The sequence below is a fragment of the Viridibacillus sp. NPDC096237 genome (assembly GCF_050278625.1).
Classification (GTDB): domain Bacteria; phylum Bacillota; class Bacilli; order Bacillales_A; family Planococcaceae; genus Viridibacillus.
In genome coordinates, this window is the sequence record NZ_JBNNTI010000027.1 from 1 (window position 1) to 56,848 (window position 56,848).

57 protein-coding genes, 5 pseudogenes and 1 riboswitch are annotated in these 56,848 nt (G+C 35.3%); of the genes and pseudogenes, 42 read left to right on the forward strand and 20 right to left on the reverse strand.

Annotated features, from left to right (window positions below):
* From ACQKMD_RS14520 to ACQKMD_RS14545, 6 genes and pseudogenes are all read left to right on the forward strand, one after another.
* A partial coding sequence (locus tag ACQKMD_RS14520; protein ID WP_427752919.1) for an IS3 family transposase occupies positions 1-88 on the forward strand: 88 nt, incomplete at its 5' end.
* A 1,036-nt stretch (positions 89-1,124) separates the two neighbouring features.
* The gene (locus tag ACQKMD_RS14525; protein WP_427752869.1) at positions 1,125-1,256 is read left to right on the forward strand and encodes a hypothetical protein; all 132 of its coding nucleotides are present in this window, start codon (positions 1,125-1,127) and stop codon (positions 1,254-1,256) included.
* Positions 1,257-1,275: 19 nt separating this feature from the next.
* Entirely contained in the window at positions 1,276-1,455 is a 180-nt protein-coding gene (locus ACQKMD_RS14530) for an isocitrate lyase/phosphoenolpyruvate mutase family protein (protein ID WP_427752920.1), read from the forward strand.
* Between the two features lie 252 nt (positions 1,456-1,707).
* The gene (locus ACQKMD_RS14535) at positions 1,708-2,235 is read left to right on the forward strand and encodes a bifunctional transcriptional activator/DNA repair enzyme AdaA (protein ID WP_427752921.1); all 528 of its coding nucleotides are present in this window, start codon (positions 1,708-1,710) and stop codon (positions 2,233-2,235) included.
* Positions 2,236-2,247: 12 nt separating this feature from the next.
* Complete coding sequence (locus ACQKMD_RS14540; RefSeq protein ID WP_427752870.1) at positions 2,248-3,156, forward strand: DNA-3-methyladenine glycosylase 2; 909 nt, start codon at positions 2,248-2,250, stop codon at positions 3,154-3,156.
* A pseudogene (locus ACQKMD_RS14545) lies at positions 3,149-3,665 on the forward strand (methylated-DNA--[protein]-cysteine S-methyltransferase). The gene ACQKMD_RS14540 and the pseudogene ACQKMD_RS14545 overlap by 8 nt, the downstream one beginning before the upstream one ends.
* 88 nt (positions 3,666-3,753) lie before the next feature.
* Here ACQKMD_RS14545 and ACQKMD_RS14550 read toward each other — a convergent pair.
* The gene (locus ACQKMD_RS14550; protein ID WP_427752871.1) at positions 3,754-4,944 is read right to left on the reverse strand and encodes a coenzyme F420-0:L-glutamate ligase; all 1,191 of its coding nucleotides are present in this window, start codon (positions 4,942-4,944) and stop codon (positions 3,754-3,756) included.
* A 125-nt stretch (positions 4,945-5,069) separates the two neighbouring features.
* Here ACQKMD_RS14550 and ACQKMD_RS14555 point away from each other — a divergent pair, with 125 nt between their 5' ends.
* Positions 5,070-5,960, forward strand: a complete 891-nt coding sequence (locus ACQKMD_RS14555; RefSeq protein WP_427752872.1) for a LysR family transcriptional regulator — start codon at positions 5,070-5,072, stop codon at positions 5,958-5,960.
* Between the two features lie 52 nt (positions 5,961-6,012).
* On the opposite strand, the gene guaC is transcribed toward ACQKMD_RS14555, so the two are convergent.
* Positions 6,013-6,996: a GMP reductase gene (gene guaC / locus ACQKMD_RS14560; protein ID WP_427752873.1), complete on the reverse strand. Its 984-nt coding sequence runs from the start codon at positions 6,994-6,996 to the stop codon at positions 6,013-6,015.
* Between the two features lie 462 nt (positions 6,997-7,458).
* On the opposite strand from guaC, the gene ACQKMD_RS14565 reads away from it, so the two are divergent.
* From ACQKMD_RS14565 to ACQKMD_RS14585, 5 genes are all read left to right on the forward strand, one after another.
* Positions 7,459-7,650: a hypothetical protein gene (locus ACQKMD_RS14565; RefSeq protein ID WP_427752874.1), complete on the forward strand. Its 192-nt coding sequence runs from the start codon at positions 7,459-7,461 to the stop codon at positions 7,648-7,650.
* Positions 7,651-7,986: 336 nt separating this feature from the next.
* Positions 7,987-9,435 (forward strand): hypothetical protein, encoded by a 1,449-nt coding sequence (locus ACQKMD_RS14570; RefSeq protein ID WP_427752875.1) that lies wholly within the window; start codon positions 7,987-7,989, stop codon positions 9,433-9,435.
* Positions 9,436-9,555: 120 nt separating this feature from the next.
* Positions 9,556-9,737, forward strand: a riboswitch (Lysine riboswitch).
* A gap of 134 nt (positions 9,738-9,871) precedes the next feature.
* Positions 9,872-10,720 carry a transporter substrate-binding domain-containing protein gene (locus ACQKMD_RS14575; protein WP_427752876.1) on the forward strand — a complete coding sequence of 283 codons (849 nt, stop codon included), beginning with the start codon at positions 9,872-9,874 and terminating at the stop codon, positions 10,718-10,720.
* A 63-nt stretch (positions 10,721-10,783) separates the two neighbouring features.
* Entirely contained in the window at positions 10,784-11,527 is a 744-nt protein-coding gene (locus ACQKMD_RS14580; protein WP_427752877.1) for an amino acid ABC transporter permease, read from the forward strand.
* A 23-nt stretch (positions 11,528-11,550) separates the two neighbouring features.
* The gene (locus ACQKMD_RS14585; protein ID WP_427752878.1) at positions 11,551-12,288 is read left to right on the forward strand and encodes an amino acid ABC transporter ATP-binding protein; all 738 of its coding nucleotides are present in this window, start codon (positions 11,551-11,553) and stop codon (positions 12,286-12,288) included.
* A gap of 58 nt (positions 12,289-12,346) precedes the next feature.
* On the opposite strand, the gene ACQKMD_RS14590 is transcribed toward ACQKMD_RS14585, so the two are convergent.
* Positions 12,347-13,237: a LysR family transcriptional regulator gene (locus tag ACQKMD_RS14590; protein ID WP_427752879.1), complete on the reverse strand. Its 891-nt coding sequence runs from the start codon at positions 13,235-13,237 to the stop codon at positions 12,347-12,349.
* Positions 13,238-13,349: 112 nt separating this feature from the next.
* Here ACQKMD_RS14590 and ACQKMD_RS14595 point away from each other — a divergent pair, with 112 nt between their 5' ends.
* Positions 13,350-14,351 (forward strand): YeiH family protein, encoded by a 1,002-nt coding sequence (locus tag ACQKMD_RS14595; RefSeq protein ID WP_427752880.1) that lies wholly within the window; start codon positions 13,350-13,352, stop codon positions 14,349-14,351.
* A gap of 394 nt (positions 14,352-14,745) precedes the next feature.
* The gene (locus ACQKMD_RS14600; protein ID WP_427752881.1) at positions 14,746-14,961 is read left to right on the forward strand and encodes a hypothetical protein; all 216 of its coding nucleotides are present in this window, start codon (positions 14,746-14,748) and stop codon (positions 14,959-14,961) included.
* Positions 14,962-15,283: 322 nt separating this feature from the next.
* Here ACQKMD_RS14600 and ACQKMD_RS14605 read toward each other — a convergent pair whose 3' ends face one another.
* Together ACQKMD_RS14605 and ACQKMD_RS14610 are read right to left on the reverse strand one after the other, a co-directional pair.
* A complete protein-coding gene (locus ACQKMD_RS14605; RefSeq protein WP_427752882.1) occupies positions 15,284-16,522 on the reverse strand; it encodes a hypothetical protein in 1,239 nt (412 codons plus the stop codon).
* Between the two features lie 42 nt (positions 16,523-16,564).
* Positions 16,565-17,389, reverse strand: coding sequence for a hypothetical protein (locus tag ACQKMD_RS14610; RefSeq protein ID WP_427752883.1), 825 nt, complete (start codon positions 17,387-17,389; stop codon positions 16,565-16,567).
* A 990-nt stretch (positions 17,390-18,379) separates the two neighbouring features.
* Between ACQKMD_RS14610 and ACQKMD_RS14615 the strand changes: the two are divergent.
* Positions 18,380-18,692: pseudogene (locus ACQKMD_RS14615) on the forward strand (transposase); the annotation flags it as partial.
* Between the two features lie 500 nt (positions 18,693-19,192).
* On the opposite strand, the gene ACQKMD_RS14620 reads toward ACQKMD_RS14615, so the two are convergent.
* The 4 genes from ACQKMD_RS14620 to ACQKMD_RS14635 are packed head-to-tail and all read right to left on the reverse strand — an operon-like array spanning position 19,193 to position 22,964.
* A complete protein-coding gene (locus tag ACQKMD_RS14620) occupies positions 19,193-20,200 on the reverse strand; it encodes a FecCD family ABC transporter permease (RefSeq protein ID WP_427752884.1) in 1,008 nt (335 codons plus the stop codon).
* Positions 20,197-21,207 carry a FecCD family ABC transporter permease gene (locus ACQKMD_RS14625; RefSeq protein WP_427752885.1) on the reverse strand — a complete coding sequence of 337 codons (1,011 nt, stop codon included), beginning with the start codon at positions 21,205-21,207 and terminating at the stop codon, positions 20,197-20,199. The genes ACQKMD_RS14620 and ACQKMD_RS14625 overlap by 4 nt, the downstream gene beginning before the upstream one ends.
* Positions 21,208-21,243: 36 nt before the next feature.
* Positions 21,244-22,170 carry an iron-hydroxamate ABC transporter substrate-binding protein gene (locus ACQKMD_RS14630; RefSeq protein WP_427752886.1) on the reverse strand — a complete coding sequence of 309 codons (927 nt, stop codon included), beginning with the start codon at positions 22,168-22,170 and terminating at the stop codon, positions 21,244-21,246.
* Entirely contained in the window at positions 22,167-22,964 is a 798-nt protein-coding gene (locus ACQKMD_RS14635; RefSeq protein ID WP_427752887.1) for an ABC transporter ATP-binding protein, read from the reverse strand. Before ACQKMD_RS14635 ends, ACQKMD_RS14630 begins: the two co-directional genes overlap by 4 nt.
* A gap of 178 nt (positions 22,965-23,142) precedes the next feature.
* On the opposite strand from ACQKMD_RS14635, the pseudogene ACQKMD_RS14640 reads away from it, so the two are divergent.
* Positions 23,143-24,194, forward strand: a pseudogene (locus ACQKMD_RS14640) (NAD(P)/FAD-dependent oxidoreductase).
* A gap of 219 nt (positions 24,195-24,413) precedes the next feature.
* Here the strand turns inward: ACQKMD_RS14640 and ACQKMD_RS14645 are convergent.
* Genes ACQKMD_RS14645 through ACQKMD_RS14660 form a run of 4 tightly spaced genes read right to left on the reverse strand, consistent with a single transcriptional unit; the run spans position 24,414 to position 27,380 of the window.
* Positions 24,414-25,277, reverse strand: a complete 864-nt coding sequence (locus ACQKMD_RS14645; RefSeq protein WP_427752888.1) for a cysteine ABC transporter substrate-binding protein — start codon at positions 25,275-25,277, stop codon at positions 24,414-24,416.
* Positions 25,278-25,299: 22 nt separating this feature from the next.
* Positions 25,300-26,043: an amino acid ABC transporter ATP-binding protein gene (locus ACQKMD_RS14650; RefSeq protein ID WP_427752889.1), complete on the reverse strand. Its 744-nt coding sequence runs from the start codon at positions 26,041-26,043 to the stop codon at positions 25,300-25,302.
* A 13-nt stretch (positions 26,044-26,056) separates the two neighbouring features.
* The gene (locus ACQKMD_RS14655; protein ID WP_427752890.1) at positions 26,057-26,734 is read right to left on the reverse strand and encodes an amino acid ABC transporter permease; all 678 of its coding nucleotides are present in this window, start codon (positions 26,732-26,734) and stop codon (positions 26,057-26,059) included.
* On the reverse strand, positions 26,715-27,380 hold the full coding sequence (locus ACQKMD_RS14660; protein ID WP_427752891.1) for an amino acid ABC transporter permease: 666 nt from the start codon (positions 27,378-27,380) through the stop codon (positions 26,715-26,717). The genes ACQKMD_RS14655 and ACQKMD_RS14660 overlap by 20 nt, the downstream gene beginning before the upstream one ends.
* A gap of 436 nt (positions 27,381-27,816) precedes the next feature.
* Here ACQKMD_RS14660 and ACQKMD_RS14665 point away from each other — a divergent pair, with 436 nt between their 5' ends.
* The 13 genes and pseudogenes from ACQKMD_RS14665 to ACQKMD_RS14725 all read left to right on the forward strand — a co-directional run bounded on the left by ACQKMD_RS14665 (position 27,817) and on the right by ACQKMD_RS14725 (position 40,723).
* Positions 27,817-29,085, forward strand: coding sequence for an ATP-binding protein (locus ACQKMD_RS14665; protein WP_427752892.1), 1,269 nt, complete (start codon positions 27,817-27,819; stop codon positions 29,083-29,085).
* 2 nt (positions 29,086-29,087) lie between these two features.
* Entirely contained in the window at positions 29,088-29,984 is an 897-nt protein-coding gene (locus ACQKMD_RS14670) for a response regulator (RefSeq protein WP_427752922.1), read from the forward strand.
* Between the two features lie 150 nt (positions 29,985-30,134).
* A complete protein-coding gene (locus ACQKMD_RS14675) occupies positions 30,135-31,412 on the forward strand; it encodes a cation:dicarboxylate symporter family transporter (protein ID WP_427752893.1) in 1,278 nt (425 codons plus the stop codon).
* A gap of 216 nt (positions 31,413-31,628) precedes the next feature.
* Positions 31,629-32,169 (forward strand): annotated as a pseudogene (locus tag ACQKMD_RS14680) (response regulator transcription factor); the annotation flags it as partial.
* 281 nt (positions 32,170-32,450) lie between these two features.
* Complete coding sequence (locus ACQKMD_RS14685) at positions 32,451-33,368, forward strand: foldase protein PrsA (RefSeq protein ID WP_427752894.1); 918 nt, start codon at positions 32,451-32,453, stop codon at positions 33,366-33,368.
* Positions 33,369-34,106: 738 nt separating this feature from the next.
* Entirely contained in the window at positions 34,107-34,712 is a 606-nt protein-coding gene (locus tag ACQKMD_RS14690; RefSeq protein WP_427752895.1) for an SAM-dependent methyltransferase, read from the forward strand.
* Between the two features lie 23 nt (positions 34,713-34,735).
* Positions 34,736-35,116, forward strand: a pseudogene (locus ACQKMD_RS14695) (MMPL family transporter); the annotation flags it as partial.
* Between the two features lie 321 nt (positions 35,117-35,437).
* The gene (locus ACQKMD_RS14700) at positions 35,438-36,643 is read left to right on the forward strand and encodes an ABC transporter substrate-binding protein (RefSeq protein ID WP_427752896.1); all 1,206 of its coding nucleotides are present in this window, start codon (positions 35,438-35,440) and stop codon (positions 36,641-36,643) included.
* A gap of 79 nt (positions 36,644-36,722) precedes the next feature.
* The gene (locus ACQKMD_RS14705; protein WP_100795284.1) at positions 36,723-37,598 is read left to right on the forward strand and encodes a branched-chain amino acid ABC transporter permease; all 876 of its coding nucleotides are present in this window, start codon (positions 36,723-36,725) and stop codon (positions 37,596-37,598) included.
* 13 nt (positions 37,599-37,611) lie between these two features.
* Entirely contained in the window at positions 37,612-38,574 is a 963-nt protein-coding gene (locus ACQKMD_RS14710; RefSeq protein WP_427752897.1) for a branched-chain amino acid ABC transporter permease, read from the forward strand.
* Complete coding sequence (locus ACQKMD_RS14715) at positions 38,552-39,331, forward strand: ABC transporter ATP-binding protein (RefSeq protein ID WP_427752898.1); 780 nt, start codon at positions 38,552-38,554, stop codon at positions 39,329-39,331. The genes ACQKMD_RS14710 and ACQKMD_RS14715 overlap by 23 nt, the downstream gene beginning before the upstream one ends.
* A gap of 1 nt (position 39,332) precedes the next feature.
* On the forward strand, positions 39,333-40,040 hold the full coding sequence (locus ACQKMD_RS14720; protein WP_427752899.1) for an ABC transporter ATP-binding protein: 708 nt from the start codon (positions 39,333-39,335) through the stop codon (positions 40,038-40,040).
* 200 nt (positions 40,041-40,240) lie between these two features.
* The gene (locus tag ACQKMD_RS14725) at positions 40,241-40,723 is read left to right on the forward strand and encodes a hypothetical protein (RefSeq protein WP_427752900.1); all 483 of its coding nucleotides are present in this window, start codon (positions 40,241-40,243) and stop codon (positions 40,721-40,723) included.
* Positions 40,724-40,849: 126 nt separating this feature from the next.
* On the opposite strand, the gene ACQKMD_RS14730 is transcribed toward ACQKMD_RS14725, so the two are convergent.
* Complete coding sequence (locus ACQKMD_RS14730; protein ID WP_427752901.1) at positions 40,850-41,569, reverse strand: DUF6904 family protein; 720 nt, start codon at positions 41,567-41,569, stop codon at positions 40,850-40,852.
* 37 nt (positions 41,570-41,606) lie between these two features.
* Complete coding sequence (gene rluF / locus ACQKMD_RS14735) at positions 41,607-42,311, reverse strand: 23S rRNA pseudouridine(2604) synthase RluF (RefSeq protein ID WP_427752902.1); 705 nt, start codon at positions 42,309-42,311, stop codon at positions 41,607-41,609.
* A 214-nt stretch (positions 42,312-42,525) separates the two neighbouring features.
* On the opposite strand from rluF, the gene adh reads away from it, so the two are divergent.
* The gene (gene adh, locus ACQKMD_RS14740; RefSeq protein ID WP_427752923.1) at positions 42,526-44,046 is read left to right on the forward strand and encodes an aldehyde dehydrogenase; all 1,521 of its coding nucleotides are present in this window, start codon (positions 42,526-42,528) and stop codon (positions 44,044-44,046) included.
* A gap of 18 nt (positions 44,047-44,064) precedes the next feature.
* Positions 44,065-44,427, forward strand: coding sequence for a DUF779 domain-containing protein (locus ACQKMD_RS14745; protein ID WP_427752903.1), 363 nt, complete (start codon positions 44,065-44,067; stop codon positions 44,425-44,427).
* Between the two features lie 19 nt (positions 44,428-44,446).
* Here ACQKMD_RS14745 and ACQKMD_RS14750 read toward each other — a convergent pair whose 3' ends face one another.
* Positions 44,447-44,629, reverse strand: coding sequence for a hypothetical protein (locus tag ACQKMD_RS14750; RefSeq protein WP_427752904.1), 183 nt, complete (start codon positions 44,627-44,629; stop codon positions 44,447-44,449).
* A 22-nt stretch (positions 44,630-44,651) separates the two neighbouring features.
* On the opposite strand from ACQKMD_RS14750, the gene ACQKMD_RS14755 reads away from it, so the two are divergent.
* The 3 genes from ACQKMD_RS14755 to ACQKMD_RS14765 all read left to right on the forward strand — a co-directional run bounded on the left by ACQKMD_RS14755 (position 44,652) and on the right by ACQKMD_RS14765 (position 47,289).
* Positions 44,652-45,065, forward strand: coding sequence for a DUF4003 family protein (locus tag ACQKMD_RS14755; protein WP_427752924.1), 414 nt, complete (start codon positions 44,652-44,654; stop codon positions 45,063-45,065).
* Between the two features lie 77 nt (positions 45,066-45,142).
* On the forward strand, positions 45,143-46,570 hold the full coding sequence (locus ACQKMD_RS14760) for an aldehyde dehydrogenase family protein (RefSeq protein WP_427752905.1): 1,428 nt from the start codon (positions 45,143-45,145) through the stop codon (positions 46,568-46,570).
* Positions 46,571-46,812: 242 nt separating this feature from the next.
* Entirely contained in the window at positions 46,813-47,289 is a 477-nt protein-coding gene (locus tag ACQKMD_RS14765) for an acyl-CoA thioesterase (RefSeq protein WP_427752906.1), read from the forward strand.
* 45 nt (positions 47,290-47,334) lie between these two features.
* Here ACQKMD_RS14765 and ACQKMD_RS14770 read toward each other — a convergent pair whose 3' ends face one another.
* On the reverse strand, positions 47,335-47,955 hold the full coding sequence (locus ACQKMD_RS14770; protein WP_427752907.1) for a histidine phosphatase family protein: 621 nt from the start codon (positions 47,953-47,955) through the stop codon (positions 47,335-47,337).
* Between the two features lie 97 nt (positions 47,956-48,052).
* On the opposite strand from ACQKMD_RS14770, the gene ACQKMD_RS14775 reads away from it, so the two are divergent.
* The 6 genes from ACQKMD_RS14775 to ACQKMD_RS14800 all read left to right on the forward strand — a co-directional run bounded on the left by ACQKMD_RS14775 (position 48,053) and on the right by ACQKMD_RS14800 (position 52,885).
* Positions 48,053-49,000: a hypothetical protein gene (locus ACQKMD_RS14775; protein WP_427752908.1), complete on the forward strand. Its 948-nt coding sequence runs from the start codon at positions 48,053-48,055 to the stop codon at positions 48,998-49,000.
* A gap of 147 nt (positions 49,001-49,147) precedes the next feature.
* Positions 49,148-49,921, forward strand: a complete 774-nt coding sequence (locus tag ACQKMD_RS14780) for a hypothetical protein (RefSeq protein WP_427752909.1) — start codon at positions 49,148-49,150, stop codon at positions 49,919-49,921.
* A complete protein-coding gene (locus tag ACQKMD_RS14785) occupies positions 49,918-50,283 on the forward strand; it encodes a GntR family transcriptional regulator (protein WP_427752910.1) in 366 nt (121 codons plus the stop codon). The genes ACQKMD_RS14780 and ACQKMD_RS14785 overlap by 4 nt, the downstream gene beginning before the upstream one ends.
* 2 nt (positions 50,284-50,285) lie before the next feature.
* The gene (locus tag ACQKMD_RS14790; RefSeq protein WP_427752911.1) at positions 50,286-50,996 is read left to right on the forward strand and encodes an ABC transporter ATP-binding protein; all 711 of its coding nucleotides are present in this window, start codon (positions 50,286-50,288) and stop codon (positions 50,994-50,996) included.
* On the forward strand, positions 50,986-51,909 hold the full coding sequence (locus ACQKMD_RS14795; protein ID WP_427752912.1) for an ABC transporter ATP-binding protein: 924 nt from the start codon (positions 50,986-50,988) through the stop codon (positions 51,907-51,909). Before ACQKMD_RS14790 ends, ACQKMD_RS14795 begins: the two co-directional genes overlap by 11 nt.
* The gene (locus ACQKMD_RS14800; protein WP_427752913.1) at positions 51,878-52,885 is read left to right on the forward strand and encodes an ABC transporter permease subunit; all 1,008 of its coding nucleotides are present in this window, start codon (positions 51,878-51,880) and stop codon (positions 52,883-52,885) included. The genes ACQKMD_RS14795 and ACQKMD_RS14800 overlap by 32 nt, the downstream gene beginning before the upstream one ends.
* Before the next feature lie 149 nt (positions 52,886-53,034).
* Here the strand turns inward: ACQKMD_RS14800 and ACQKMD_RS14805 are convergent, their stop codons facing one another.
* Complete coding sequence (locus tag ACQKMD_RS14805) at positions 53,035-54,345, reverse strand: protoglobin domain-containing protein (RefSeq protein ID WP_427752914.1); 1,311 nt, start codon at positions 54,343-54,345, stop codon at positions 53,035-53,037.
* 322 nt (positions 54,346-54,667) lie between these two features.
* Here ACQKMD_RS14805 and ACQKMD_RS14810 point away from each other — a divergent pair, with 322 nt between their 5' ends.
* Positions 54,668-54,871, forward strand: a complete 204-nt coding sequence (locus ACQKMD_RS14810) for a hypothetical protein (RefSeq protein WP_427752915.1) — start codon at positions 54,668-54,670, stop codon at positions 54,869-54,871.
* A gap of 40 nt (positions 54,872-54,911) precedes the next feature.
* On the opposite strand, the gene corA is transcribed toward ACQKMD_RS14810, so the two are convergent.
* Both corA and ACQKMD_RS14820 read right to left on the reverse strand, forming a co-directional pair.
* The gene (gene corA / locus ACQKMD_RS14815) at positions 54,912-55,874 is read right to left on the reverse strand and encodes a magnesium/cobalt transporter CorA (protein ID WP_427752916.1); all 963 of its coding nucleotides are present in this window, start codon (positions 55,872-55,874) and stop codon (positions 54,912-54,914) included.
* 137 nt (positions 55,875-56,011) lie between these two features.
* Positions 56,012-56,260: a hypothetical protein gene (locus tag ACQKMD_RS14820; RefSeq protein WP_427752917.1), complete on the reverse strand. Its 249-nt coding sequence runs from the start codon at positions 56,258-56,260 to the stop codon at positions 56,012-56,014.
* Between the two features lie 149 nt (positions 56,261-56,409).
* Between ACQKMD_RS14820 and ACQKMD_RS14825 the strand changes: the two genes are divergently transcribed.
* Positions 56,410-56,715, forward strand: a complete 306-nt coding sequence (locus ACQKMD_RS14825; protein WP_427752918.1) for a DUF4870 domain-containing protein — start codon at positions 56,410-56,412, stop codon at positions 56,713-56,715.
* The last annotated feature ends 133 nt before the right edge of the window (positions 56,716-56,848 follow it).

Genomic DNA, 56,848 nt, shown 5'->3' on the forward strand with positions numbered 1-56,848 from the left:
TTGGTACAATACTATTCGGTCGCACAGCAAACTAGGCTATCAAAGTCCGGTCGCTTATAAAAACTTAGCCCTTAAAAAAGTTGTTTGATTTAGTGATGACATACCAACGTGATCATAAATCCAAAAAGGGGCAATTGAGAATAAAGGATAATAAGAAATATTCCATGGGAACTAGTGCTATAAAAAAGGGAATTAGTTACGGAACTTGCTTATCTATGATTATTTCCTACACTATATATCATTCAATAGGATGGGCTATTATACACGGGTGTTTTAGTTGGCTTTACATTATATATTACTTTTTCAAATATTCACCCGGTTTATTTTAAAAATAGAAAAGTAGAAGGTAGCATTTTATTGGTTTGGAGAAGCGTCGGCTCGGCGCTCGACCGCGATTTTGTGGTCCTTTTTCTTCTAGATTCCGCAATATCGTTGCTTGTAATCCAGAAACGAGTTGATCTAAAAGTTTATGTCATTCAACTGATAGTTTTCTCTGAAATTTTACGTAAAGTTCTTCATAATAGATATGATTGCCCCTCTTTAAATTTGTTTATCCCCTATAATATCTTACAAGCGTCACCTAATTACCTATTTTTAACAAAAATCTCCCTAATTTTTTCAATATTTTAAATCGCACAAATTGCACATTAATATATGTCTTTTCGGAGGGGATTTTAAGTATATGTAGAGTAGAGGCGTTTAAGAAAATGAACAAAGTGAAAATATATTCTGAAAGTAGGGGGTATGGATTTACAATTCTTATTTAAAGAGCCAATTATAGATTTTTTTAGAGTTAAGCCCTGGTTAGCAAGGGCTTAAGTGTAGCAATATTTATATCGTTTATTAACGGTTTAAGGTTGCGTTGATTTAGAAGCCTGGTTAGATTATAAGATGTTATTTTAAATATTTCTAATTCAAGTAAATTTGTTTGCTATTAATAAGATGGGGAGAAGATAAATATCTATTGGATGTAAAGATGAATAATCAAAAAAATAATTTCAATATTTAAGGGGAAGAAATTACTTCTCTTTTTTATTTTCTAGACCATAAGAGCAAGAATGAGGACGAATTGAAAGCGGATGTCTTGTTAAAATGAGATTCAATAAACATTAGGAGGGAATAAAGTGACTACGATTCAGGAATTCAATGAACTTCATTCGTCTAAGGAACCGTTATTTTTAGGGAATGCCTGGGAACGTCTATTAGCCTTAATTCACGAGAAAGTGGGCTTCAAAAACAATAACAGAAAATGTTAAAATACCTGTTTCCGCGGACATTGAAGCAGGATATAGTGAAGATATGGATACAATTGTCGAATATGTGTTAAGAACTGCAGAGGCTGGTGTTGCAGGAATCAACATTGAGGATTCGCTGAAAAACAAAAAGGACAAACGATTGATTGAACACAAGCGTACGTGGAAAGTGGGGCTAGTGGAATATTTATCCCCGGTTTAATTAAAGAAATTGCTATAAATGTAGACGCTCCACTCAACATATTATTTTAACCTTTTAACCATTTATCATAAGCTAAAAGACTTAGGTGAGAAACGTTTTAGCTTTGGAAATGTTTTATCGGATAAAGTAATCGCCTTTTTAGAAAAAAATGTGACACAAATACTGGAGTTAAAGGATACTTCACTTTTATATGAGATTAACTAAAAGGACGGGGAATTAATTGTGAAAAAGATTAATCTTTCTTTTGAAGAAATGTGGGAAAAGATTATTGCGTGTGATCGAACATACGATGGGGTATTTTTTACTGCAGTAAAAACAACTAAAATTTATTGCCGTCCTTCATGTAAATCAAGAAAGCCCAAAAAAATAAATGTAGAGTTCTACTATGACAACATTGAAGTTGAAAATGCTGGTTTCCGTGCTTGTAAGAGATGTCAGCCGGAAGTCGAGTATTCCCCACATATCGGACTTGTCAGAAATGTAACGACCTTTTTAATCAATCATTATAAACAAAAGTTATCATTACAGGATATTGCTGATAATGTTGGTATAAGCCCGTATCATCTTGATCGTCTATTTAAACAGGAAACTTCAGAAACTCCACGTACTTATTTAGAAAAAATACGAATCGATAAAGCAAAGTATCTTCTTAAAAGTACAGACCAGACAAATCTCGAGATTTGCTATGAAGTTGGATTCCAAAGCCCCTCTAATTTCTATAAGTCATTTCGTCGTATAACGCATTATTCACCTAGTGAATATCGTAGCCTTGAAGGATAAGGAGTTGTGGAAATGAAGTGGATTGATCACCAGTCATATATAGAAATTTGTCCACCTACAGAATTCAATTTTGAAGAGTGTTTAATGTTTTTAGGTAGATCTGACCAAGAAGTACTACATCAAATACGAGAGGGCTATTTATATAAACTGATAAAGGTGAAACAAGAGTTAGTACTATGTAAAATAGGATGCATTCATAATGTAATTCAAGTTGAATTCCCTATAAATCCACTCACAGAAGGTGTTCGTAAAGATGTGGCATCGTATATATGGGAATGGTTTGATTTGGGTAAAGATCTCCGTATATTTTATGATGCAGCAAAGCAGGACAAGGTATTGCAGGGTTTTGTTCATAAATATTATGGCTTAAGAATAATGTGTATTCCAGATTTATTTGAAGCACTGTCATGGGCAATTATTGGACAGCAAATAAATTTAACATTTGCTTATATATTAAAAAAACGCTTTGTTGAGACTTTTGGTGAAAGTCTTACTTTTAAAGGAGATACCTTTTGGCTATTCCCGAACTATGAAAAGATCGCAACTATAAGTGTAGATGAGTTAAGGAAACTGCAATTTTCAGTAAGAAAGGCCGAATATGTAATTGGCGTAGCTAAGATCATGGTAAATGATAAATTAACAAAGGAAATGTTACTTGGGCATCAGGATTATCAACAAATTCAAAAATCGCTAATGAAGATTAGAGGAATAGGAGCTTGGTCGGCTGACTATGTGATGATGAAATGCTTACATCAACCTTCTGCCTTTCCAATAACGGATGTAGGCCTCCACAATGCATTAAAGCTCCAATTAGGGCTTGAACGTAAGCCGACGATAGATGAAATCAAAGAGATATCAGAAAATTGGGTAGGCTTGCAAGCATACGCAACCTTTTATCTATGGAGGTCTTTATATGAGTAAGTTATATAAATTAGATTACGACTCTCCGATTGGAGTGATAGAAATAATAGGTACAGATGAAGCAATTAGCTCTATTATGTTTTCTGAACAGGACAGAGCCGTAAATAATACACAAGAAGAAACGCCAATTGTTTTAGAAAATTGCTACAGTCAACTGGATGAATATTTTAAAGGCAAGCGTCATGAATTTACTTTTCCCATTAAATATGAGGGTACAGATTTTCAAAAAATTGTGTGGAACGCATTAACAAGTATTTCTTATGGAAAAAACAGCCTCTTATAAAGATATTGCTGTTTCAATAGAAAGTGAAAAAGCCATTAGAGTAGTAGGAAATGCAAATGGAAAGAATAAATTAAGTATAGTTATTCCTTGTCACCGAATTATTGGATCAAACGGGAATTTAACAGGTTATGCAGGTGGCTTGTGGAGAAAGGAATGGCTATTGCAGCATGAAAAAACTTGTAATAGGGAAGTACGACATGTGATGAAATATAACTCTTTAAAATAAAAAAGAGAGAATAGACAATTACCTATTCTCTCTTTTCAGATAGAAGTACTGTTTAAAATTTGTACAGTCCTACAATCATGTTTAAATCTTATTTAGTATAGTTATCAAAGTAACCTTGGATAAAGATCATTGGAGTACCTTTGTCACCACTACCTGATGTTAGATCAGATAGTGAACCGATTAAGTCAGTAAGTTGACGAGGTGTAGTACCTTGTGCTTCCATTGCTCCTACAAGGTCAGTGCCTTTATTATCAATGTATTCAGAGATAGCCTTTTTAAGTTCTTCTCCTCTTAAGTCAGCAAAGTTATTATCAGCTAGGTACTTTAATTTGATTTCATTCGGTGTGCCATTAAGGCCGGCTGTGTAAGCAGGTGATACAACTGGATCAGCTAGCTCCCAAATTTTACCTATAGGGTCTTTGAATGCGCCATCACCGTAAATCATAACTTCAACATTTTTGCCTGTTTTCTCTTTTAGCGTTTGTTGAATTTTATCTACAACAGGTTGGCAATTACGTGGGAAAAGTTTCACACTGTTTTCTGTTGATTTGTTTGAACCTAGTAGACCGTAACTTTCGTTGAAGCCACTACCATCAATTGATTCAGCTAAGATGTTATCTAGGCTGTAGATTTTTTCACCACCGTTTGCTTTTAAAATTCGTTTTGTTCTAAATCTTGTATGGATATCACAAGTTAGCACGCTCTTAGTGTATTCTAAAATTGTTTTTGGATTGTTTGAGAAGATTACTTCACATTCAACACCATATTCTTCAACTAATGATTTGTAGTAATCGATATAGTCAACACCAGTGAAAGTGTGTTTGTTGTGTCCGAATAATTCGCGGAATTGTTTTTCAGTTAACACGTCCGTCCATGGGTTAACACCTTTTTCATCAAGTATGTCAAGATCAACTAAGTGGTTACCTACTTCATCTGATGGGTAGCTAAGCATTAAAATAACTTTTTTAGCGCCTTTTGCAATACCACGAAGACAAATAGCAAAGCGGTTACGACTCAATATAGGGAAAATAACACCTACAGTGTCATCTCCAAATTTAGCACTAACGTCTTTTGCGATGTGATCAATTGAAGCATAATTACCTTGAGCGCGAGCAACGATTGATTCTGTTACTGTCACGATATCTTTATCTTGAATAGTAAAGCCTTCAACTTCTGAAGCTTTTAATACACTTTCTACAACGATATCTTCGATACTATCACCTTGATTAATAATTGGGCCACGAAGACCTCTTACAACTGTTCCAACTACTCTTTCCAAAATAATCGCTCCTCATTGCTATATTGTTTACTATTATTTTTTTATTCCCACAACTTGTAATATACCTCTAAATAGTGATATAAGTAAAATTAATATATCAAATGATAGGTATAAGGTGAATTTATATGGTAAGTAAATTAGATTTATATAAAGTGTTTTGTAAAGTGGGTAAAAGCTCGAGTTTTTCAAAAGCCGCCAATGATCTGTATATGACACAACCAGCTGTTAGTCAGGCGATTAAACAATTAGAAAATGAACTAGATATCCGCCTATTTAATAGAACACCTAAAGGGGTCTCTTTAACGTACGAAGGTAGTCTGTTATTCGAATATGCAAATTCAGCTATTAACTTACTTCATGTTGGAGAAGAAAAGCTTTTAGAATTTAAAGACCTAACAACGGGTGAATTGAAAATAGGTGTAGGTGATACAATCTCGAAGTATTTTTTACTTCCTTATTTAGAAGCTTTTTATAATCAGTACCCCAATATTAAATTCAAAATAATGAATGGTACAACATTGGAGCTTTGTGCAGTATTAAAATCAGGAGAGGTCGATATTGCCTTCTGTAACTTTCCTATTGATGATCCTACATTGGAGCTTAAACCCTGTATTGATGTCCAAGATATATTTGTTTGTGGGGAAAAATACAAGAAGACCCTTACGGAGCCACTTAGTTTTGCTTCAATAGTAAATCTGCCGCTAATATTACTTGAACAGCAATCTGTCTCTAGGAAATATGTAGATGATTATCTTATGACAAAAGGTGTTAAAATTTCACCAGAATTTGAACTAGGTTCACATGATTTGCTATTAGAGTTTGCTAAAATAAATTTGGGAATAGCTTGCGTAACTAAAGAGTTTTCCAAAGAGTATTTAAATAAAGGAGTGTTATATGAAGTGCCTTTAATAGAAGAAATCCCGAAAAGGAGTATAGGCGTATGCTTTTTAAAAAGTGTGCCGCTATCACCAGCTTCAACAAAGTTTGTTGAGATCGTAGAAAATAAACAAAAATAGAGAAATATTAAAACCGCCAAAAATTTTTGGCGGTTTTAATAGTTATAAGTTCTTAGTACGTTTTATCTCCATTAAAGATAGAGTTTTTAACTACAACATAATCTACTGTACGGATAGCGTCAAGTTTTTTGCCACCTGCATAAGAGATAGATGATTGAAGATCTTGCTGCATTTCAATAAGTGTATCCTTTAGAGAGCCTTTATGCTCTACATACAGTTTTTTACCTTCGACGTTTTTCTTCTCACCTTTTTGGAATTCAGAAGCCGAACCAAAGTATTCTTTAAGAAGTTTACCGTCTTTCTCAATTGTTTTACCTGGAGATTCCTCGTGTCCAGCAAATAACGAACCGATCATGACCATTGAAGCACCAAAGCGTACAGATTTAGCGATATCACCATTTGTACGGATTCCACCATCTGCGATAATCGGTTTAGTAGCAGCTTTTGAACACCAGCGCAGAGCAGCTAATTGCCAGCCACCTGTACCAAAGCCAGTTTTAATCTTTGTAATACATACTTTACCTGGTCCAATACCGACTTTAGTAGCATCAGCTCCAGCATTTTCTAATTCTCTTACAGCTTCGGGCGTACCAACGTTACCAGCGATTACAAAGCTAGCAGGTAAGTGTTTTTTTATATGTTGAATCATATTGATTACAGCATTAGAATGGCCGTGTGCAATGTCGATTGTGATGAAATCAGGAGTTATCTTGTCTGCTGCTAATTGTTCAATGAATGCATACTCTTCTTCTTTCACACCGACGCTAATTGAAGCTATTAATCCACGAGCGTGCATATCTTTAGTGAAATCTGCACGTTTACTTGGTTCAAAACGATGCATTATATAGAAATACCCATCTTCAGCTAATTGAATGGCTACTTTTTCGTCAATAATTGTTTGCATATTTGCAGGTACTACCGGCAATTTAAATGTATGTTCGCCTAAAGTAACAGAGGTATCACATTCAGATCTACTATTTACTATACATTTTGCAGGAACCAATTGAATATCTTCGTAATCAAATACATTTTCCATAAAATACACTCCTAAAACCGAATAATTATTATTTATGAAATTAAAACGTTCGTCTTTTAGTAATTTACATCATTTTCGTCTTTATGTCAAAAAATAATAAGCGTTTTCATTTTTTTCTATGAAATATATTTGGAGACAAAGTGTACAAAAACAAATAGAGTTTTAGGTGGGGGATTCTTAAAGGTGGGAAGTCTTAAGTACTAATGAAAAAGATATTTATAAAGATTAGTATTAGAAAATTTTGATGAAATATACATTGAAATTCCTGAAATGAAATTGGCAATTTGAATAGAAACATGCAATAAATTATGCCAAACTCACTTTCAATTATTTCAATTGTATCTTTTCTTAGAAATTCATAAGATATTCCTTTATTTATGTAAATAGTGGACATTATAAAGCCTTGCGATTAGTGGTATACTTATTCAATAGATTAAACATCTGAAAGGAGATGAAAATCTTTTGAAATACAGTAAACCACAAATGCAACAATTGATTAATGAAAATAAAGAGTTGCATACAAAATTTAAAGAGCTAAAAAAGTCGTTGGACCTTGAGAAAAACTATGCATTGAAAGCTTTATATCATGCAGAAGTTGCTGATGGCGGTAAATATCAACAAGCCTATCAAGAGTTAGATGGCCCAAAATACTAAGAATATTATTTTGATATATATTTGATTATCAAGGACATAAAAACAGATTAAAATGATAAATACAATGTCATTTGGGTGAGGATATATACTCAATGAAAAGTTATATTGTACAGAATATATTTAATTGTTAAATTAGTTTTTATTGGATAATGACAGGAAAAAGGTCTGCTTGAATGTGGGTCTTTTTTCATTTTTTTTAGTTTTATTCTGTTAAATTAGAAATATGACGTTATTTGCAGCTTATTTTTTTATATAATGTCCTATTTGATAGTAATTCACTGTTTAAGAAGTTAATATTATAGTAACAATAATATATTTCTTGAAAGGGAGCATCGTATGATAGAGATAGAAATGAAATTGAAGAAGTATTTAATTGGACAGCCTTCGATTATGATCAATGAAGATGAAACAATGGAAGATAGTATTGAAGTCCTTGATGCACGCAATGATGTCAATTATGGTTATATTGAAGTGACGGATGACAAAGAGCTGACTAATATCAACATTGACTTCGATAAATTAGTAGAAAATAATGGTGTTGGGCTAGAAAGTCTAGAAGAACTTGAGATGGATGAAATTTTACATATTACAGAGTCCTTTATGAAGGATTTCGGCCGTGAAGTAGTACAATTTAGTAATTTCTCTGAGATTGGAGAGGGCGAATATTTAGTAGTTTATGAAGCAATAGATAAAAAACTAAAACTTCCTTTACCTAATTCTGGTGCTGTAATTGAGATTAATTCATATGGTACTATTACAGCGGCAACTATATTCCAAGAGTATTATCAGCTTACATACCCAAAAGTAGAAATAACAGAAGATGAAGCTAGAGAAATTTTATGTAAAGAGATATTAGTGGAATTAGGAATCGAAGAAAATGAAGAGCTAGGCGAATTTGAATTAGTCTATCAACCAATTCGAGATTATATAGGCGTTACTGTTGATGGGGAAGTTCAAAAAGCAAGTCAGTTGTTCAGTGAAACAGAACTTGAACAATTTTCTGTTACACCCGTTCAAGTGACAAAGGCACTACCAAAGTTATTAGGTGCAACAGATCAATATGTATTGCGAGAAGAAGATGGCAATTTATATTGGTATGTTGCGGAAGACCTGGATGCAAAAGGTGAAGATGCAGAAGCTGTGATTGAAGTACTACATTTTGATGATGCGGGCGCTAATTATGAATCTAATGTAGTTTGGGATACAGAAGTAAAGACTGTGTTACCTTTTGAGCAATTGAAAGATAATGCAATGCAATTTTTAGAGATTATTTCTGGTGATATACACAATAAATACATGCTTGAAGAGCAATCTATACTACATGAAGATACAGAAGAATTTGATGATAATTCAGATGAGGATATCTTCAATGTGGATGAATATGATGAAGAGGAGTATGCTGACGAACATGAGGATGAACCAACAACTATGTTTACTTTTATCCCATATTTCCATGAATACAAATTAGAGAATTACTCTGTCCTAATTGAGGTAGGTATACATACAGGAATTATTCGTTCATGTCTGTATAGTGCTTTAAACATGGAGTCTATTCGAGGTATTAATATTACACCGATAATTTCATTACCAGAAGCTGATGCTATATATAAACAGAATTTACAGATGAAACTTTCACGTTTTGAAGAGATAGATGAAGATGATGAAATGACAATTTATAGTTTAAATTACTCAATTAACGCTCCTTCTGAAAATGGTGCAATTGATAAGATTAATGCTACAACAGGTGAAGTTACGTACGCAGAATCTGATATTGTTAGAGGCTAAAAACCAGTTGAAAGAAAAACAATATTATTCTGATTATTTCATCAAAAGGTTATTGACAGTAAAAGTTCGTTACTGTAGACTGTGTACAATGATAATTGAATACAAACCTCACTTTTTAATGGGTGAGGTAGAGGCGCGATATCTATTAGTCTTTAGTGGAGCTTGAGAAACTATGAAACTATGGAGAAGGAGATATCGCCGAAGTTTGTAATACACTCGATGTTACTTGCTGGGTCTGTAGTTAATAACTGCAGGACTGTCTCAATGAACATCCTAGTTCGTTGAGTTGAGCTATCTCATTTAGGGATAAGTAGAGGATTTAGGCTAATGTACAATGCGACCTGAGTTCATCTTAGGGCGCGTTTTTTATACGTACAATAGCCTTTTTTATTATTTATAGGTAAAAAACGGATATTATCTAAGGGGGAGAAATATTATGAAGAGAACATGGGTGATTTTTTCAAGAATGATTCTACTAGCAATTTTATTACTAGCAGGTTGTGGATCTAAAAATTCAGATTCAGGGAAATCTACTACAGGTGAAAAGAAAAAAGAAACATTCACAATTGGTATGGAAGCAGGCTATCCTCCGTTCAACTGGACACAAAAAGATGATTCAAACGGTGCCGTGAAGATCTCTGGTAACCCAGAATATGCTGGCGGTTATGACGTTGAGATTGCAAAACGTGTCGCAGATGCTTTAGGTAAAGAATTAGTAATTGTCAAAACAGAATGGGACGGCTTAGTACCTTCATTAACTTCAGGTAAAATTGATGCAATAATGGCGGGTATGTCACCAACTAAAAAACGTAAAAAAACCATTGATTTCACTGATAACTACTATACATCTAATTATGTAATGGTTGTTAAAAAGGGCAGTAAATACGAGAAAGCTACTTCAATCCAAGATTTTAGTGGTGCCAAAATTACAGGTCAATTAAATACGACACACTACGAGGTAATAGATCAAATTAAAGGTGTTAAGAAGCAAACAGCAATGGATAACTTTCCTGCAATGCGTGTAGCGCTTGAATCTGGTGTAATTGATGGTTATGTATCTGAACGCCCAGAAGGAATCAGTTCTTCAGCAGCAAATGATAAATTTGCAATGGTTGAATTCACGGATGGCTTTGAAGCATCAGAAGAAGATACAGCAATTGCTGTAGGTGTTAAAAAAGATAGTGATTTAAAAGATAAAATTAATGAAATTTTAAAAGGTGTCTCTGAAGAAGAACGTATCGAAATCATGGATACAGCGATTAAAAACCAACCAGCTGCAAAATAATGTATGACGGATACCGGCCGCGTATCAAGTAGTCGGTATTATTGCTTTTGAAGGAGGAACAGCATGAGTATTGATTGGATTATTAGCATCGTGACTGACAACTGGGAAATGTTCCTTCGCGGGGCATGGATGACATTATTAATTGCTATTGTTGGTACGATTTTTGGTGCTATCATTGGAATGTTTATTGGTGTTATTAATACGATTCCAAAGCCTGAACGTGGAGTAAAGAGAATTTTCTTAAGTTTAATTAATGCACTTCTTACAATATATGTGGAACTTTTCCGTGGAACGCCAATGATCGTTCAAGCAATGGTGATTTTCTATGGCTCTGCTCTAGCATTTGGTGTAGATATGGACCGTACGTTTGCTGCGATTTTCATCGTCGCGATTAATACGGGGGCGTATATGGCAGAAATTGTACGTGGGGGTATTATCTCAGTGGACAAGGGGCAATTTGAGGGTGCTCAAGCGATTGGTATGAATCATTGGCAAACAATGGTCCATGTAGTGTTACCACAAGTTTTACGAAACATTTTGCCATCAACAGGTAACCAATTTATTATGAATATTAAAGATACAGCGGTATTGAATGTAATTGGCGTAACAGAACTTTTCTTCCAAACAAAATCTGTTTCTGGAAATAATTTTCGTTACTTTGAATCATTCTTCGTAGCAGGTGTTTTATACTTAGTCATGACATTCACGGTTACGAAAATTTTACGCTATTTTGAAAAACGATTGGATGGCCCACAAAACTACCAAATGATTGATAATCAAGACCAAATGAATGGCAAAAAAGCATGATTGCGAGCAAAGGAGATAGACTTATGAAAAATGTAATCGAGATACAACATCTAAGCAAATCCTTTGGCACTCATGAGGTTCTTAAAGACATTGATTTCTCTGTAAACAAGGGGGAAGTTGTCTGTGTCATCGGCTCTTCAGGATCTGGGAAATCTACGCTTCTTCGTTGTATTAACTTATTAGAAAGACCAAGTGGAGGACAGATTATTTATCATGGTGAGAATATTCTAGATAACAACCATAATATAAATAATTATCGTACAAAGCTGGGTATGGTATTCCAATCATTCAATTTGTTTAATAATCTTAATGTATTAACAAACTGTATTGTAGGCCAAACAAAGGTTTTAAAACGTTCTAAGAGTGATGCTGAAGAGGTTGCAATGAAGTACTTGAAGGTTGTAGGTTTGGATCGTTATGTAAATGCCAAACCACACCAATTATCGGGTGGTCAAAAGCAACGTGTAGCTATTGCTAGAGCCTTGTCAATGGAACCTGATGTCTTACTTTTTGATGAGCCAACTTCTGCATTGGATCCAGAAATGGTAGGAGAAGTCTTAAAAGTGATGAAAGAATTAGCAGGTACAGGTCTTACGATGTTAATAGTGACACATGAAATGGAATTTGCAAGAGAAGTTTCAGATCGCGTCGTTTTCATGGATAAAGGGGTAATAGTGGAAGAGGGTCCACCTGAGCAAATCTTTAACCATCCAAAAAATGAACGTACAAAAGCTTTTTTAAAACGCACGTTAAAACAATAGGGGTATTGAATAAGAAAGCCGTTTCCTACATCATTCTATTGGTGTAAGAAGCGGCTTTTTAGATGGGCCACTTATTTTTTAATTCTTTTATGAACATGGAGGTAATCTTTTTATTTCCCATAATGGACGAGTATACGTAAGAAAAATTTCGTTTGAAAAAATGGTCTTCTAGTTGGATTACAGCGAGTGTTTTTCTTTTTAATTCGTGCTCAATAACATTCTTTGATAGTAGTGTAAGCCCATCAGTTCCTTGAATCATGAATTCTTTTAATCCTTGGTTGCTGCTAATGGATATTAGCGATTTAATATTAATATTATTAGATTCTAGTACATGCAGTAAGTAATTACGCGTCCCTGAGCCTTCTTCGCGGGTTAGCCATGTTTGATTATGTAAGTCTTGAATAGTTAAGCTTTCTTTTTTGACAAGTACATGAGATGGAGATGCGACCAACAATAACTCGTCTTCCATAAAGGGTTCTACTATTAACTCTTTATTGGTTGTTTGCCCCTCGATTAAGCCGATATCTACCTTCAGCGAATGAACGGCTTCGACAATTTCATCGGTATTACCGATTATTACTTCTAGGTCCAGTTCAGGATATTGTTGCTGTAAGGTAACGAGTAATGAAGGTAGTACGTATTCGCCTATGGTAAAGCTTGCACCAATAAGAAGTTTCCCTGATATTTCATTTTGGAGGGTTAGAATATCCGATTTTGTTTGATCATAAATGGCCAACATTTGTTTAGCACGCTCATAGAGAATTTCACCAGAGGGGGTAATTTTTAGCGATTTAGGTGAGCGTAAAAATAACTGCGTATTAAATTCGTTTTCTAAATTTTTTATGTGTAAACTGACACTGGGCTGAGAAATATGGAGGTATTCAGCTGTTTTCGTGAAATTTTTTATATCTGCTAAAGCAACAAATGTCTTTAAAGCATCGTAATACATTAAATTCCTCCTTATTAGAAATATTAATAGTATTAATTATTTATATGTATTTTACTGATTATTATTTCTCCAGTAAAGTTTAGGTACAAACAAAAATAAATGGGGTAAAAAAATGAGGAAAATAATAAACATTCTACCTGGATTGATATCTTGCATTGTTATCGCCCTTATTGGAATGGTAGTTGGTCATTTTTTTCCAAGCTTAGGGAGTGGATTATTTGCTATTTTAATAGGCATTCTGGTCGGTAATTTAAAGTTTGGATCTAAAACAATATTAAGACCAGGAATAAAGTTTTCTGAAAGTAAACTGTTATATTATTCAATTATCTTATTGGGTGCAACGTTAACGTTTAATTCTTTATTTAATATTGGCATATCAGGCATATCTTACATTCTTATTCAAATGTCTGGAACAATTGCTTTTGTCATATGGTTAGGGGAAAAATTGAGTTTAAGTGAAGATTTCCGATTATTGATGGCGAGCGGTAATGCTGTTTGTGGATCTTCTGCAATTGCTTCAACTGCGCCAGCTATCCATGCAAAAACGTCCGATATGGCTGTATCCATAACAATTGTAAACTTATTAGGTACAGTAATGATGGTTCTTTTACCTGTTATCACAAGCACAGTTTTTCATAATAACGTTCTGCCTTCTTCAGCTCTAATCGGTGGGACATTGCAATCCGTAGGGCAAGTTGTTGCCAGTGGAAGCATTGTGGGTGAGGCTGTGAAAGATCAGGCAGAAGTTTTTAAAATTAGCAGAATCATTTTCTTAGCGTTAGTTGTATTTGTTCTAAAACGTATAAAAATGAAAAATCAAGAAGTACGAGAAGCTACTAAAAGAAAATTCAGTATGAGGTCAATTGTCCCTTGGTATGTTGCCGGCTTTCTATTATTGTGCATAATCAATAGTGTTTTTTTATTTCCAACATCAATTACACATCCGATAAAAGTTTTTGGGAATTATTTGGAGATCATTGCACTTGCGGGTATTGGTATGAGTGTTAATGTAAAAGATTTAACACAGCATGGATGGAAATTATCTGGATATGCAGGTGGAATTGGGTTATTCCAAATTATTTTCGCTTTAATCCTAATATTCATTTTGCTTTGATATCATAAAAGTAAACACTTAATTTCCAATATAAAACTATAAAAATAACTATTGTGGGTAGAGATAAATATGCTACCTAAAAGGATAGATTAGGTTTTCCGAAGCTTACCGCTCGCTTTCCGCGGGCGAGAGCCGAGCCGCTTCGTCACTACGCTCCTGCAGGGTCTCGACTGTCTCGCTTTCCCGCAGGAGTCAAGCGGACGCTTCTCCAAACCAATAAAGTGCTACCTTCTATTTTTCATTGACTCATTCATTTTAATAGATGTTAGACTGTAGACAAACTGCGAATAAATTTGGGTTTATCTGCCAACGCTGAAAAAATCGCGATGACCGTTGACCCCTTTGATAATGGCTTTATTGCATATTAGTACTTATGAGCGATGAGATGGTAGCGATGCGTGTTGAAAATAAGGCGCTATATGAGCGATTAGAAGGGTCAGAAAGCAAACAGGGGGCCACTTTGAAGGCGATTGAATCGGATAACAAAGATAATGAGCAAATGAACGAACTTATGAATGAAATTAAGAAACTCAATGCAAAGATAGAAATGTTAGAGAAAGAAGAACAAAGGGGATCAAAAGAACCCTTCTTTGCTAACAAGATTGTTTAAAAAAAATAAAATTATTGTCTTTTTATTTATTGTGTATTTAGACATATTTGATTCACTTAATAGTGAAGGAATGTCTTTTTCAAAAACTTTTAATATACAATTCCTTGTTTGAGCATTAAGGAGTAGACATGTGCGAACGATCTCCGCCCCGTGTAAAAGAGGGGTAACTTACAGAAACGAAATAACCTTTCCCTTTAATATAACGTAGCCAGCTAATCGCAGTGTTGAAACGCGATTAGCTGGCTATTTTCTCTATAATAGAAACAAAACCTTATGTAGCGATTATTACCCTATTAACAAAATGGTTATTTTTTTAATAACTTTATTGAATGACAGCAAAGGTCATCGTTAAGTAGGTGGATAAAGGCATTTTAACGACCGTTCTTGATAGGTGCTCACCATTTGCTAAATTAAAAGCATTTATTTCACCACGTTCAATAGCATCATCACTATCATTATTGCGAAGATCATACATAGTGAAAATGTACGCTTTATTTCCTTTAACGGTTATTTGTTCTGTAAATGTACTTTTTTGTTCTAGAGCTGAACGTTGATCCTGTGGTATTTTGAAAGTAAGTTTTTTCATCTGTTCTTGATCATTCATCACATATGCTTCTGAATAGTCACTTAAAATAACGATTTGATCATCGACAACCGCTAGTGAGCCTGGATTAAAATTTTCATCACCAATCGAAATTTTTTTGACAATTTTTAAAGTTTTAGGGTCAATTTTCACAAGCTTCCCTGTATTTATAATTGTATCATCAGTATCCGATACAGTCTTCATTTGATTGACTGTATAATACAAATATCCTTTGTAATATACTAGTGTCGGATTGCTTGGTAAACCTGTTCGTGAAAACTCCTCATCCTCTAAATCTAATTTTTTTGAGGAAATGACCTTATTGTTTTTTAAGTCGATGTGATGGATATACGTAATCGCATCCGGATCAGCCGTCGTAATGTATGCCTCATCCTTTTCAACATGCATGGAATGAGCAAAACCGTGTGGAATAACGAATGATTTCTTGTCATTCGGTTTATTTTGTCGCCAATATACTAGCTTTTGACCGTTATTTAGACTCCCTGCAATGTCATAAATAACATAATCATTATTCGAATAAAGTGAAAAGGAATTACTCGATTGTTCACTCATATTAATTGACTCAATCTTACCTGTTTTCAAGTCGATTGATGAACGCTGTTGAGAGCGGTTATTAACGACATACGCTTTATCGTGGGCTGTCGTCATACCGATTGGTTCCGATAAATCTTGCTTGACGCTTTGCGATAAAAAACGACCTGCCTCATCAATAACGTAAAAAGCTCCTGTATTAGAATAACTATGACTTTTTAATTCCGAAAAGGCTAATAAATATTTGCCATTTTTCATCTCTAATGAGTCAGTTGCTTTGGGTAAGTTTTCTACGAGTGGCACTTCTTTCTCCTCTAAAAGAGGGGAATACGCAATGTTAAGAAGGAGGCGTGGTAAAAAATAGCCTGCTGCTGCAATCACAATTAAAATACCACCGATAATGTAAAACCATTTATATTTCTTCATCATTATCTCCTATTTTATATCTTTAGTTATTTATACTATAATTTATAGAATAATAGTATTATTAGACTTAAGTATTTCCATTGGCGTAACAACTGTATCAATCGTAATATAATCAACATCGATACCTTGCTCTAACCAAGCTCTCCATACTAATGATGAACAATAAAAATGACTAGTTCTACGCTTGTTAAGGAACTGATAACTATAGGGTTTGTTGGCATCCACTTGAGCCCTTGCATATTTATAAGCTCCTTCAGATTTGTCAGCAGTTTTCCCTTTAACTTTTAGAAGATAGACATCCTTTTTACCTCCCCATCTATTGTGATACATCTCAGGTCCGGTTTTCTGCTCTCCTCCAACAATTCTCCCTTTAGGTGACCAGTCCATCGCAAAAGATTCTATTGTATATTCTGGATTTTTTGAAACTAACGCAGTATGACCAACTGACCAGTAAGAATTACTAGAACTATTACTACCTTGTCTTGCATCAATTATAATATTTCCTTTTGATCCAATAGCTGGACTTGCTGCCCTTGGTTGGATGAAGCTGTTCTCGTTCTCGTTCTCGCTCTCGCTCTCGTTTAATTGTTGCTCTTGCATTTTTTCTCTTGCAGCCTGTGCATATTGTTCAGATGTACCTTCTTGCATTGTGTGAGCCCAATTTAAGATTTCTTCATCAGTCATACCATTATTTTGCATTGAAATTACTGCGTCATGTGCTTCCAATTCTGTTTTATCGAATTTTTCTTGAATTAATAATTCAGCACTTCTTAATTCTTCTCCCTCTTGAGCGAATGCATACGTATTAATATTAGTACTTAATAATGTAAGCGTTAAAATACTCCCTATAATCATTTTTGATTTCAAAATAACATCCCCATTCAATATAATATAATAGTGTAAAATTTCACCGTTTAAGTAAAAAAATACTATTTCAATATAACATTAGTATTATTTTTTGTAAATATTTTATTTTAATAAAAATAATGTAAATTTAATAACTTTAAATCCTTATCTAGAATCAATGATCAAAAATGTATTAAATTAAGTGTATATGTAATATTAACATTAAAACTAAAAAAATGGTAAAATTTATTTTGATAATAAAGGATATATGTTTTATTTTTAATAAAAAGTTTCGGAGGAGGAGGGAAAAGATATGATAAAAATAATAGGCGCTATGTTTATAATTTCATCTGGACTGTAGCACAATGTAACGGGCTAGTAGTCTTAAATAGACATAGCCAAAAATTTAAAGGATACGTGCGTAGTTTTTTAGCTATTGTACATTTGAAAAGTCGATTAACTCTCAAAAGGGAGCAATCGGCTTTTTTATTTTTAAAAACTAAAACTGAAAGGAGTGAGATTTCAAACAAACGAATGAAGGAAACTTTTTATGTTTACATTTATGGTTTTCCTTCTCTAAAATAGGTAATACCATTTTTTAGCTTTCAAATACGTATTAGTGGATGATTTTTAGAAGTTATTCCGTATTTTTTAAGAAGTCGTCAAACCAAATTTATTTGGAGATTCGGCATAAAAACCAAGTGTCTATATACTCGTTTACGAGCAATTGGCTGATACAAAAAACAAAATAAGAGGACAGATCAGGTAGGTCACTAACCAAGTAAGGGATGGTTAAGAGGACGTGCTTTTTTTGCGTCCAAAAAATGAATGGAGCTTTCCGCGAGCGAGAGCCGATCCGCTTCGTCTCTACGCTCCTGCAGGGTCTCGTCTGTCTCGCTTTTCCCACAGGAGTCGAGCGGACGCTTCTCCAAACCAAAATCATGAGCGTAGCCAATTAGAAATAATTACAATTTAACAATGTTCCAGATATTTAGTTCGCATATAAAATCACTCACTCCAGCCCTTCCTTATACACTTCCAAAAACATAAGAGAGATACTTTCGAAAATACGAATATGTTTATGACGAATTTTATGATTGTTATATCTGTCGTGAAGGAGAGATTTTAAAATACACAACCACAACGAAAGAAGGATATCGCGCGAATCCTTTAAAGTGTAAAAATTGTCCACTGTTAGTTCAATGTACGCAAAGATAGAATCACCCAAAGTTGATTCAACGACATATGTGGGAAGAGTATTTTGAAGAAGCTGAGGATTTTCGTCATACAAAGACAAGTTAAAGAAATATATGCGCGAGATAAAATTGGAATGAGCAAATTCAACTGCCTTTTGTCTTCAGTCTGAACCTCTCATAAAAGAGAGGCTTTTTTATTTTAAAGTCTAATTGGCGAGTTTCTTTAAATTCATAGCAGCAAAAGTCAGTATCACCTGCACGGACAATTTTTAAGACCTAAAATGGTCGTATTCGAATACGACCACCTTTAATTATAGTAATATTTAATAAATTTCCAGGCATATATTAAAGGTTGAGAGGGGGGAAGGATATTAAGCTTGTTATTAGTTGGAAGATTTTCTTGTTGATTTGCCCTATACTGTTGTTTACGATTTGGAAGATTGATATGCTTATTTGCTCTGCTTTTATTTGTGGAATTATAATCTCTGATGGTGGTAAATGGTTATTGAAGAAAAAGTTTGATCAACAGTGTAATTAAACAGGGACAAAATAAAAAAGACTGTAGACAAACTCTAATTTTTTCGAGTTTGTCTACAGTCGGATCTCTTATTTAATGAGAGGTTTTTGTCTATTTTCTAAATAACAAGTAAATGAAGTAAGGTGCACCAATTAGAGATACGATAATACCTGCTGGAATGCTATTGAAGCTTATAATATTACGCCCTATAGTATCCGCAAGTAGTAACAGCCAACCGCCAGTTAAAATAGCTACTGGTATGAATAATTGATTTCTCGGTCCTATCAATGCTTTCGCAATGTGAGGCGATAAAAGTCCAATGAAGGCAATACCACCAGTCACTGAAACTGCAGAAGCAGCTAATGCTACAGCAGTTAAAAGTAAAACAATTCTTTCCTTCTCTAGCGAAACGCCCACTCCTATAGCAACAGGTTCACTCAAGTTTAATAAGTTTAGCTTATTCGCCTTAAATAGTGTGAAAGGGATTAATATAGCAAGCCAAGGTAAAATTGCCCAAACAAAAGGCCAGTCAGTTCCCCAAATATTACCCGCAAGCCATTTGGCGATAAAATCAACTTTCGTGCGCTCCGCTGATGAAATAAGGACGATCATTACACCAGAAAGCGCCATGGAAAAGCCAATTCCAACTAATACTAAACGTACAGGTTGTAGACCCTCTTTCTTACTATAAGAAAAAGCATATATCAAAATAGCTGTTAGTAAAGCACCTAAAAAAGCGACTGCTGGTAGGGCATAAACGAATGTTCCAACATCAACAGGGAAAAATAAAAAGAAAATAGCTACGCCAACTCCAGCGCCAGCATTAATCCCGATAATCCCTGGATCTGCTAAGTCATTGCGAGTAATACTTTGCAAAATAGAACCAGATAAGGCAAGCGCCATACCCGCTAAAACTGTTATAAGAATACGAGGTAATCGTATTGAAAAGAGCACAAACTCTTCTTTAAAAGTACCGTTACCCAGAAGTGTAGGAATGATGCGATCGAATGTAACAGAAGATGCGCCCATGCCTAAACCTATAATAAATGTAGCTACAATTAAAGCACATAGTACAAATATGATTAATCTTTGTCTTCTAATCAAATAAGGTGCAATCATGAGAATACTTTGCCCCCTCTACGAACGATGATTAAGAAGAATGGTAGGCCTAGAACGGCAATAATTGCTGCAATAGGTGTTTCATAAGGTGCGTTAATTGTTCGTCCCACTGTATCAGCTAAAAGCATAAAAGCAGCGCCAATGATTGCAGACATTGGAATAACAAAGCGATAATCTGTACCGACAATGGCACGCACGATATGAGGTACCATTAAACCAATTAATGCCATATTCCCTACAAGTGCTACAGATGTTCCAACTAAAATGATAATGATGAAAAATAAAACCATCTTCACGCGCATTGTATTTTGTCCTAAGCCAACAGCTACCTCTTCACTCAAACTTAGCAAAGTAAGCTGTCTTGAGAGAAGCAGAGCTACAAGTAGACCTACTATAATAATAGGTATAATTAGCTGTAGCTGACTCCATGCAGTACCTACAAGGCCCCCCGCTGTCCACATAGAAACGTTTTTTGAAATCTTAAAGTATAACGCTACCCCGTCAGCTATAGCATAAAGGAATGCAGAGACTGCAGTTCCGGCTAACACCATTCGGAGTGGAGAAAATCCACCTCTTTTTAACATGCCAATTCCAAATACTAAAATAGCCCCAATTGCGGCACCTATGAAACAAGCAATCATAATACCAAAATAGTTTATGGATGGTAGAAGAGCAAAGGTGATGGCTAGAGCGGCATTTGCGCCAGCAGTTAGTCCAAGTAATCCAGGATCTGCTAATGGATTTCGTGTCATGCCTTGCATAATAGCACCCGCAACAGAAAGGGCGGCACCAACAAAAATGGCGCCGACCTCTCTTGGTAAACGGATTTCTCGAATCATCGTAATGGTATCACTCGCTGAATCTGAAGTAATAGCTAGCCATACTTCTCTTACAGAAGTATTTGCAGCACCGAATACCATAGCTACTGTAAATATACAGATCAGAACGATAATTCCTACTATGAATTTAATAACAAACGGTATGGATTGTTGTTTTTCTTTCGTCATAGTTAATCATCATTCCTATTTTAAAATTAGTGATGCTTATTTTCCTAAGAAATGGTCTTTGAAGAATTCTAATTGTAATTCTAGAGTTAGAGGATCATTGAAATAGAATTCTTTAGCATTTGCTTCATATACATGACCATTTTTAACAGCAGGAATGTTTTTATATGTTTTCGTTTTTTGGAATGAAGTATCACCATCTGAGAATTTACTTAAGATAACATAGTCACCAGCATAATCAGGTAAGACTTCTTGAGATAAAGCATAGTAGCCGTCTTTTAAGACTGACTCTTCTACTTTTTTAGGCATTTTTAATTTCATTTCTTGATATAAAATTTCTGTTCCGCGGCCCCAGTGATCGCCGTATACATATAGGTCTTTATTGAAATTTTCAATGACAGAAACGGTTGTATCTTCCCCGATTTTTGCACGGATTTCATCACCTGCAGTAGCAGCGCGTTCTTTAAAATCGTCAACCCATGCTTTTGTTTCTTTTTCTTTATTTAATAATTTACCAATTTCCAAATGTTGTGTAAGGTAGTCTACTTTGCCATAAGTAAATGTTACTGTTGGAGCAATTTCTTTTAGTTTATCAATGTTTTTAGCAGTTGAAAGACCAATGATTAAGTCTGGTTCAAGCTCTATAATTTTCTCTATATCTTCATCTGTTACTTCTTCAACGTCTTTTAAAGTTGAATCAAAGCGAGGATTCATTTTTGCCCAAGAATCAACACCTACAAGGGGTACATCAAGTGCCATTACGTTACCTGCAAAAGAACCCAATACTATTACTTTTTTGGGGTTGGCAGGCACTTCTACTGGACCATTTTCAGATTCATAAGTAATCGTCGTTGGCTCATTTTTTTTATCTGCTGAAGTATCCTCAGCTTTATCCTCGGTTTTATTGCCACAAGCGGCAATGATTAGAACGAATAATAATAAGAATGGTAAAAATAATTTTTTCATTTATTTGCTCCTTCTAATAAATCATATGTGACACACATAGGTTTGTTTGTTCTAGGGTCTATTCCGATATGGGCATCAATCGCGAATACTTTTTCGAGTACATCAGCTGTAATGACATCCTCACAATTGCCAGCTTTCACGATTTCTCCATCTTTTAATGCAATAATATAATCAGCAAAACGTGCTGCCTGATTTAAATCATGTAATACCATGATGATTGTACGTTCTTGTTCTTTGTTTAACTTTTGTAAAAGGCTGAGAACTTCTAGTTGATGAGCCAAATCTAAATATGTTGTTGGTTCATCAAGGAAAATGATTTCTGTTTCTTGTGCAAGTGCCATTGCAATCCAAACACGTTGCCTTTGACCGCCCGATAATGCGTCAACAGAGCGATATTTGAATTCAGTAGTTCCTGTTACATCAAGTGCCCATTCAATGACGTCATAATCCTCTTTTGTTAGTCGACCAAGTCCTTTTTGATAAGGGAAACGTCCATAGGATACGAGCTCTCCAACGGTTAACCCACTAACGCTCTCTGGTGTTTGAGGGAGAATTGCCATTTTACTCGCTAAGTCTTTTGTGTTTTGCTTAGCAATATTTTCACCATCTAGCAGGACTGCACCTGATTGCTGAGAAATAATACGTGTCATTGTTTTCAAAAGCGTTGATTTACCACAACCATTTGCGCCGATGATCGTTGTGATTTTTTTATCAGGAATTGATATACTCAATTCTTTGACAATTAAACGGTCACCATAACCAATGCTTAAGTCATCTGTATATAGGCGAACCATGATATAACTAACCTCCGTTTACAAAATAAAATTAATAGTTTACAATTGAGAATGAATTTCAATATCATTCTGCATGCTTAAATATAAAGCGAATGATATTGATTGTCAATTATTTTTTAAAACTGATAAAAATGCTGGAAAATATAAAAAATTAGTATGTAAATAGGAGTTATATAATATGGAAGAAATAGAGTTATTTGATGTCACTGTAATCGGTGGAGGACCAGCAGGGTTATATTCGACTTTTTATAGTGGATTACGTGAGATGAAAACAAAAATTATTGAGTTCCAACCTTATTTAGGCGGTAAATTACATGTCTATCCTGAGAAAATGATATGGGATGTAGGTGGCCATAAACCAATACCTGGAGGGAAACTAATCGAACAATTAGTGGAGCAAGGGTTAACATTCAATCCAACAGTTGTGTTAAATGAGAAAGTAGAATCCATTGAGAAAAATGCAAACAGCCACTTCGAATTAACAACTGCTTCAGGAAATAAACACTATTCTAAAACTATAATAGTTGCAGTAGGAAGTGGCATTTTAAATCCAACGAAAATTCAAATTGAAGGAGCAGAACGATTTGAAGTGTCCAATTTAAATTACACAGTAAAATCAATTCAACGCTTCAAAGACAAAAGGGTTATCATTTCTGGTGGTGGAAATTCAGCTATCGACTGGGCAAATGAATTAGAGCCAATTGCTAAAAAGGTGTACTAACCTATCGTAAGGAGCAGTTAAATGCCCATGAATCTCAAGTGAATCAATTGTTAGAAAGCTCGGTTACATCTTTTTTCAACACATCCATTACAAAATTAGTAGCAAGTGAAAATCGAGAAATAATTGAGAAAATCGAGTTAACAAATCATCAAAATCATGAAGTAGAATATTTAGAAATTGATGAAGTCATCATTAATCATGGTTATGATCAAGACACATCTTTACTTGAAAATAGTGAAGTTGATATTGATATGGCAGATAATTTTTATATTGAAAGTAACTCTTGTGGTGAATCTTCAGTAGCAGGTTTATATGCAGCTGGTGATATCGTGAAATATGATGGCAAGGTTAATTTAATCGCGGGTGCATTTCAAGATGCAGCTAACGCAGTAAATAAGGCGAAGAAATATATTGAACCAGAAGCAAATGGCTTTGGTATGGTATCTTCGCATAATGAGTTATTTAAAAAACGAAATCGACAGTTAATTGTGAAAATGATGGACTGTTAAAATATGTTCAAACTCTAACTCCTTAAGCAGCACCATGACTAAAATAATAGACTGTAGTTATTTCATAAAAGAGTCATCTATATTTAGCAAAAGATAAACCCGATAAAGACAGCGCATAAAAATGGCTGCTTAATCGGGTTTTTATATAAGAAATGAAGGATTTCTTATATATGAGTGGGTACATATATCGCCTTTAAATAGCAAGAGGGCAATAGCCGGTTATTTAGATTTACCTTCAACTACAACGTCATCAGCTTTTACATTCTCACCGTATACAGGTCTCAAAACTTCATCAAATGCTTTATGGAAGAATTGTTCTTTCCCTAGTGTTTCTAATTCCTCGTTTAGCCAATCGAGTAATTCTTTGTTGCTCTTTTTCACTGCCGGTGCAATGTAGTCAAGGTCACCAATAGATTTGATGTCAACAACGTAGTCGGGGTTTTCTTTTACCCATGCGTAAAGCAATGTGTTGTCGTGTGCAAGAGCAGCGCCACGACCATCTTTTAACGCTTCGAAGGTTTCAGTGTTTTGGTCGTATTTCACTTGCTCAATATCTACGTAATTTTTGGCGAAATATGTTTCAGCAGTTGTACCTTTATTGATTAATAGTTTTTTGCCATCTAATTGTTGTACATCAGAAATAGCGGCCTTTTTAGGTGAAGCAACACCAATGGCCACTTTCATGTAGGGATTTGCAAAGTCAACTTGTTCAGAACGTTCTGGCGTTACTGTGAAATTAGCTAATGTAATATCAACTTTATCGGATTTCAAAACATCTACACGGTTTTGTGCTTCTGTTAAGATGAATTCCACTTTAGATTCATCACCTAATAAATCTTTAGCAATACGCTTAGCTAGTAAAATATCATAACCTTGATTTTTGCCGTTTTCGTCGATGTAGCCAAATGGTGGTTTGTCACTGAAGACAGCGATACGGACTTTTCCACGCTCTTTAATAGCGTCAATTGAAGATGTTTTTCCTTTATCATCTGATGAATTATCATTTCCGCAAGCTGTTAACGCCAAAACTAAAATGGATAGAGTAATAAGTGCAAATACGTTCTTTTTGAATTTTTTTGTCATCTTCTATTTCCTCCTATGGTGTTTAGAATTGTAATATATTTAGAAATTGCTTCGCACGATCTGTTTGAGGATTGTTAAAGAAATCTTCTGGATGACCGGCTTCACAAATATTCCCGTTATCTAAAAAAATAATTTCATCGGCTACTGAGCGAGCAAAGTTCATCTCGTGTGTGACAATTACCATCGTCATACCTTGTGAAGCTAGTTGTAAAATCACATTCAATACTTCACGTACCATCTCAGGGTCAAGCGAGGCTGTAACTTCATCAAATAGCATGATTTCAGGATTCATACAAAGTGCACGCACAATTGCAATACGCTGCTTCTGACCACCGGATAATTGTCTTGGATAGTCATTTTCGCGATCAGCTAAATCAACGCGTTGTAGTAGTTCACGCGCTTGTGCTAATGCTTCAGCTCTGTCCCTTTTCTGTACTTTAATAGGACCTAGTAGAACATTTTCAAGTATAGTCATATTCGGAAATAGATCGTAGCTTTGGAATACCATTCCTATTTGTTGTCGTATTTTTTGCCAAGAAACCTTAGGATCTATAAGCTCTTGACCTGCAAAAAGAATAGAGCCATCTTGTACATCTTCCAGGCCATTTAAACAACGTAACAATGTGCTTTTCCCACAACCTGATGGGCCTAAGATGACAATTACTTTTCCTTTGTCTACTGTTAAGTCAATACCATTTAAAATGGTTTTATTGTTGTACTTTTTTACTAATTTCTTCACTTGTAGTAAAGGTGTTGCTTCACTCATTTACAATTCCTCCTCAAGAAGCCCACTTACGTTCGAGTCGTTGTGACAGTTTAGATAATGGATAACACATGATGAAATACAAAAAGAAGATGAATCCATAAACCCAAAAGGAGGCTGTTGGATTTTTTAAGTTGGCATGTTCAATAATTTGTTGGCCAACTTTGACGACCTCAATGACGCCAATCATAACGAGTAATACAGTTGTTTTAATCATTCTTGTCGCTAGGTTAATAGCGGATGGTAGTGTTCGCTTAAGCGATTGAGGAATCAAAATATACCAATATAGTTGAATTGTATTTAAACCTATAGCTTTACCAGATTCAACTTGATGTTTTGGTAAAGAAATAAGAGCACCACGGACGATGTCACTCATTTCAGCCGCTCCCCAGAGACTAAAGACGATAATTGAAACGATTTCTGCATCTAGGTTTATATTAAAATCCGCTGGTAATACGAAATAGAAAACGAATAGCCAAACTAATATAGGGATAATTCTAAAAAGCTCTAAGTATATGCGGAAAACCATTTTAATAATTTTAGATTTAGATGTTCGAATAACACCAATGATAGTTCCTAATGTACAGCCAATAATGATTGAAAAGACAGCAACTCTTGCAGTCACGAGAAGCCCCATTAGTAAGCGTTGTATATTGATACCTTCAAATAATACGTTAATACCCAAATTCAGCATGGCGGACTCTCCTTTCTAACCAAGACAAGAGAAGTGACATTGGTAGAAGAATGATGAGATAGCCAATTACTAACATTAATAAGGACTCATTTGTTTTATAGAACATGCCGATTAAATCCTTTGTTGTGTTCGTTAACTCTAGAATGGCAATTCCACTAAATATTGATGTTTCTTTTAAAAGAAATATGCAGTTGGCACCGAGAGCAGGAACACTGGAAGTCACAGCTTGAGGTAATAAAATATAGCGTATCAACTGACTATTACTTAGGCCAATTGCTTTCCCTGTTTCAATTTGGGTTACAGGAACGGCTTCAATACCAGCACGCAATGCTTCTGTCATATAGCTTCCACCTAGAAAAGCAAGCCCTATAATCGCACACAGTTCTGCTTCAATGGTGATGCCCATTTTCGGTAAACCGTAATAAAGGAAAAATAGTTGAATTAATAATGGTGTATTTCTTGAAAGTTCGATATACCCTTGTACAATATTGCATAAGACCTTTACTTTGAAATATTGAATAATACTACATATTAACCCAATGATAGTGGATAGTAATATCCCCCAAAAAGCTAATTTAATAGTAAGAATTAATGCTTTCTTATACAAAGGTATTTGATCAATCATATAAGACCAGTCTAAATTCATAAGCAGCCTTCTTTCTCTAAGTTGAGTAACTAGAACGAAGATAAATATCACTTTAATACTCTAGTTAACAAAAGCGAGTTAGTTTATATGTTTTGTTAGTATAGAATATTATACCAATTAAGGAATTATTACAAGTGTATTTAGGGAATTAGTAGTGGGTTAATCAGCTTAGTAAGAGACATTGCGATTATTTAAGGGGAAATTCTGTAGATTAAAATGTTGTACGGCAAACAACTTAAGTCGTTATAGGATGTATATAAAAGCCTTTTGAGTTCGATGCTTAAATTACAATATCGAGTGAATAAGAAAAGCCAGTAAATGTTTTTCCTTGTAAATCGAACAATGGTAAAATGACGTAGTAGTTAAAAATTTTAAAAATAATATAGAGATTTTTAGACATATATATTTCTGATGGCTATTTATATAGGAGAGTTTTATGAATAATTTAAGTGTTAGATGGAGAAAGTCTGAGCTGTTATGGGTTATCCTGATCGCCATTTTGACCGCTATTAGTAGTGAAATTAAAGTGACTCCTTTTAATGGAGAGAATTTTCGATTTGGTTTAGGGAGTATTATGTTCCTTTTGCTTATTTTAGTTCGCACACCTGTTACTATTATACGAACTGGGGTTATGACCGGTTTGACAGTTGTTATTTTTCGTGTGGCTGTTGATGTGGCGTTTAATCTAGGTGATTTAGCGGAAAGCTTGAAACTACATTCTCCTGCCTTTATATATTATTTTGTTTTTGTTTATGGTTTTCGTTTATTGCGTGTAGGGCAATATCAAGAAAGTCCGTTACGCTTAGGTGTTTATGCGGCGCTACTCGAACTCTTAGGGAATAGTGCAGAACATATCATTCGTTATTATTTAATAACAGAAGCTAGCATTGGCTTATATGATTGGTGGATATTAAGTGCGGTTGCTTTATTGCGGAGCTTTTTCGTTATTGGATTGTATAGCTCTGTCGTTTTAACTGAAAAGCATAAACAGTTAGAGGAAAAACTAACAGTCGACTCCGGCCTATATGTCGAAACGTTATATTTGCAAAAATCTATGAATCATATTGAGAAAATCACAGCGTCTAGTTATGACCTTTATCGTAAATTGAAGGACATTGAGCAAAGAGAGCTAAGTGTGAAAGCTTTGAATATTGCCCAGGAAATTCATGAGGTGAAGAAGGATGCACAGCGTATATTCTCGGGTCTATCGAATATCACGCTGCAAAAAACGAATGATGTGTATTATTTATCGAACCTACTTGATTTCGTCACGACAGCGAATACTAAATATAGTGAGTTATTAGGTAAACATATTGCATTCAATGTGAATGCCTCGACTGACTTTGAAACGAATCAACAAATTCCTTTATTAGCTATGCTCAATAATCTAGTAGCAAATGCGGTGGAGGCAATAGGCGATCATGGTGAGATTTTAATCGAGCTGTTTGATACAGTAGACGTGACATGCTTTATAGTAAGTGACTCGGGCAAAGGCGTCCCTAAAGAGGATTTCGATATTATATTCGAGCCTGGCTTTACGACCAAATATAATAAGCATGGTGTTGCGGCAACCGGGATTGGTTTGTCTCATGTGCGCGAAATTGTACAAACACTTGAAGGTGATATTTCTGTTGAAAAATTTGAGAGCGGCTTGATTTTCCATATAGAAATACCAACGAAGAATATTCGAAAGAGAGTTGAATAATACTGCGTTATTTTATAGTAGATGACGATGCAGCAAGTCGAAGAATGCTCAAGCAAATTATTCTTGAAGGTGACTTAGGGGTAATAATTGGTGAGTCAGATAGCGGAGAAAGTGCATTGCCACTTGTGTTATCAAGTCATCCTGATTTTGTGCTGATTGATTTCCTAATGCCACATTTAGATGGTATTGAAACGATTGATCAGTTAAAAAAGCAAGGTTTTAAAGGACACTTTGTGATGATTTCACAAGTCGTTAATAAGGAAATGGTTGGACAAGCGTATGAGAAGGATGTGGAGTTTTTTATCCATAAACCAATTAATCGTATGGAAGTGCAAAATGTTTTGAAGAAAACAGCGGAGCGCTTCTTGTTAAGACGGTCACTTCTCACAATTCGGGAGTCGTTAGTGAATTTTGAGGAGACGACGAAAGAGGAGACACATCGTACTGTGAGGGATGTTGTGTTGTCAATTTTAAATGATATGGGTATCGTCGGTGAAGTGGGTAGTGACGATATTCTATCTTTAATGGAGCATCTAATAAATCGAAGTAAACCATCCATGCAATTACCGGCCTTAAAGGACTTATATGAAGAGCTTGCATCTGAAATAAAGACAAACGGCGTGGAAATTATGAAGGAATGTAAGGCTATTGAGCAGCGTGTTCGTAGAACAATATTAGCTGCCATGAATAATTTAGCGACATTAGGTGTCGTTGATTATACGAATCCTGAATTTGAATATTATGCACCTCGTTATTTCGAGTTCTCAGAAATTCGCACGTGTATGCGTTCAATTCAAGATGATTCTAAAATGCCGAGGAAGCTAAAGGTAAACGTTAAAAAATTTTTACAAGTACTTTATGTGGAATCTTTAGAAAAATATCAACACCCACCTAAATAAAAAATAAAAGCAAATGATAGTATAAATTTTTGCGTTTTAAAAAATAATAAATAATATTGTCGGATTTTGTCGGATTTAATAAGTCGTAGTTAGAATATGAATAAGGCTTTTTCTGTAAAAAGAAGAACAGAACAAAGGGGTGACTTATTAATGAAGAAAAAATTTAAAATAAGTTTAGCTGTTCAAATATTGATTGGACTTGTTTTAGGTATTACAGTAGGTGCAATTTTCTTCGGTAATCCTAAGGTTGAGGCTTATTTACAACCAATTGGAACAATCTTTTTGAATATGATCAAAATGATTGTTGTACCGATTATTGTTTCCACATTAATTTTAGGTGTCGCTGGAACAGGTGACATGAAACAACTTGGAAAATTGGGTGCGAAAACGCTTATTTATTTCGAAGTTGTAACAACGATTGCAATTGTTGTCGGTTTATTGATTGCAAATATATTCAAACCTGGTGTTGGTGTGGATATGAGTGCTATCACTAAAGGTGATATTTCTCAGTATCTAAATACAACAGAAGAAGTTCAGAGTCATGGTTTCGCAGATACAATCGTTAATATTGTTCCTACGAATATCATTGATGCTATGGCCACTACCAACATGTTAGCGGTAATCTTCTTCTCTGTATTATTTGGACTTGGTATAGCTTCTATTGGTGAGAGAGGGAAACCAGTTCTTGCTTTCTTCCAGGGAACGGCAGATGCTATGTTCTGGGTAACGAACACAGTTATGAAATTTGCTCCATTTGGTGTATTCGCATTAATTGGGATAACCGTTTCAAAATTTGGTCTAGAGTCATTAATACCTTTAGGGAAGTTGGCTATTTTAGTTTATGCTTCCATGATATTCTTTATTGTCGTGATATTAGGTTCGATTGCAAAACTGGTAGGGATCAATATTTTCCGTTTAATTAGAGTGTTAAAAGATGAGTTGATCTTAGCTTACTCTACTTCAAGCTCTGAAACTGTATTACCAAAAGTAATGCAAAAAATGGAGAAATTCGGTAGCCCGAAAGATGTTGTATCTTTTGTAATACCAACTGGATATTCATTTAACTTAGATGGTTCTACGTTATACCAAGCGATTGCTGCGATTTTCATCGCGCAAATGTATGGTGTTAATTTAACTATTATGGACCAAATTACATTAGTACTTGTATTAATGGTTACTTCTAAAGGTATTGCTGGCGTACCAGGTGTATCGTTTGTTGTATTATTAGCAACTCTTGGTACTGTAGGCATTCCGCCAGAAGGTTTAGCATTTATTGCTGGTATCGACCGTATTCTTGATATGGCTCGTACAGTTGTAAATGTAGTTGGTAACTCTTTAGCTACAGTTGTAATGAGTAGATGGGAAGGTCGTTTTGATTACGATAAAGCGGCTACCTATTTTGACACACCAGAAGATTCAGTACGATAAATAGTTTAGTGAAATAATTATTTTCTTTCTCTTCTATTACGAGTAGGACAAACTCTTACTAAAATAATGAACTCCACTAACTACGATGTTAGTGGAGTTTTTTTGTTTTTTCAATATCTATTCAATTACGGGTGATTTGTTTATGACATCTAGTTGACGTATTGGAATGATATAATGTTTGAAAAATAAAAATAATAGCGAGTAGGAGGGATTTGTATGGATAAAGTACTCATTGTAGAAGATGAATGTTCGATTAGCCAAGTGTTGAAGGTATATTTACAAAAGGTGGATTTTCAAACAGAGCAGGCCTTTAATGGTTCTGATGCAATTAAGAAATTCCATGAATGTAATCCTAATCTAGTCTTATTAGATATTATGCTCCCTGGGGAAAAGCGGTTGGGAGATTTTAAAGGAAATACGGCAAGTAAGTTCTTGTCCAGTTATCATGTTAACAGCTTTAGGTGAAGTCAATTATCGTCTGGAAGGGTTAAATGAAGGTGCAGATGACTACATCACAAAACCCTTCATAGCAGAAGAGGTTGTTGCGCGTGTGAAGGCTTGTTTTAAGAAGAACACAAAGTGATAAAGCACCTAAGAGGAAATTTGGTAACTTAGAAATCAACATACAATCACATGTTGTACTTGTGAATGATCAAGAAATAGATTTGACACCAAGAGATTTATCATTAGATGTTTTTTAGCTGAGCATCCAAACCAAACATTTACACGAGATCAGCTAATTGAGAACGTATGGGGAAATATGAAGTTCGGGGTTTAGGTCTAGGGTTACCTCTAAGCAAAATGATGGCGCAGTCTATCCATGGAAACTTACATCTTGTTGAAAGCTCTGAAGAAGGTACAACATTTAGAATAATTATTCCAAAAGTAAATATATAATAACAGCCTAGAACTCCAATTGGATCGCAAAATCGAATTGGATTTTTTTCTTTCAAAAATATAGATTCCGACATTTAGCTGACACATTGATTCTGTAAAGTAGGTTTTGTAAAGAACGGAACTTAAGGAAGGATGAGATAAATGACAAACGAAATGGCAGGAGATAAGAAGGGGATTGGTAAACGCCTCATACTCGTCATGGGAACCCCATTAATTTTACTAATTACGTTAATTACCTATTATATAACAGTGCCAAGTGCTAATGATTACGTTGCTAAAATTAATGGAAAAAAAATAACCCAATCAGAGTTAAATAAAGAACTTGTCTCTCAATATGGGACTGATGCACTTAGTACACTGATTACAAGTAAAGTCATTGAACTAGAAGCTACAAAGCAAAAGGTTACAGTTTCAGATCAAGAGATTCAAGCAGAGCTAGAGGACTTGCAAAAGTCTTATGGTGGTAAAGAGGCATTTGAAGCAGCACTAGAATCTAATGCTACGACATTACAAAATGCAAAGGACAACATCAAAACGTATTTAACAACTACAAAATTGATAGAACCAACAATTGATATTACTGAAAAAGAGCTAAAAACATATTTTAAAGAAAATAAAGACACTTTCTCTCAAGAAGAACAAGTACAAGCCAGCCATATTTTAGTTGAAGATGAGGATACAGCAAAAGAAGTGGCGAAAAAAATTAAAAATGGAGATGATTTTGCAGAACTTGCTAGTGCGTATTCAACTGACACTGCAAGTGCTTCAGACGGAGGCAACTTAAACTATTTTGGCAAAGGTGTAATGGATGAGAGCTTTGAAAAAGTAGCTTTTTCTATGAAAGTAGATAAAATAAGTGATCCTATCAAAACGGATTATGGCTACCACATTATTAAAGTTACAGCAAAAAAAGCTGGGAAAGAAGCAACATTTGAAAACTCAAAAGATGATGTGATAACAGCATTAATGAATGAAAAAATAGATGTAAATTATTCAACATGGTTGTCTTCTTTATATGAGGATTATGATATCGAAAGTACATTAACTAGTAACAAATAAGAGATAAAGGGAACAGGAGATTATGAGGTATCAAGATGAGTTTACTGTTAAAGGTCGAAAGGAACTTAAGCATGCCATTTCGCAAGGTGGTATCGAGGAGGAAATGATGACTAGGCGACTGGTGTATCAGGTAAAAAAATCAGTAAATAATACTCAAAAGAAACGATTATAGTAAGTTCAATAGCTGTTGCATGTATGATTATGGCCACTATCTACGTCTTCGTATTAAACGTAGACGTACCACTAACAAATGATTAAGCACTGCCGATATCTGATTGCCGGTGCAGTCAGTGAAACCCACCTAACCTTCACTTTGAAACACAAAGGTTGCCAATTAATCGTATAGCAGAACAATTGGTAAGCTTTTGTTATTTAAATAAGTAAGTTCATTAAAATATTTAATAAAAACGGATTAAAATTAGTGAGCTAACCTACATAGTGTAGAGCCCGGAGTAGTAGCCATAGGAGATTAGATTCCTAGACTCTAATCTTTTGTAGAGTGCTTTAACTAACGTGCGAGCGGTCTTTTTTACATCAATACGAGAGATTTCTTATCCATTACTGCACCACTAACAGTTATAAAGAAGACTTTGCTTGCTAAATGAGCCATTTTATTCACCATTTCCCTGCCGTTAAATTATTATTAAATTGTGAGGCTATTAATAAGAGATAATCATTATATAATCAAAAGTTATAGTATTAAGACATTTAATAATAAAAAAGTAGGTGCCTACAATTATGAATGAACTACAATTTGATCAACTTTTACATATTCAAACGACAGGAGATCAGTATGGCTATCCAACACTGACGCATTACCACCGCTATGAACCTACGCCATATGCCGCGTTAGAACAACTTTTTGGAAAATATAGTCTTCAACGTACGGATTGTGTGGTGGATATGGGTTGTGGTAAGGGGCGTGTACCTTTTTATGTGCATCACCGCTTTCATACAAAGGTTATTGGAGTTGAAATGAATTCGATTTTTTACGAAAATGCTTTATCGAATAAAACACAATATATGAAGAAAAACAGTGTGAAAAATAATGCTATTGATTTTCAATGTGTATTAGCACAAGATTATTTAATTCAGCAAAAGGAAAATGTGTTTTTCTTTTTTAATCCATTCTCTGTTCAAATCTTCCGTAAAGTAGTGGACAATATTTTACGCTCTGTAGAAGAGAAACCACGTCAAATTCACCTTATTTTATACTATCCTCCATTAGAATATTTGCATTTTTTGGAATATGAGACCAACTTTGAATTAGAAAAGGAAATATTCCTTAAAGAAGTTTCTACGCACAATATCAATGAAAGAATATTACTATTTCGTTATGAATAAAATGTTGTAAATAAAATTCACTTTACAGTCTTGGAGCAGAGGCAATTCAAGGATCTATTCCTCTGTATTCTTTCGTATTTTTAGTAGCATTAGGTGAAGATTATAATATTTTCATGGTGTCAGAGATATGGAAGAAACGACGAACTCATAGCCATAAGGATGCAGTGGCAGACGGCGTTGTGCATACCGGTAGTGTTATTACGTCCGCAGGGCTTATTTTAGCTGGAACCTTTGCTGTATTAGCAACATTGCCAATTCAAGTGCTTGTTCAATTTGGCGTTGTGACTGCAATTGGGATTTTGTTAGATACTTTTATCGTTCGCCCACTATTAGTACCAGCATTAACTACAGTTTCTGGTCGCTTTGCATTTTGGCCAGTGAAATTATCAAAAGAAAATAGCTAAATTTAACAAAGAAATCTCGAGGAATTTTATGTTTCTCGAGATTTCTTTATTCTTATAAAATAACATAAATATACTATTTAATAAGAATAATAGTATATAAAACAATAATACTAACATAATATATAAGAATATTTAAAATTAACTAAAAATTTATATAGACGGAATTGACAGAATGTTTTAATATATTGAATGTAATTAAAACTCGTTAAAGACTGATAAGCTATTAAAATATTATTTTATTGTATTGCTTATAGTAATCTAATTGTTTATAATTATCAGAAATATCTAAAAATATAGTTTTATACTTAAAGGGGGATTCATATGGTATCAAAAAACAAACTAAAAAGATTTGCTTCTGTATTTTTAGCTTCTTCATTGATTATTGGAGCTTTAGCAGGTTGTGGTAGTAAAGGGGAAGAATCTGGTGGTACTAGTAGTAGTGGTAAAGACAGCAACGAAATTAAAATAGGTATGAACTTGGAACTATCAGGTAACGTGGCATCTTACGGTTCGTCTATTGCAACAGGTGCAGACCTAGCAATTAAAGAAATTAATGATGCTGGTGGTATTGATGGGAAAAAAATTGTACCAGTTAAGATTGATAATAAATCAGATGCTGCTGAAGCAACAACTGCAGCAATTAAATTAGCTACTAAAGAAAAAGTTGTAGCTCAAATCGGACCTGCAGTTTCAGGTTCTACGGTAGCAACTGTACAAATCGCAAATCAACAAAAAATGCCAGTTGTATCACCTTCAGGTACTGCACCAAACATTACAATTAACGATAAGGGAAAGCTTAATGAGTATGCATTCCGTACTTGTTTCATTGATCCATTCCAAGGTCAGATTGCAGCTAACTTTGCTTTAAATGAGTTAAAAGCTAAAAAAGTAGCAATCTATGCAGATAGTGCGAGTGATTACGCGAAAGGTCTTGCATCGGCATTCAAAAAAGTGATTGAAGATAATGGAGGTACAGTTGTAACAGAATCTTATGTAGCGAAAGATACAGATTTCCGTGCTACATTAACTCGTTTAAAATCAGCGAAACCTGATTTCGTCTTCATCCCTGGTTACTATGAGGAAGTTGGTTTAATTGTAAAGCAAGCACGTGAGTTAGGTATTGATGTTCCTTTAATGGGTGCTGATGGTTGGGATTCTCCTAAACTTGTGAAACTTGCTGGAACAAAAGCTTTAAACAATACTTACATCACAAACCACTACTCTTCTGAAGATCCAGATGCTAAGATTCAAGATTTCGTAAAGGCATTCAAAGCAGCAAATAGCGATAAAGCACCAGATGCATTCAATGCATTAGGTTACGATTCAGTGTACTGGATTAAAGATGCAATCGAACGTGCAGGTTCTACTGACAGTGAAGCAGTTAAAAATGCATTAGCATCGACTAAAGATTTAACATTAATCACAGGTAATTTCTCAGTTGACAAAGACCACAACCCAGTGAAATCAGCAACAGTTCTTGAATATAAAGACGGAAAACAAGTGTTCAACTCTAAAGTTAATCCTTAATTTTTTTAGCTAAAGGGGGCGCTGTCCCCCTTTTTCGTTTTTTATTATCTCTTATTAGGTTTAGAAGGAGTGAGATTTTATGGAATGGGTGCAACAGTTAGTAAACGGTATTTCACTCGGTAGTATATATGCGCTCATCGCCTTAGGCTATACGATGGTATACGGGATAATTAAACTCATCAACTTTGCACATGGAGATGTGTTTATGATTGGTGCATTTATTGGATTCTATGCCATTTCTGGATGGGGGTTGGGATTCTTCCCAGCTCTATTAATAGCAATGGTAGCCTGTGCAATATTTGGCGTATTGGTAGAACGTATTGCATATAAACGACTTCGGAATGCAACGCGAATTGCAGCATTAATCACCGCAATTGGTGTTTCTTTATTCATCGAATATGGAATGATTTTCATACGAGGTGCTCAGCCCGAAGCCTATCCGGATGTGCTTTCAAATAAAACATTTAATTTCTTTGGAGCAAATATTAGTTCGCAGTCATTGATGATTTTATCTGTATCTGTAGGCTTAATGCTTATTTTACAATTTATCGTACATAAAACGAAAATTGGTAAGGCAATGCGGGCTGTTTCTCATGATGCCGAAGCAGCAAAATTGATGGGAATTAACGTAGATAATACAATTTCTGCGACTTTCGCAATTGGTTCAGCGCTAGCTGGAGCCGCGGGTGTTATTTTCGGAGTTTATTATACAAAAATTGATCCTTTAATGGGTGTCATTCCAGGGGTTAAAGCGTTCGTAGCAGCTGTACTTGGGGGTATCGGTATTATTCCAGGTGCAATGGTCGGAGGAATGGTGCTTGGTGTCGTTGAAACAGTTGTAAGTGCAATTGGTTTCTCATTGTGGCGTGATGCAGCGGCATTCGTAATTTTAATTTTAATATTGATCTTTAGACCGTCGGGTATCTTTGGTAAGAACACCCGTGAGAAAGTGTAGGTGAATGGTACTTATGAAAAAGTCTAAAGTGTTTTGGATGTATTTTGTAGCGGCAATTATTGTGTATGCAGTTATCCAAGGGATGATTGCTGGTGGTCAGCTAGATCAGTACTATTCTAACTTATTTATTTTAATGTCAATTAATGTTGTTTTGGCGGTTAGCTTGCATTTAGTTATCGGTATTACAGGGCAATTCTCCATCGGACATGCAGGTTTCCTTGCAGTCGGTGCATATGTTTCAGCAATTTGTACGATGAAGTTTGAGCTACCATTTTTCGCAGCATTATTAGTTGGTGCCATCGTAGCGTCTGTAGCAGGATTGATTATTGGTATTCCATCACTACGTTTAAAAGGTGACTATTTAGCAATTGCAACATTAGGATTTGCAGAGATCATTCGTATTATTTTCTTGAATATGGATTATGTTGGTGGAGCAGCTGGTATGCCTATTAACCAATTAACAACTTGGACCTATGCATTCTTCAGTTTACTGCTAACTGTAGTGGTAATCGCAAACTTTACTAAATCAAGACACGGGCGAGCTTGCATTGCAGTACGCGAAGATGAGATTGCAGCGGATGCAATGGGAATCAATACAACTTATTATAAAGTTGTAGCATTTGCACTTGGGTCATTCTTTGCAGGCCTTGCAGGAGGATTATTTTCTCACCAATTTTTCCTTATTCAACCGACCCAATTTGGTTTCTTAAAATCATTTGATATTTTAATTTATGTAGTCTTAGGTGGTTTAGGAAGTTTGTCAGGAGCAATTATCGCAGCGGTCCTTTTAACACTGGTTTCTATGTATCTTACAGAGTTCCCGGAAACGCGTATGATTATTTATAGTTTAGTATTAATTATTGTAATGCTTTATCGTCCATCAGGTTTGATGGGTACGAAGGAAATTACAGATTACTTTAAATTTGGTAAGCGTTCTAAAGGAGGTAATCTAGATGACCAAAAACCTTCTTCTTAAAGTAGAAAATGTCGGCATTCAATTTGGTGGATTAAAGGCAGTGCAAGGTTTGGATCTAGAGTTATTTCAAGGAGAATTAATCGGTTTAATTGGTCCAAATGGTGCCGGTAAAACGACGAGCTTTAACATGCTAACGGGTGTGTATAAACCAACGGAAGGTGAAATCATATTTGACGGCAAGCGGACAAATAATATGTCACCTCACCAAGTCACAAAAAGTGGTGTCAGTCGTACATTCCAAAATATACGATTATTTAAAGAGCAATCTGTACTAGACAATGTTAAAGTAGCAAACCATTCATTAGCGAAGCACTCTATATTCAGTTCAGTATTTCGTTTACCAAGCTTCTTTTCCGGAGAAGCCAAAATGGAAGAAGTATCGATTGAATTTTTGAAAATATTTGGTCTAGATAAATATAAAGACGAATTAGCAAAAAACTTACCGTATGGAATGCAACGTCGTCTTGAAATTGCGCGTGCACTAGCGGCAAGTCCAAAACTACTGCTTCTTGATGAACCTGCAGCAGGAATGAATCCTCAAGAAACGAAGGACTTGATGGAATTAATCGCATTAATTCGGAAGAGGTTCGATTTAACTATTTTACTAATTGAGCATGATATGGGATTGGTAATGGGCATATGCGAACGAATTTATGTATTGGATCATGGTCAATTAATCGCGGACGGTACCTCTGAAGAAATTCGTAATAATCCAAAGGTTATTGAAGCTTACCTTGGTGAGGAGGTTACAGAATAATATGCTTAAAGTGAATGACATCAATGTATTTTATGGCAATATCCAAGCATTAAAAGGCGTCTCCTTGGAGGTAAATGAAGGCGAAATAGTAACATTAATCGGTGCTAATGGTGCAGGCAAAAGTACACTATTAAAAACATTATCAGGTTTGTTAAAACCTAAGCAAGGATCAATTGAGTATCTTGCTTCTTCTATTGTAGGGAAGCAAGCACAATCTATCGTTAAAGCGGGTATTTCACATGTTCCTGAGGGACGTCGTGTATTTGCAAATATGACGGTTGAGGAAAACTTGGAGCTAGGTGCCTACTTACGTAAAGATAAAGATGGCATAGCAAAGGATTTACAACGAGTCTTTGAGCTATTCCCTCGTTTGTTAGAGCGTCGTAAGCAGCAGTCAGGTACTTTGTCTGGTGGTGAGCAACAAATGCTCGCAATGGGTCGTGCAATTATGGCAAAACCAAAATTATTATTGCTTGATGAGCCATCTATGGGTCTTGCACCGCTTATGGTGAAAACGATTTTTAACATTATAAAAGAAATAAATAAAGAGGGTACTACAATACTTCTTGTTGAACAAAATGCGCATATGGCATTGTCTGTTGCAGACCGCGCCTATGTTATCGAGACAGGTCGAGTTGTGTTATCTGGCACTGCAAAAGAGCTGAAGGAAACTGAACAAGTTAAAGCCGCATATCTTGGAGGCTTGTAAAAAAATAAGTATCAGCTTTAATTTATAAAAAAATAGAAACACCTTCGATTCGAGTATGTAAACAATACATACAACTTATCGAAGGTGTTTTTATGTAATTTAAAATTGTTAAATTATAGGGTATTATAAAGGTGGTATACCTTAGTAAAATCTATAAACCATAATGTGATAAATAGCTATTAAGTCTGGAGTGAATACTAATGATTAAGATAACCATATTGGATGATGACGAATCATTTATAGATATCCATGATGGAGAAGTGCACTGGTCGAATCTATTTGAATTTAATGCTATTCTCACGTTTGCTTATGGTGATAATGGTATATGTGAATTTGAAACCATGCACCATTTTATGTTAATAGAAAGTATGTGCGAAGGAATTCTAAATTTACTATTGCAACAGAAACAATCTAGCTATTCTGATTTCGGGAAGACTTGCACTAATAAGTTAGCTTTTAAAATTAAAAATCATGATGTGAATATTACTGTTCATCCCTCAAAAGGTGAAAATACTTTAGCTAAAACTACTCCAAATATTTTAGCACTAGATTTTTTAAGAGTATTAAAAAATCTAAAGAAACTGTATTTATCCTATAGAATGGATGATTTGTGTGATACAGAGTTAAAAGTACTCGATCATTATTTTCGAGCCATTTCCAAAGCTTTGAATAATATAAGCTAATGAGTAAGGCACTATTAGTAGCCCTACGTACTTTCTTGACGAGCTAAGTGCCCAGCTCTTTGCTTGTTGGGAACTGTTGAATGGATCATTCCATGATTTTACAATTTGCTCCTTACATATTTTGAATTACCATTCAATTTCTTTAGGATATTTTAAGGGTAGCTTCATTTTATGAATGGGGCTTTTGGTAATATTGGCTGTTTCAAGTAACTGTTTTTTTAATATGAGGTATTCAGTGTCTTCATATGCAATTTTGTAAGCAAATGATAATAGATTCATTTGCCTTTCCTCTGGCGTCATTTCGATGAACTTCAGGTTTAATAGGTCTATATATTGAACTGCATAGTCTGCTATAGATGTTTGATGGACTTGAAGCATATTTGTGAAAAGTTTAAAATCATTGGGATTCATTGAATCTTTCAGACAGTCGATTATATTGGCTTGGAATTTTCGAATGGTGGTCATATGTAAATTCCACTCATGATAATTGTTATGGTCTTGTTGTAATCGAAAAAATTTATTTAGAGCAATTATTGCAAAAAGCAACTCAGGCCACAATACTTCAACGGATAGATAAACATTTTGTTCGGGAACAATGACATTCTGTGATTTTATAATGTCTTTATGCATCCCATTCATAACGAATTCGATATTATGCTTACCTTGTGCGGCAAGGCGTATATCATAGGAGACACTTAAAATCCTAATACGAGCACCCTCATAAGGACATTGTAGCTCGTCAAGAGTAGTGATGTGATGTATTGCATGGACGAGTTCTTCGAAGTCCCAAAAGTCGCCACTAATGCGAGCGCCAGTCAAATTTTCTGTACTCTTGATTGAAATCATTGTCTAGCCCTCCCAAATATTTATCTTAACCGTTAATTTAATTCTTAGGTTTATAATTCAGTAAACCAAATAATTCTGAGCTTTCCTTTTCAGTTAAGTCACGCCATTCACCGACACGTAGGTTATCGAGTTTGATGTTCATAATACGAATTCGTTGTAGGCTTGTTACTGCATATCCTAAAGATGAACACATTCTACGGATTTGGCGGTTCAAACCTTGCGTTAAAATGATTTTAAATGTATTGCTAGATAGTTTTTCAACTTTACAAGGTAACGTAGTAGTATCTAAAATTTCTACGCCTTCAGCCAATCTCTTTAAGAAGTGAGTAGTGATAGGTTGATCCACTTTAACAATATATTCTTTTTCATGTTTGTTTTCAGCACGTAAAATCTCATTTACAATATCGCCATCATTTGTTAATAATATAAGCCCTTCTGAATCTTTATCTAAGCGACCTATATGGAAAATTCGTAGTGGATGGTTAACGAAGTCTACGATATTTCCTTTAATATGTTTTTCTGTTGTACTTGTTATACCAACTGGTTTGTTTAATTTAATGTAAACAAATTGATTTTGTTTACCGACTGGTTTACCGTCTACACACACTTTGTCACCGTCTTCTACTTGGCTCCCTAAAGTTGCTGGTTCACCATTAATCGTTACTTTACCATCTGTTATCCACTTGTCCGCTCCGCGTCTTGAAACAATTCCTGACTCGCTTAAATACTTATTTATACGCATAATCTTCCACCTTTTTTTGAGTAATATAATTATACATGATAGCATAAATTCTTTTCTGAAAAATTGAGCTCTTTAAGTTGTAATTTCTTCTAAAGTAAGGGAATATAGTAAATGTAGACAACCACTTGAATAATATAAAATTTCTCTATTTAATGTAAATGTAAGCGTATTCTATGTGGGCAGTTTTAAATTATTTCAAAAGGGGAGATAGATGATGATTTATGCTAATCCTAATACTGAAGGTGCTCTAGTTAACTTTAAAGAGCGATATGATAACTTTATTGGAGGCGAATGGGTAGCACCGATAAATGGTCAATATTTTGAAAACGTATCACCAGTAACAGGGCAAGTGTTTACAAAAGTAGCACGCTCAACTTCTGAAGATATCGAACTTGCATTAGACGCGGCACATGCAGCAAAAGATAGTTGGGGGACTACTTCTGTTACTGAACGTGCACGTATCCTAAATAAAATAGCAGATCGTATAGAAGAAAATCTTGAACTTTTAGCAGTAGCTGAGAGTTGGGATAATGGTAAAGCAGTACGTGAAACATTAAACGCGGATTTACCATTAGCGATTGATCACTTCAGATATTTCGCTGGTGCTATTCGAGCTCAAGAAGGTTCAATTAGTCAAATAGATAATGATACAGTAGCATATCATTTCCATGAGCCAATTGGCGTTGTTGGACAAATTATCCCTTGGAACTTCCCTTTACTAATGGGTGTTTGGAAAATGGCTCCAGCATTAGCGGCAGGGAACTGTATTGTTTTAAAACCAGCTGAGCAAACACCAACATCAATCCTTGTATTATTAGAGTTAATCCAAGATCTATTACCAGCAGGCGTATTAAACGTTGTTAATGGATTTGGTCTAGAAGCAGGTAAACCACTTGCTACAAGTACAAGAATCGGAAAAATTGCTTTTACTGGTGAAACGACTACTGGTCGTTTAATCATGCAATATGCAACTCAAAATTTAATTCCTGTCACTCTTGAGCTTGGTGGTAAATCACCAAATATCTTCTTTGAAGACGTAATGGATCAAGATGATGCATTTTTAGATAAGGCAGTTGAAGGGTTTGTTATGTTTGCCCTAAACCAAGGTGAAGTATGTACATGTCCATCACGTGCTTTAATACAAGAGTCTATTTATGATAGATTCATAGAAAAAGCGTTGAAACGTGTTGCTGAGATTAAAATAGGTAATCCTCTTGATACTGATGTCATGATGGGTGCTCAAGCTTCTCATGAACAACTTGAGAAAATCCTTTCATACATTGATATTGGTAAACAAGAAGGTGCAGATTGCTTAATCGGTGGTGAACAAAATGAACTTGATGGTGAACTTGCAACTGGTTATTACGTGAAACCAACTGTCTTCAAAGGACACAACAAAATGCGCATTTTCCAGGAAGAAATTTTTGGCCCTGTACTTTCTGTGACAACTTTCAAAGACAAAGCAGAGGCGCTTGAAATTGCAAATGATACATTATACGGATTAGGTGCAGGTGTTTGGTCTCGCGATATGAACACAGCTTACCGTATGGGGCGTGGAATCCAAGCGGGTCGAGTTTGGACAAACACATATCACCAATATCCAGCCCATGCTGCATTTGGTGGTTATAAATTATCGGGTATTGGCCGTGAAAATCACAAAATGATGCTCGATCATTACCAACAGACTAAAAACTTGCTAGTAAGTTACTGTGAAGGTGCACAAGGCTTCTTCTAAGAAAGGTGTGTTCTGAACATGGTAGAACGTGTTATTGCAACAGATGAGGCTTTAGCGTTAATCGACTTGCTTAAAAGTAAACATGGACCTATCATGTTCCACCAATCAGGTGGATGCTGTGATGGTTCCTCACCGATGTGCTATGCTGAAGGGGACTTAATCCTAGGAGATGTCGATGTACTTCTTGGTTCAATAGGGGAAGTTCCTTTCTATATGCACGAAAGCCAATATGATTATTGGAAGCATACCCAACTCATTATTGATGTTGTGGATGGGCGTGGGGGCATGTTTTCCCTTGAAGGTGTTGAAGGTAAACGATTTTTAACACGTTCACGTGCGTTTACTGAAGTAGAATATTCAGAAGTAAAAAAGTTTTTATAAAAACAAAGGGTCTCTAGCGTTAAGTAGCTTGAGACCCTTTTGCATGATTATTTAGCCAAGTTGTACCGTATTTGATAAGTGGCTTCATTGTAATAATTTTAGTGCTTGCTTGACCTAACTTTCCATAATGTACATGTTCAGAATGCGCCTTTTCAAATGAGTTACCAATCTCAAGGAAACGATCTGAATCTACATTTAACATTATTTTAAAGATTTAAAGGGTAATCGTTTTTAGTGATGAATTACAATGGAGTGCTAGCTATAACCGCCAACTTACGGAAAGTGTGTTGTATGTACGTGATTATTTGAAAAGTGCGGGTATTAAAGTAAAAATATCATATTATATGGTAATTGGTTTGTTGGGGGCTATTGGTGCGAAAGACGAACTCCTACAACAAATTGTTGATGTCTATTACGACCTTGAACAGATGAAGCTCTTTAATTGGGGTTATAAAGAGATGATTTTACCAATCGCAGTTCAGCTTGAAACAAAGCATTTAATTGAAGCACAAACTGGAACGACAATGACAGTACTCACCTCCATAGAATCTATTCTACAGGCTCAGCAAGCTGCGATGATTTCAACCGCAGTGATTGTCAGTTCATCTACTGCAGCAAACAGCGCTGGTGGTAGTTAAGAGCATTTTTACGATGGGGCAAAAAAATAGTGTTAACATGGAGAGGCGTAGTGATCGAGATATAGGGGGGATTTAAAATGAAAGAAACAAAACTTTGGATAGATGGAAGTTGGCAAGATACAGCAGAGAGCTATAAACTACAATCTCCGTATAGTGGTGAAGTAATTGCGAAAGTGGCAAAGGCAACACCAACAGATGTGAAACGTGCTATAGAAGGAGCACATAAAGCATTTCAATCTTTTAAAAAAACAACTGCATATGAAAGAGCTGAAATTTTATATCGTGTCGTTGAAATAATGCGCAGCCGCCGAGAAGAATTGGCAGAAATCTTGACGTATGAAGCGGGAAAACCAATTACAGCAAGTCTAGGTGAGTTAGATCGTACCATTGCTACCTATCAATTTGCGGCAGAGGAAGCCAAACAATTACATGGTGTGACAGTACCAATGGATGCGGCACCTGGGATAACAAACCGAATTGGTTGGACGAAGCGAGTGCCTCTTGGTGTTATTTCTGCTATTACACCATTTAACTTTCCATTTAATTTGGTGGCACATAAATTAGGGCCAGCTTTTGCTGTAGGAAATACGGTTGTCTTAAAGCCGGCAACGCAAACGCCATTAAGCAGTATTGTAATGGCCGGAATTTTTGAAGAAGCAGGTTTACCAAATGGTGTGCTTCAAATCGTCACGGGTAGCGGAAGTGAGCTAAGTGAAGAGCTTGTTACAAATCCAGCAGTAAAAAAAGTAACATTCACGGGAAGTGGATCTGTTGGTTTAAAAATCAAAGAACGGGTCGGCTTACGTAAAATTACACTTGAACTTGGTTCAAATGCTGGGTTAATTATAGAACCAAGTGCACCGATTGAAAAAATTGTAGGTCGTTGTGTGAACGGGGCATTTGGCTTTGCTGGACAAGTTTGTATTTCGTTGCAACGCATTTTTGTTCATGAATCGATTTACAATGAATTCACAAAGGCATTTGTAGCAGAAACGGAAAAATTAGTAGTGGGTGATCCGTTTGATAGTTCAACAGATATCAGCGCAATGATTAATCCGAAAGAAGTATCGAGAATTGCAGAATGGGTTGGAGAAGCAAAAGCCCAAGGAGCAATCGTAGCAACTGGCGGGACATTTACTGAACGTATAATGACACCAACCGTCATGACGAATGTCGAATCTGATATGAAGGTAGTTTGTCAAGAAGTATTTGCACCGATTGTGTCGATTGTTCCATATGAAACATTCGACAAAGCAATCGATTTATTGAACGCATCTGACCTTGGTTTGAATGCGGGAATTTTCACTAATAAGCTAGATGATGCTATGCGTGCAGCGGATGAATTAGAGGCAGGATCTGTTATTATTAATGAAATTCCCACATTCCGCACTGATAATATGCCGTATGGTGGCGTGAAAATGAGCGGTTATGGGCGTGAAGGAGTTAAATTTGCAGTAGAAGATATGACAGAATTGAAGTTTATTACGGTAAATACAGGTCTTTAAAATAACATAGTTCTACCTTTTAGAATACAAGTGGCTATGTATGGAGAAGCTATGGAAAATAATCTATAATTATTAGCATTATTAGTCTAATAAGTCCGTTTTCCCCAAGCTATTTTAGGTGTGAAATTGTCATTTATAATTTTGGATATTATTTTTATCTGAATTGTAGAATAACAAGCACATTAACTTTAAAATGAACTTAGCATGAGAAAATAAAAAAGATTTAGGAGAGTGTTTAGAAAATGACAGAAGCAATCCCGATGAGCCAGTCACGTACTATACAATCGAAATTGGTTCTCCCCCCTGATACAAATCATATGAATTCTATTTTCGGAGGAAAAGTTTTAGCTTATATTGACGAAATTGCTGCGATTACATCCATGAAGCATGCAAAAAGCGCAGTTGTTACAGCTTCTATTGATTCAGTTGATTTCGTATCGCCAGCGCATGTTGGAGATGTTCTAGAGCTAGAAAGTGTAGTAACTACTACTGGTAGTTCTTCTATGGAAGTTTATGTACGTGTAATTTCTCGCAATTTATTAACAGGTGAACAAAAGTTAACAACGGAATCTTTTGTGACAATGGTTGCAATCGATGAAAATGGTAGACCTACTCCGGTACCAGGTGTGTTCCCGGAAACAGAAGCAGAAAAACGATTATTCGAATCTGGTCCTGCCCGTCGCGAGCACCGTAAAGCGAAACGCTTAATGCCTCACTAAAAAAACGTCCTTCATGCATGAGTCTACGTGCAGAAGGACGTTTTTTTATTCAAAATGTGAAGTATCACCAACGAGTTTTAAAGTTGCTTGTCCGTCACTATTTATTTCTACAACGGTTAAGCTCGTACCATGTATAAAAGGGGGGGCCCATAGAGAGTTTAATGGATTTCCTTTAAAATAATTGATAAGTAATTTCTTTACAACACTATGTGTGACGATTAAAACATTTCCATCGTGTTGGGCTTCAAGTATACGATCTAACGCTGCAAGAACTCGCTTTTCTACATCATGAAAATTTTCCCCAGAAGTAGCTTTAAAATTCTCGGGTTGTTCATAATAAGTAGCATATTGGGAAGGGAATTTGGATTCAATAGTACTTAAAGTCATTCCTTGCCATTCACCAGTATTAATCTCTCGTAAATCCTCATCTAGAATAGTAGTTACTTCTCGTCCCTTTAAAAGAATTTCAGCGGTTTGTACAGTACGTCCACTTGGACTAATATATGCTGCAGAAAAGGGAATCTTTTTCAATTTTTCTCCTAATTTTTCAGCATCTTGACGTCCTTTTTTTGTTAAAGGCGAGTCAGACCAGCCCTGCATCCGCTTTTCTATATTCCACTCTGTTTGACCATGTCTTGTAATATATAAAGTAACCAATACGATCACCCTCTCACGATTATTCTTTTAGTTTAGCAAAATAAATGAAACTTTTTCACTAATTTTTCCGTATGTTAATAAAAGGTAATTTTGGGAGGTTGAATGGATGTTACAGCAACTAGATGATCAGCAGGCAGAATTAAAGTTTGAGATGGATAAAAGAGATAAAGTTTTGCGCCGCCAAATTGCACTTCAAGAACAACTGGAAGAGATAGGTATAAGAGCGGGGAGATATTATAGAAAGTTACAGAAAGAAACAAAGGATGTCGATAAACTAGACCGCTTTTCATTTTTAAATATGTTCAGAACGTGGACAGGCAAGCAGGACGAGATTCGATTAAAGGAATTATCTGAAATGACAGCAGCAGAAGCAAAGTGGCGTGAAGCCCAGATGATGGAAGAGACGATACAAGCTGATTTATCTGAAATACAAACGGAACTTAATAATCCTAACTGGCAAAATATCGATGATAGATGGAGTGCAATTATTAAGGAGAAGGAAGAATTCATTTTCAAAAATAATTTACCAGAGTGTCGTCTATTGGGAGAGTTGTATGAAGAAAGATCGTTACTAACGACTTTACAACGGGAAATAGAAGAGGCAATGAAAGCCGGAGATGTAGCGAAGAGATCACTGCAGTTTGCACTGAAACGTTTAGACAATGCTGAAGGGTATTCTACATGGGATACGTTTTTAGGTGGTGGATTTATTGCGACCGCTTTAAAACACGGTGAATTAGATGATACTGAAAATGCTATCCATAAAGCGCAGGTCGCACTTCAAAATTTCCAAACAGAACTATTGGATGTGAAGGAAGTCCAAATTGAAAACTTACAAGTTGAGCGAGGTTCATTTATTACATTTGCGGACTATGTGTTTGATGATATTTTCTCGGAATGGTCATTGCATTCACGTATTAAATCATCACAAAAGCACGTAGAAGAGACATTGAATCAAGTGATTACTACTTGCGATGAACTTGAGAAGCGTTTCGAAATGACAGAAGATAAAGAAAAACAAATACGGAAAAAAATTGATGCTATTTTAGGATGAGATTAAAGTAGTAGTATCAAGGCGTGGGACGATTAACGAGATAACATATGGACAACTGTTTGGAAATTAATTTACAAAATCACTTGCATTTTATCGCTGTTCTAGTGTACCATATATCTAGTACACTAGAACATGTGAGGTATACTTATGGAAAAATGGAAAGGCCTATTTCGAAGGGAATGGTTATTATACCGTTCTTGGATATGGGGAGTTATATTAGCTACAGTTGTGACAATTCTCCTGGTACCAATAGGGCTAATGAAGGTTTTTCCTTTGGAGGGCAAATATGTAGAGATTGCAATTGTAATAACTGGGATTTGGGTACTATTAGTGAGTTTTATAGTATTGATTCAATTTTGCATCAGTTTAAATCAAGATGCAAAAAGATTAGATGTATGGTTGCATACGCCAGCTTCAACAGGGCAAATCATAAGCTCTAAAATTGCCTATAGTATCCTTTTTGAAGTTGCCGTCTTTGTGGTGTTGGGTGTATCGGGTATTACTTTGCTAGTAGCTGGCCATATTGCCGAGTTAGGTGAGTTAACTTTACTTGGTATTTACCTTCTATTACTACTCGTATCAAACTCATTGTTTATGTTTGTTGCTGTGTTATTGTTATGGATTTTCCATATGAAAATAAAACCGTACACTGGGAATTTCACTGGGTTTATTACCGTTCTGGTTGGAGTGATAGCCACTTTACTTTGGTCAAAAATGTTAGAGCTAGCACGGGTGAAAAAGTGGGTTAATACGTTAGAAATCCCATTGCCTTCATTTCGGAAAGTGGTACTTAAGATAACTGAAATACCTGGTTTACTAGAAAATCTTTATTTGGGATCTATCCTATTTTATTCCATCGTAACAATTCTCTTCTACGTTATCGCATTAAAGTGGCTTGATCGAGGAGTTGAACAACGATGACAGCAGACTTTTTGAAGGATAAACCAATTTATCAACAGCTCGTGGATCGTATATGTGGTGATATTATTCGTGGAAGTTTAAAGTCGGGAGATCGCCTTCCATCAGTTCGGGAATATGCTGTTGAAGTCGGCGTTAATGCGAATACAATGCAGCGCGTATACAAGGAGTTGGAGCAATTGGATATTACGGAAACGAAGCGTGGTCAAGGTACATTCGTAACGGAAAACCGTGAGCGACTAGCTGAACTACGTGAAGAGATGAAGTTAGGTTTAGTTGAAAGTTTCATTCACAGTATAGAGTCATTAGGCTTTACTCAAAGGGAAATGATAGAGGTATTGCAATCAAAGGAACGAGGTGAGTAAGTATGATAACAGTTGATAAAATCACTAAAAAATACGGAAAAAAAACTGTGTTAACCGATGTTTCTTTTACTATCCCAAATGGGAAAATTATAGGGTTAGCTGGAGAAAATGGTAGTGGTAAATCTACGCTGTTAAGAATAATTGCTGGTTTATTACATCCTACGAGCGGCAGAGTACAATTAGATGGTAGAAAAGCCAATCGAGGGAGTGCTGAGCATATCGCTTACTTACCTGACTTAGATTTGTTCTATCCTTACTTTACTGGAGAGGAACTTTTCCGTTATTACGACTCACAATTCGTAGATTTCCATTATGACAAAGCTTGTATTGTCGCACAGTTTTTGAATACTCCATTAGATGTAAAGCTGAGGAATATGTCAAAGGGTAATCGTGGGCGTTTGAAAATGGCAGCTACACTAGGGCGAGATGCATCTTATTATTTAATGGATGAACCATTCTCTGGTTTTGACCCGCTCGTACGCGAGAATTTGATTAAAGGGCTTATTCAATTTACAGATTCAGAAACACAAACAATATTCCTTTCGACTCATGAAATTAGGGAAGTTGAACCTTTGTTAGATAGTATTATCGTTCTTCAAAAAGGACAAATAGTGGCTCAGGAAGAAATTGAAAACATCCGTGAAGTATACAACCAAGATACGATTACATGGTTGAAAAATTTATTGAAGGAAGGTGACAAAGTTGGACAATAAACCAATTGTTGAACTAAAAAATTTATCAAAAACAATTAAAGGTAAGAAGATTATCCATGATTTAAATTTAGCTTTGTATCCCGGTCAAATTACGGGATTTTTAGGACCAAACGGAGCGGGGAAAACGACAACAATTCGTATGATGGTAGGTCTTATGAAGCCAACGAGCGGTGAGGTTTTCATCGATGGCCAGTCGGTACAAAGTCATCTTGAGGAAGCGATTAGCAAAGTAGGTGTAATCGTAGAAAATCCTGAGATGTATAAATACTTATCAGGCTATAAAAACCTTGAACATTTTGCACGTATGAATAAAAACGTAACAAAAGAGCGAATTGATGAAGTTATTCGTCAAGTAGGTTTAGAAAAGCGTATTCGTGAGAAAGTATCGACGTACTCGTTAGGGATGCGACAACGTTTAGGTTTAGCACAGGCTTTGCTAAATAAACCGAAGTTTTTAATATTAGATGAACCTACGAATGGTTTGGATCCAGCAGGTATTCGAGAATTCCGTAACTATTTACGTAAAATTGCGGAGGAGGAAGGTGTCTCTGTTTTCGTATCAAGTCATTTACTCTCTGAAATAGAATTAATGTGTGACAGAATTGCGGTTATTCAAAATGGTAAGTTAATTGATATGCGTGAAATGAAAAATGACGAGCAGTCACATTACTATATTGAAACAGAACAAAATGCTAATATCACGACAGTCTTTGCTGATGCAGGTATTGTTTTTGAACAGCATGAAAAGGGATGGCTCGTACAGGCTGAAAAAACACAAATTCCAGCAATTGTGCAGTCACTTGTTGCTAGTGATATTAATATTTATGCAGTAAATCCTTATCATAAAACATTAGAAGATCAATTCTTAGAAATGACAGGAGGTGGCCAAATTGCTGAAACTAATTCAAAATGAGTGGATGAAGTTGTGGCGTAAAAAAGCCACTTGGATTATGTTAATTATGCTTATCGTATTAGTCATTGGTTTGGCTGGGTTAAATAAGTGGATATCGTCTAAAAATAGTGCTGAAGATGATTCAACTGGTGGAGCCGTGACTACAGAAAAGGCTAAAGGGAAAGATGCACCGAAGTTGAGTTGGCAAGAACAAGAAAAGATTGCTATTGCCGAGAATAAAAAAACGCTAAAAGAAGATGGTCTATCTAAAGATGAAAAAGAAAATTTAATCGAAAAAAATAGTATATCAGAATATCGCCTGAAGAATGATATTGCACCTGAAAATGAAGCGAGTATGGAAAGCTTTGTGTTAGACTCTAGTGGTATGTTGTCGTTAGTTACTATGTTTGTTGTCGTTATTGCGGCAGGAATTGTGGCAATTGAGTTTTCAGAAGGTACAATTAAAATGTTATTAACGCGACCAGTAAAACGTTGGAAAATACTAACATCCAAGTTTGCTACGGTATTATTATTCGGGATAGCTATGGCGGCAGTCACTTGGATTACCTCTGTAATTATTGGTCTTATACTATTTGATTCAAGTGGTGTAGGTTACTTGAAATGGAATGGCAGTGAAGTAGTAGAACAGTCGATTTGGCTACGCTCATTGTATTTATATTTAATTTCATCAGTTAATATTTTCGTGACTGCAACATTTGCCTTTATGATTGGATCTGTTTTCCGTTCAAATGCTTTAGCAATTGGTATTTCAATGTTCCTATGGTTTATGGGAAGTAATGTTGTACTCTTCTTAAGAAAATATGAATTTGTAAAATACTTATTCTTTACGTATACGGATTTAACACAGTTTGTATATGGTACTGGATTGGTTGAAGGTACAACAATGGCACTTGCGCTTACGGTGTTATCAGTTTACGTAGTCATTTTCATGGCAATTAGTTATATTGTTTTCACCAAACGAGATATTACAGCGTAAAAAGATGTCAGAAATGATGTGTATTATAGCTATCATTTTTGTTGTAGTTATATTTGTATTTGGTGGCTTTTATGGAATAAAGAAATTTTATCAAAAATAAAAAAACAGGCTGTTCACCATGACTTTTCATGGGCGAACAGTCTGTTTTCTTAATTTAGTTGGCTCGTAATTTCAATTAAATGATCAGATGATGCAGATACCTGAGCAGCTCCTTGGCTTAAATCCTCAAGTAGATGAGAAATACTAGTAATGTCTTTTGTTGTATTTTCATTTTTCTCTTTTATACCTGCGACCGCTTCAGCGATAATGTTGAAGGATTGTGAAAGGTCACTTTGCATTTCAACGCCTTTGGAGATTTGAACATCAACATCCTTCACTGAAGTCGACATATTCTCGATGTTATTTTCGGTATCCTTGATAAGAAGTGAGACATTGTGAACAGCACTTTTCGTTTCCTCAGCTAATTTACGTACCTCGTCAGCTACGACAGCGAAACCTTTACCATGTTCACCAGCACGCGCCGCTTCAATTGAAGCGTTTAAAGCAAGTAAATTGGTTTGATCTGCAATGTCTGTTACTAGACGCACAATTTGTGTGATTTCATTGGATGAAATACGTAATTTATTCATTGTTTCATCTAATAATGAGACACTTGAAGACATTTTATTCATCAACTTTGTTTGCGCATCTAATAGTTCTCTGCCGCTATCAGACTTTTCTTGAGTAGAAGTAACGAACGTTAGTCCTTGTTGCGTTGATTGCGCAATATCATCTGATTGGCTAGCTAAAGATTGTAGTGAGGCTGTTGTTTCTTGACTAATGGCACACAACTCTTGTGCTGTGCTTTGAACTGAGGTAACAACCTTTTGTTTTGTTTCATCCGATTTTTCTCTGACGCGGTCTTGTTCATTTTCATAAGCCTCGATGACTAACTGTTGTTCGAGATTTATTAACTTAGAAAATGCCTCGATTGCTAAAGTAGAATCTTTCGTATCGAGTTCCAGACTATTAACAAAACGAATGAAAGATGTAGTTAAAGATTGGAATGAATTAATATACCACTTAGATTGTAAACCTATACGAACATGTACCTTTGCTATAACTTTGCGTTGTTCAATATAAGCGTCATTAATATGACATTCAAACATTTCAGATAGATGACGTGACAATGTCACTTTTAACTTGTTGATTTCAGAATGATTTTGAATAATACTTATTAAATTATTTGATTGACTGATAGCATCATAAAATTTCTCGACCATTTCTGTTATAAGTTCCTGTGTTAATGGTTGTAGTTGTTTTAAGATAGCTAAATCTTGTTTTTTTAAATCTAATAATTGAAATTGTTTTTGTATATCATGATGTCTCGTTACATTTAAAGTAACTTGATTTATATAGTGTTCTGTTTGAAAATAGTGTTCTTTTACTTTACTAGTTTTTCTCATTGTCCAAATTGACACGTCAATTTCTCCATTCCCTATTAGCGAAATTTAGTTTATGATGATTCTATTCTACCATTTTTAACGTATCTATAAACATAATATATATATCATTTTATTGTGAATATAGTAATAATTAATTAATAAATAGGGATATTTCAAGTAAAAATTAGAGGTATAAAGTAATGATATAGGGATTTACTAGGTCTTTTTATAAAAAAAGACCCTTTTAAGCTGATACAAAGAAGTGAACAATCGATGTCACATATTGTTTCACAGTGTTCTTATAGGGTGTCCATGCTACAATATAAGAAATGTCTTGGAGAAAAGGATGTATTGGTCAATGGATCGTAAACGTGGAATGAAATTTGCTTTACCAATAATGGCTGTTGTAGTGGTATCAGCAATGATGTTATTGAATAAAGATTATACAGAGGTTCCTATGAACTCTCGTATAATGATAGCAGCAGGTGCAGCATTATTTTCAGGTGTAATTTCTTTTGTTTTATTTGGCTTAAAAGATGCTAAGGATGATGGACTAAAGTGAAAATGCAGACTCTTCACCAATTGTGAGGAGCCTGCATTTTTTATGGTTTAAATAAGTCAAACCAGCCTTTGTATTTGAACCAAACTAACATGAATACGGCAATGAAAATCATAATACTTAGAACGATAAAGTAACTGTACTGCCAATGTAATTCAGGCATATTCTCAAAGTTCATACCGTAAACACCTACTATAAAGGTCAATGGAATGAAGATTGAGGAAATAATAGTTAAAATCATCATAATGCCATTCATGCGGCTTGCATTCATCGACATATGACTGTCCCGCATATCAGCCGTAAGTTCGCGATTAGATTCGACCATTTCGGTTAGTTTGATGAGGTGGTCATGGACATCGCCAAAGTAAGCCCGTTCAGTTTTAATCAGTGCAAAGCGTTCGGAGTTTAAAATGCGATATAATAGGTCGCGCATTGGTAAAATAGTACGTCGAATATGGAGTAAATCACTTCTTAAGTCAAACACATAGCGCATTGATTTAGCGTTATTTTGGTAATTTAGCTCGTCGTCAATTGTATTTAAATGATCTTCAATGTTGTAGACCATAGGGAAATAACTATCAACGATTTTATCTATTGCTTGGTAAGTGACGAAAATAGCACCGCGTTCCCAGTTCTGAGGTTGATCTTGTAAACGTGAACGGACGATATCAAATTCATTTACTGGTGATTTATGAAAAGTTACTATAAATTTCTTGGAAACAAACATGTTAACCTCTTCAGCTTCAAAGGTATTCTCATTTAATTTATGTAAAACTAAAAATTGGTAGTCGTCATAGTAATCGAGCTTTGGCCGTTGTAAACGCATTAAACAGTCTTCAATAGCTAGTGGATGAAAGTGAAAGAATGTACTAAGTAGCAGTTCTTCTTGTACTGAGGGTTCATCAAAATCAACCCAATACCATTCAAAAGAGTTCTTACTTATTTCTTCTAGTGGAAAATCCATTTTTAGTTCTTGATTGTTAGTAATGCCAAGGGTTCGAATCATAGATAGTCCTCGTTTCAACTAATATATAACTATCCTCTCATAAATGGCATCGTATTGTCACGGAGAGACGTTGAATATTATATAAATAGTAAAGAGGGCGCTTCTATATAGCGACCCTCTTATATATTTTATAGAATTTAGTTGTCGGTTTCAATTTGATTCCTATTACTTTTTTGGGTCGGATTTTCAATAGTATCTTGATGTAGCAAATCCGAATCACTGATTGAGTTGATGATTTTTATTTTATGCTCGATGGTTTTAGAGCATGAAGAAGTTTTAGTTTCGCAATCATTAGAAAATGAATTTTTCAATAAACAATATGGCATTGCAATGAAAATAATTAAGCATAGCGCGATACTTCCGATGAATAACAATACTTTTTTCAAAGGAATACTCCTCCTTTTTGTTCGTTACTACAGAGGACGCAAGGATAATAATAATGTTCCTTTTTTTGAATTGAATATGAAACTAATGGATTTTTTAATCGTATACATAGATAAGAAGTATATAAAAAAATGAAAGTGAGTTGCTCTAATTGGAATCTAAAGGATTAAAAGTAATTCTTCATGCAAGTGCATTTTTTGCTCCATTATTATTGCCAATCCTATTCTATATATTTATTGACGATAAACAAATTAAACGTTTGTCTATTCAAGCGTTATTGTTCCAATTTGTTATGTGGGCATTAGTCGTTGTTTCAGGCATCTTTAGTTTTTTATTAATTGGACTTCCATTCTTAGTGGTTTTTTTGATTATGACTGTGGTCGTACCAGTAATAGGTATTGTGAAGGCTCTTAATGATACAGATTGGGATTACCCGATTGTTGGGAAATGGTATTAACACGATAAAACCGCGATAGCTTTTTTGCTATCGCGGTTTTTTAATGTGCGCCCGGCATGCGTATGAACTATAGGGTGCAAGTCCTGAACCCCGAAGACAGAAGTAGAGGTTAGCCAAGAGCAAGGGTGTCCGT

Bases quoted from the DNA above. Each gene is read 5' to 3' on its own strand.
- ACQKMD_RS14625 (WP_427752885.1), bottom strand. From the start codon at position 21,207: ATGACGAAAGAAAAACAACAATCCATACCGTTTGTTATTAAATTCATA.
- ACQKMD_RS14595 (WP_427752880.1), top strand. From the start codon at position 13,350: ATGAGGAAAATAATAAACATTCTACCTGGATTGATATCTTGCATTGTT.
- ACQKMD_RS14700 (WP_427752896.1), top strand. From the start codon at position 35,438: ATGGTATCAAAAAACAAACTAAAAAGATTTGCTTCTGTATTTTTAGCT.
- ACQKMD_RS14775 (WP_427752908.1), top strand. From the start codon at position 48,053: ATGTTACAGCAACTAGATGATCAGCAGGCAGAATTAAAGTTTGAGATG.
- ACQKMD_RS14720 (WP_427752899.1), top strand. From the start codon at position 39,333: ATGCTTAAAGTGAATGACATCAATGTATTTTATGGCAATATCCAAGCA.
- ACQKMD_RS14590 (WP_427752879.1), bottom strand. From the start codon at position 13,237: ATGTATTACGATGCTTTAAAGACATTTGTTGCTTTAGCAGATATAAAA.
- ACQKMD_RS14750 (WP_427752904.1), bottom strand. From the start codon at position 44,629: ATGTTAAATGTAGATTCAGATCGTTTCCTTGAGATTGGTAACTCATTT.
- ACQKMD_RS14585 (WP_427752878.1), top strand. From the start codon at position 11,551: ATGAAAAATGTAATCGAGATACAACATCTAAGCAAATCCTTTGGCACT.
- ACQKMD_RS14690 (WP_427752895.1), top strand. From the start codon at position 34,107: ATGAATGAACTACAATTTGATCAACTTTTACATATTCAAACGACAGGA.
- ACQKMD_RS14630 (WP_427752886.1), bottom strand. From the start codon at position 22,170: ATGAAAAAATTATTTTTACCATTCTTATTATTATTCGTTCTAATCATT.
- ACQKMD_RS14620 (WP_427752884.1), bottom strand. From the start codon at position 20,200: ATGATTGCACCTTATTTGATTAGAAGACAAAGATTAATCATATTTGTA.
- adh (WP_427752923.1), top strand. From the start codon at position 42,526: ATGATTTATGCTAATCCTAATACTGAAGGTGCTCTAGTTAACTTTAAA.
- corA (WP_427752916.1), bottom strand. From the start codon at position 55,874: ATGATTCGAACCCTTGGCATTACTAACAATCAAGAACTAAAAATGGAT.
- ACQKMD_RS14725 (WP_427752900.1), top strand. From the start codon at position 40,241: ATGATTAAGATAACCATATTGGATGATGACGAATCATTTATAGATATC.
- ACQKMD_RS14600 (WP_427752881.1), top strand. From the start codon at position 14,746: ATGCGTGTTGAAAATAAGGCGCTATATGAGCGATTAGAAGGGTCAGAA.
- ACQKMD_RS14570 (WP_427752875.1), top strand. From the start codon at position 7,987: ATGATAGAGATAGAAATGAAATTGAAGAAGTATTTAATTGGACAGCCT.
- ACQKMD_RS14655 (WP_427752890.1), bottom strand. From the start codon at position 26,734: ATGCTGAATTTGGGTATTAACGTATTATTTGAAGGTATCAATATACAA.
- ACQKMD_RS14810 (WP_427752915.1), top strand. From the start codon at position 54,668: ATGGATCGTAAACGTGGAATGAAATTTGCTTTACCAATAATGGCTGTT.
- ACQKMD_RS14635 (WP_427752887.1), bottom strand. From the start codon at position 22,964: ATGGTTCGCCTATATACAGATGACTTAAGCATTGGTTATGGTGACCGT.
- ACQKMD_RS14760 (WP_427752905.1), top strand. From the start codon at position 45,143: ATGAAAGAAACAAAACTTTGGATAGATGGAAGTTGGCAAGATACAGCA.
- ACQKMD_RS14605 (WP_427752882.1), bottom strand. From the start codon at position 16,522: ATGAAGAAATATAAATGGTTTTACATTATCGGTGGTATTTTAATTGTG.
- ACQKMD_RS14580 (WP_427752877.1), top strand. From the start codon at position 10,784: ATGAGTATTGATTGGATTATTAGCATCGTGACTGACAACTGGGAAATG.
- ACQKMD_RS14765 (WP_427752906.1), top strand. From the start codon at position 46,813: ATGACAGAAGCAATCCCGATGAGCCAGTCACGTACTATACAATCGAAA.
- ACQKMD_RS14555 (WP_427752872.1), top strand. From the start codon at position 5,070: ATGGTAAGTAAATTAGATTTATATAAAGTGTTTTGTAAAGTGGGTAAA.
- ACQKMD_RS14535 (WP_427752921.1), top strand. From the start codon at position 1,708: ATGTGGGAAAAGATTATTGCGTGTGATCGAACATACGATGGGGTATTT.
- ACQKMD_RS14575 (WP_427752876.1), top strand. From the start codon at position 9,872: ATGAAGAGAACATGGGTGATTTTTTCAAGAATGATTCTACTAGCAATT.
- ACQKMD_RS14710 (WP_427752897.1), top strand. From the start codon at position 37,612: ATGAAAAAGTCTAAAGTGTTTTGGATGTATTTTGTAGCGGCAATTATT.
- ACQKMD_RS14675 (WP_427752893.1), top strand. From the start codon at position 30,135: ATGAAGAAAAAATTTAAAATAAGTTTAGCTGTTCAAATATTGATTGGA.
- ACQKMD_RS14660 (WP_427752891.1), bottom strand. From the start codon at position 27,380: ATGAATTTAGACTGGTCTTATATGATTGATCAAATACCTTTGTATAAG.
- ACQKMD_RS14650 (WP_427752889.1), bottom strand. From the start codon at position 26,043: ATGAGTGAAGCAACACCTTTACTACAAGTGAAGAAATTAGTAAAAAAG.
- ACQKMD_RS14790 (WP_427752911.1), top strand. From the start codon at position 50,286: ATGATAACAGTTGATAAAATCACTAAAAAATACGGAAAAAAAACTGTG.
- ACQKMD_RS14745 (WP_427752903.1), top strand. From the start codon at position 44,065: ATGGTAGAACGTGTTATTGCAACAGATGAGGCTTTAGCGTTAATCGAC.
- ACQKMD_RS14785 (WP_427752910.1), top strand. From the start codon at position 49,918: ATGACAGCAGACTTTTTGAAGGATAAACCAATTTATCAACAGCTCGTG.
- ACQKMD_RS14705 (WP_100795284.1), top strand. From the start codon at position 36,723: ATGGAATGGGTGCAACAGTTAGTAAACGGTATTTCACTCGGTAGTATA.
- ACQKMD_RS14645 (WP_427752888.1), bottom strand. From the start codon at position 25,277: ATGACAAAAAAATTCAAAAAGAACGTATTTGCACTTATTACTCTATCC.
- guaC (WP_427752873.1), bottom strand. From the start codon at position 6,996: ATGGAAAATGTATTTGATTACGAAGATATTCAATTGGTTCCTGCAAAA.
- ACQKMD_RS14665 (WP_427752892.1), top strand. From the start codon at position 27,817: ATGAATAATTTAAGTGTTAGATGGAGAAAGTCTGAGCTGTTATGGGTT.
- ACQKMD_RS14780 (WP_427752909.1), top strand. From the start codon at position 49,148: ATGGAAAAATGGAAAGGCCTATTTCGAAGGGAATGGTTATTATACCGT.
- ACQKMD_RS14540 (WP_427752870.1), top strand. From the start codon at position 2,248: ATGAAGTGGATTGATCACCAGTCATATATAGAAATTTGTCCACCTACA.
- ACQKMD_RS14685 (WP_427752894.1), top strand. From the start codon at position 32,451: ATGACAAACGAAATGGCAGGAGATAAGAAGGGGATTGGTAAACGCCTC.
- ACQKMD_RS14715 (WP_427752898.1), top strand. From the start codon at position 38,552: ATGACCAAAAACCTTCTTCTTAAAGTAGAAAATGTCGGCATTCAATTT.
- rluF (WP_427752902.1), bottom strand. From the start codon at position 42,311: ATGCGTATAAATAAGTATTTAAGCGAGTCAGGAATTGTTTCAAGACGC.
- ACQKMD_RS14730 (WP_427752901.1), bottom strand. From the start codon at position 41,569: ATGATTTCAATCAAGAGTACAGAAAATTTGACTGGCGCTCGCATTAGT.